Source organism: Cupriavidus sp. GW823-FHT07B10 (assembly GCF_058794355.1).
Genome location: NZ_JBXAGS010000001.1, coordinates 836004 through 891692 on the forward strand (window position 1 = coordinate 836004; position 55689 = coordinate 891692).

The window sequence follows — 55689 nt, forward strand, 5'->3', positions numbered from 1 at the left end:
CACGCGCTTGCCGGCCAGACCGGCGATGCCGTCGATCCAGCGCAGGCGCAGCGGGTTCAGCTCATGCAGCGGCTTGAACTCGCTTTCCGGGTCCCACCAGCGGTGGGCCAGTTCGCTGAACTTGTCGATTTCCTTCGGATCGGCATTGCCGCGCGGCAGGTCCTGATTGGCGGCGCCGGCTGCGGAAAGGGTTTGCGATTGCAACGTCATCGTATGCGGGGCCGGCGGCACTAGCCGCGCCGGCGGTGTGAAGGGAAGAGAGGGACAGTCCGGGCAACTGTACCAAAAAAAAAGCCCAGCTTGCGCTGGGCCTTTCGTCGTCGGAAAGAATCCGATTAACGTGCGCTGCGGGTGCCGACCACTTCGACTTCCACGCGGCGGTTCGGCTGCTGGCAGGCGATCTGGGACTTGCGGTTGCCCTTGCACGACTTCGGATCGACCTTCAGCTGGCGCTTGCCCTTGCCTTCGGTGTAGACGCGGTTGGCTTCAACGCCCTTGCTCACCAGGTAAGCCTTGACCGATTCAGCACGACGGATCGACAGGCGATCGTTGTACTTGTCCGAACCGAACGAGTCGGTGTGGCCAACGGCGATGATGACTTCCAGGGTGATGCCTTGCAGCTTCGAGACCAGGTCGTCCAGCTTGGCCTTGCCTTCCGGCTTCAGGACAGCCTTGTCGAAGTCGAACAGGGTGTCAGCAGCGAAAGTGACCTTCTCGCTCGAGACGACCGGAGGAGCCACCGGAGCCGGTGCCGGTGCCGGTGCGGCCGGGGCCAGGGCGCCGTCGCACAGCGCGTTGGCGGTGGCCGGGGTCCAGGAGCTGTCGCGCCAGCAGAGCTCGTTCGTGCCATTCTTCCACACGTACTCGCTCGTACCGTTGCCCCAGTTGTCGTTCACTGCCTTCTTTTCATAAGGGACGGACTGAGCTTGAGCGGATGCAGCCATTACTGCGGTAGCTGCAACGAGCGCGAGCTTGGCAAATTTTTTCATATTTCTCCTCTCAGGATGAGATCACCGCAGGGTTACTGCGAGCAAATGGACGAAAACAAGTCATACATTCTTCGGAGTATAACATTCTCGATGTGGTGGATGCTCCACTTCGAACAATGTCTGGCTCTTCGCTGGGGAATTGTGCCACAAGGGTCGTTTCCTAAGAAGTAAATATATTCGATTCGCCGCATGGGTTTTGGGCCTGTGGTGTTTGTGCAACATAGGTCTTGTGTCGCCCGCAAAGCCTTGTGGCATCAGGGATTCCGGGTTTCAGCGAGGGCCTCGGGAGGTGTGCGCAAGGGCTGTCCGGAGAGCGGCAGGCGGGGGGTGGCGGCATGTTAGAATGACACGTTGCCCAGCCGTCAGGCGCCCACTGTGCCGCGCGCTAAAGGGCCTGTCATTCGCTTAAACCTGCCGCATAAACCACGCCGCAATGGATCCATTCGCAAAAGAAACCCTTCCGGTCTCCCTCGAAGAGGAAATGCGCCGCTCCTATCTCGATTACGCCATGAGCGTGATCGTGGGCCGGGCGCTTCCTGATGTGCGGGACGGCCTGAAACCGGTGCACCGGCGCGTGCTGTTTGCGATGCACGAGCTTAACAACGACTGGAACCGACCCTACAAGAAGTCGGCCCGTATCGTCGGTGATGTGATCGGTAAGTATCACCCGCACGGCGATACCGCAGTCTACGACACCATCGTCCGCATGGCGCAGGACTTCTCGCTGCGCTACATGCTGGTCGACGGCCAGGGTAATTTCGGTTCGGTCGACGGCGATAACGCCGCGGCCATGCGTTATACCGAAATCCGCCTGGCGAAAATCGCCCACGAGATGCTGTTCGACATCGACAAGGAAACCGTCGATTTCGACAGCAACTACGACGGCTCTGAAAAAGAGCCTTCGATCCTGCCGGCGCGTATTCCCAATCTGCTAATCAACGGTTCGTCCGGTATTGCGGTGGGCATGGCCACCAATATCCCGCCGCATAACCTGAATGAAATCGTCGATGGCTGTCTGCACCTGCTGCGCAACCCGCAGGCGACGGTGGATGAACTGATTGAATTGATTCCGGCGCCTGATTTTCCGACCGCCGGGATTATCTATGGCATCCAGGGCGTTCGCGAAGGCTATCGCACCGGCCGCGGCCGCGTGGTGATGCGGGCCAAGACGCACTTCGAGGACATCGACCGCGGCCAGCGCCAGGCGATCATCGTCGACGAGCTGCCCTACCAGGTCAACAAGCGCACCTTGCTCGAACGCATCGCCGAACTGGTCACTGAAAAGAAGATCGAGGGCATTTCCGACATCCGCGACGAGTCGGACAAGTCCGGCATGCGCGTGGTGATCGAGCTCAAGCGCAACGAGGTGCCCGAGGTTGTTCTCAACAACCTATATAAGAACACCCAGCTGCAGGACACCTTCGGCATGAACATGGTGGCGCTGGTCGACCGCCAGCCGCGCCTGCTGAACCTGCGCCAGATGCTGGAGTACTTCCTGGCGCACCGGCGAGAAGTCGTCACCCGCCGCACGGTATTCGAGCTGCGCAAGGCGCGCGAGCGCGGCCACGTGCTGGAAGGCCTGGCCGTCGCGCTGGCCAACATCGACGAATTCATCGCCATCATCAAGGCCGCACCGACTCCGCCGATCGCCAAGCAGGAACTGATGGCGAAGGCATGGGATTCGGCCCTGGTCCGCGAAATGCTTGCGCGCGCCGAAGGCGAGACCCCGGGCGGCCGCGCCTCCTATCGTCCGGACGGGCTGCCGCCGGTGTTCGGCATGCAGGCAGACGGCCTGTACCGCCTGTCGGATGGCCAGGCGCAGGAAATCCTGCAAATGCGCCTGCAACGCCTCACCGGGCTCGAACAGGACAAGATCGTCCAGGAATATCGCGACATCATGGCGGTAATCACCGACCTGCTGGATATCCTGGCGCGGCCGGAGCGTATTACTGCAATCATCGTCGACGAACTCACCGCTATCCGCGCCGAATTCGGCGATGAGCGCCGTTCGCAGATCGAGCTGAACGCGACCGAGCTGGACACCGAAGACCTGATCACCCCGCAGGACATGGTGGTCACGCTGTCGCACAGCGGCTATATGAAGAGCCAGCCGATTTCCGAGTACCGCGCGCAAAAGCGTGGCGGACGCGGCAAGCAGGCGGCAGCGACCAAGGAAGACGACTGGATTGACACGCTGTTCGTGGCCAATACCCACGACTACATCCTGTGCTTCTCCAACCGCGGCCGGCTCTACTGGCTGAAGGTGTATGAGGTGCCGCAGGGCTCGCGCAACTCGCGCGGGCGCCCGATCGTCAACATGTTCCCGCTGTCCGAAGGCGAGAAGATCAATGTGATCCTGCCGGTCAAGCAGTTTGACGCCGAGCACTTCATCTTTATGGCCACCGCCCGCGGCACGGTCAAGAAGACCGCGCTGACCGAGTTCTCCAATCCGCGCAAGGCCGGCATCATCGCGGTCGACCTGGACGAGGGCGACTACCTGATCGGCGCGGCCGTGACCGACGGCCAGCACGATGTGATGCTGTTCTCCGATGCCGGCAAGGCCGTGCGCTTCGACGAGAACGACGTGCGTCCGATGGGCCGCCAGGCGCGCGGCGTGCGCGGCATGAACCTGGAAGACGGCCAGACCGTGATCGCCATGCTGGTGGCGCCGGCCGAGACCGCCGAAGAGGCTGAGGCGGGCATGCGCGGCAGCGTGCTGACCGCGACCGAGAACGGCTACGGCAAGCGTACCCCCATTGCTGAGTACACTCGACACGGGCGCGGCACCAAGGGCATGATTGCGATCCAGACGAGCGAGCGCAATGGCCGTGTGGTGGCGGCAGCACTGGTTTCGCCCGAGGATGAGATCATGCTGATCACCACCGGTGGCGTGCTGATCCGTACCCGCGTGGCTGAAATCCGCGAAATGGGCCGCGCCACGCAGGGTGTCACGCTGATCAACGTTGACGAAGGCACCAAGTTGTCCGGGCTGCAGCGCATCGTCGAAAGCGATGCCGATAACGGTGCCGGTGGCGACGAGGCTGAAGACGCCGACGGTGCAGAAGGTGCTGCCGGGGCCGACTTGGACGCTAATCCGTAAGACAAATCGTAAATTGTTGCAACAATAGGACGCCCGCCGGAACTCGCGTCGCGGCTGTCCGGACTAAAACGGACGTATTTACCAGGGAGTCACAATGCTCAAAACCTATCGACGTATCGCAGTTCTGGCCGCTTTCGTTCCGACCTTCATGATGGCGCAGCACGCCCATGCGCAGGATGCGGAAAAGACAGCAGCCATCAAGGAACTGCTTTCCGTCATGCAGGCAGACCAGGCTGTCAAGGGCCAGGCCGAAAACTGGCAGCAAGGCGCCAAGCAGGAAGCTCCGCTGGTGCTGGAACAAGTGCTGGTCGAGAACAAGACCCTGAACGACAAGCAGAAGCAGGCCGCTGTCGAAAAGCTGAAGAAGAACGGCGCGGTCCAGCGCATGGTTGACGGCGCCGGCTCGGCCTTCAGCACCGATGGCTTCCGCAAGGACGCGATCCAGGCGCACTACGATGCCTTCGGCAAGTACTACTCGACGGCGGAACTCAAGGACCTGACCACCTTCCTGAAGTCGCCGACCGGCCAGAAGTTCATGGCCAACCAGGGCAAGGCGACCCAGGAGATCTGGGGTTCGATGATGCAGAAGTACGGCCCGCAGGTCGGCAAGTCGATGCGCGACGCTGCAGAGAAGGAAATCACCGCCGCTTCGAAGTGATGCTGGCGTGATCCGCCACTGAATCAGACCGCCGTCCGCCTGTAGCCTTGCAGGCAAGTGCGGCCCCGGGGCCTGGCCCCGGGTGCCCAACGGGGCGCGGGTTTGAGGGATAATGGCTGCTTGGGTAACACCGGCAGCCATTTTTCCATTCCCCGTCTCATGAACGATCCCCAGAATCCCGCTCTTGCCGGCATGATGCAGCGTGCATTGGCCGAACGTGTCTACAACTTCTCCCCTGGCCCGGCGGCGCTGCCCGCCGAAGTGCTGCAACAGGCTGCCGAGGAGATGCTGTCCTGGCACGGGACCGGGGTTTCGGTGATGGAGATGAGCCACCGCAGCCGCGAATTCGAAAGCATCCATAACGAAGCGATCGCTGACCTGCGCGAGTTGCTGCACATCCCCGCCAATTTCAAGGTGCTGTTCCTGCAAGGTGGCGCCATTGGCGAAAACGCCATCGTGCCGCTGAACCTGATGCGGCTGCGCAGCGCCGAGCAGCCCAAGGCCGATTTCGTCGTCACCGGCACCTGGTCGGTCAAGACCGAGCAGGAAGCCCGCCGCTATGGCGCGGTCAATATCGCGGCCACCAGCGAGGCGGAGAAATTCCACCGCATCCCCGACATTGCTGACTGGAAGCTGTCGGACGATGCCGGCTACGTGCACCTGTGCACCAACGAGACCATCGTCGGCGTGGAGTTCCAGGACATTCCCGATATCGGCCAGGTCAAGGGCGACCGCGTGGTGGTGGCGGATGCTTCCAGCCATATCCTGTCGCGCCCGATCGACTGGTCGCGCGTGCAGGTGGTCTACGGCGGCGCGCAGAAGAATATCGGCCCGGCCGGCGTCACCATCGTGATCGTGCGCGACGACCTGATCGGCCATGCCCACCCGCTGTGCCCGTCGGCATTCAACTGGCGCCTGGTGGCCGAGCACAACTCGATGTACAACACGCCGCCGACCTATGCGATCTATATCGCCGGCCTGGTCTTCAAGTGGCTCAAGCGCCAGGGCGGCGTGCCCGCGATCGAGCAGCGCAATATCGCCAAGGCGTCGGCGCTGTACAACTACCTGGACCAGAGCGATTTCTATCGCAACGAGATCCATCCGAGCTGCCGCTCGCGCATGAACGTGCCGTTCTTCCTGGGCGACGAATCGCGCAATGAAGTGTTCCTGCAACAGGCGCGGGCCAACGGCCTGGTGCAACTCAAGGGACACAAGACCGTTGGCGGCATGCGCGCCAGCATCTATAACGCGATGCCGCTGGAAGGCGTGATGGCGCTGGTCGATTTCATGCGCGAGTTCGAGCGTACGTCCGCCTGACGCGCATTCCCGCTGGCTGCCCGCGCACCTCAGGCACAGTGCGCCGGCAGGCAGAGGTCAGTTTTTCTCCGGCCGCCGCGCCCCGGCGGCCCACCGGATTCATACAAAATGACAAGCCAAGACCGCACCCCCGCGCGCGAGGAGACGCCGCCCAACGAGCAGCAGAACGACAGCCACCTGAGCGAAGCCGAGCGCAAGCTGTCGGTCGAGCTGAGCCCGCTGCGCGAGCAGATCGACACCGTTGACCGCGAACTGCTGGCGATGCTGAACCGCCGCGCCAAACTGGCACTCGAGGTCGGCGAGGTCAAGAAGAAGTACGGTGCGCCGGTGTTCCGCCCGGAGCGCGAGCTGCAGGTGATCCGCAAGGTGCAGGGCGCCAACCCCGGCCCGCTGCTGGGCGAAAGCGTTGCGGCGATCTGGCGCGAGGTGATGTCCGCCTGCCGCGGGCTGGAAAAGCCGCTGGAAGTGGCTTTCCTCGGCCCGGCCGGCACGTTCTCCGAGCAGGCGCTGTATGCGCACTTCGGCCATGAGGTGTCGGGCGTGCCTTGCCCGAGCATCGACGAGGTGTTCCGTGCCGTCGAGGCGGGCACGGTCGAGTACGGCGTGGTGCCGGTCGAGAACTCCACCGAGGGCGCGGTGTCGCGCACGCTCGACCTGTTCCTGCAGACCTCGCTGAAGATCAGCGGCGAGATCGCGCTCAAGGTGCACCACAACCTGATGGCATCCACGCCCGACATGCAGGGCGTCACGGTGGTGCGCGCGCATGCGCAGGCACTGGCGCAGTGCCAGCACTGGCTGACCGCCAACTATCCGCACCTGGAGCGCCAGGCGGTGTCGAGCAATGCCGAGGCCGCGCGCATGGCCAGCGAAGATCCGACCGTGGCCGCGATTGCCGGCGAGTCCGCCGCCAACCGCTATCACCTGCATATCGTGCGCACGCATATCCAGGACGATCCGCACAATCGCACGCGCTTTGCCGTGATTGGCCGCTATGAGACCGAGCCGTCGGGCAGCGACCAGACCTCGATGATCCTGTCGGTACCTAACAAGGCCGGCGCGGTGTACCAGCTGCTGGCGCCGCTGGCGGAGAACGGTGTGTCGATGTGCCGCTTCGAGTCGCGCCCGGCGCGCAGCGGCGCGTGGGAGTACTACTTCTACGTCGATGTGGAAGGGCACCAGCATGAGCCGGCAGTGGCGCGCGCCATCGAAGAGCTGCGGCGCAACGCGGCTTACCTGAAGGTGCTGGGCTCGTATCCGTCGAGCAAGTAAGGCAGCCAGGCAAGAACAAGGAGACGAGATGGCAGAGCAGGGTAAGCAAGGCGGCACGGTGTTCGGACCCGGCTATGTGCGGGCGATTTCGCCGTACGTGGCCGGCAAGCCGATTTCGGAAGTCGCGCGCGAGTTCGGCCTTGACGAGGCCGGCATCGTCAAGCTCGCCTCCAATGAGAATCCGCTCGGCATGCCCGAGTCGGCCCGCCGCGCGGTGGCCGATGCGGTGGCTGAACTCGGCCGCTACCCGGATTCCAACGGCTTTGCGCTGAAGGGCGAGCTGTCGGCGCGCTTCGGCGTGCCCGCCGACTGGCTGACGCTGGGCAATGGCAGCAACGACATCCTGGAGCTGGCCGCGCATGCGCTGGTGGAGCCGGGTCAGTCGATCGTCTATGCCGAGTACTCGTTCGCGGTCTACGCGCTGGCCACGCAGGAGATCGGCGCACGCGCCATCGAAGTGCCCGCGCGCGACTACGGCCATGACCTGGAGGCGATGGCCGCGGCGATCGCGCCCGATACGCGCCTGGTCTTTATCGCCAACCCGAACAACCCGACCGGCACGTTCGTGCCGGCCGCGCAGATCGAAGCCTTCCTGCAGCGGGTGCCGGCCAATGTGGTGGTGGTGCTGGACGAGGCGTACAACGAATACCTGGATGCCGACCAGCAATACGATTCGCTCGCCTGGGTGCGCCGCTACCCGAACCTGATGGTGTCGCGCACGTTCTCCAAGGCCTATGGCCTGGCGGGCCTGCGCATCGGCTACGCGGTGGCGCAGCCGGAGCTGTCGGACCTGCTGAACCGCATCCGCCAGCCGTTCAACGTCAACAGCGTGGCGCAGGCCGCGGCCATCGCCGCGCTGGGCGATGCCGGGTTCCTGCGCCGCAGCGCCGAGCTGAACCGTGCCGGCAAGCGCCAGCTGACCGATGCCTTCGACCGGCTCGGGCTGGAATACGTGCCGTCGTCCGGCAACTTCGTGATGGTGCGCGTGGGCGATGACGACGGCGCCGGCGCGCGCGTCAACCTGGCGTTGCTGAAGCAGGGCGTGATCGTGCGGCCGGTGGGCAACTACAACCTGCCGCGCTGGCTGCGCGTGACCATCGGCCTGGCCGAGGAGAACGCGGCCTTCATCGCGGCGCTGGAGCGGGCGCTGGCGTGAGCGCGGCTACAATCGCGGCGTTTCGCTGCAGGCTGCTTGCCTGCCTCGTTGCCAATCATCGATTTACCTCGGCCTGGTCCGAGCCACTGCCCCTAGCGGCCTGAGATTGTGAGTGCATTGCATTTTTCCCGTGTTGTCATTGTCGGTGTCGGCCTGATCGGCGGCTCGCTCGCGCTGGCGCTCAAGCGCGCCGGCGTGGTGGGCACGGTGGTCGGGGTGGGGCGCTCGCCGGCGTCGCTGCAGAAGGCGCTGGACCTTGGCGTGATCGACGAGGCCGCGACGCTGGCGGATGCCGCGCGCGGCGCCAGCGTGATCGTGCTGTGCGCGCCGGTGGCGCAGAACTTTGCGCTGCTGCACGCGCTGGAGCCGCACCTGCAGCCGGGCACCATCGTCACCGATGCCGGCAGCACCAAGTCAGACGTGATCATGGCGGCCAAGACGGCGCTCGGCGACAAGGTCGCGCAGTTCGTGCCGGCACACCCGATCGCCGGGCGCGAGCTCAACGGCGTGGAGGCGGCGCTGCCGGACCTGTACCTCGGCAAGAAGACCGTGCTGTGCCCGCTGCAGGAAAACTCGCGCGCCGATGTCGCCGCGGTGCGCGCCATGTGGGAAAGCGCCGGCGCAGAATGCCATGTGATGTCGGCAGTGCAGCACGACGCGGTGTTTGCCGCGGTCAGCCACCTGCCGCACGTGCTGTCGTACGCGCTGGTGGCGCAGGTCGCCAATGCGGAAGATGCCGCGCTGAAGCTGGGCTTCGCCGGCGGCGGTTTCCGCGATTTCACGCGCATCGCGGCCTCGTCGCCGGAAATGTGGCGCGATATCTGCGTGGCCAACCGCGACGCGCTGCTGCGTGAGCTGAATACCTACCAGTCGGTGCTGGCGCACCTGAAGGCGCAGATCGAGAAGGGCGACGGCGACGCGCTCGAACGCATCTTCGCGCGCGCCAGCAAGACCCGGCTGGCCTGGGGCGCAGAGCGTGCCGCGGGCAACCATACCGAACCCTGAACCAATCGCCTGACCGCGGCGCCCTGGCGCCCACGAGAACCATGGAACACCTGACGCTAGGCCCCCTGACCCGCGCCAACGGCACCGTCCGGCTGCCGGGCTCGAAGAGCATCTCCAACCGCGTGCTGCTGCTGGCCGCACTGGCCACGGGCGAGACCCGCGTGCGCGATCTGCTCGATTCCGACGACACCCGCGTGATGCTGCAGGCGTTGCGCACGCTCGGCGTGGCGTGGCGGCAGGAAGGCGACGACTACATTGTCACCGGCGCCGGCGGCAATTTCCCGAACAAGTCGGCCGAGCTCTTCATGGGCAATGCCGGCACCGCGATCCGCCCGCTGACTGCCGCGCTTGCGCTGCAGGGCGGCAACTACAAGCTGTCGGGCGTGCCGCGCATGCATGAGCGGCCAATCGGCGACCTGGTCGACGGCCTGCGCCAGGTGGGCGCCGTGATCGACTACCTTGGCAATGAAGGCTTTCCGCCGTTGCATATCCAGCCGGCCGGCATTCGCATCGATGCGCCGATCCGCGTGCGCGGCGATGTGTCGAGCCAGTTCCTGACCGCGCTGCTGATGAGCCTGCCGATGGCGCAATCCGACAGCGGCCGCATCGAGATCGAGGTGGTGGGCGAGCTGATCTCCAAGCCGTATATCGAGATCACGCTGAACCTGCTGGCGCGCTTCGGCATCAAGATCGAGCGGCAGGGCTGGGAGCGCTTCGTGCTGCCGGCCGGCGCGGCTTACCGCTCGCCGGGCGAGATCTTTGTCGAGGGCGATGCGTCGTCCGCTTCCTACTTCCTGGCGGCCGGCGCGATCGGCGGTGGCCCGGTCCGGGTGGAAGGCGTGGGCATGGCCAGCATCCAGGGCGATGTGCGCTTCGCCGAGGCGCTCAACCGCATGGGCGCCAATGTGATGGCAGGTGACAACTGGATCGAAGTGCGCGGCACGGAACGCGACGACGGGCGCCTGCACGGCATCGAACTGGACTGCAACCATATCCCCGATGCGGCGATGACGCTGGCGGTGGCAGCACTGTTTGCCGAAGGCACGACCACGCTGACCAATATCGCCAGCTGGCGCGTCAAGGAAACGGACCGTATCGCGGCGATGGCGACGGAACTGCGCAAGCTCGGCGCAGTCGTGGAAGAGGGGGCAGACTACCTGCGTGTGACGCCGCCGCAGCCGTGGCAGACTCCGGCCGACGGCATTGGCACCTATGATGACCATCGCATGGCGATGTGCTTCTCGCTGGCAGCCTTCGGGCCGCTGCCGGTGCGGATCAATGATCCGGGCTGTGTGGCGAAGACGTTCCCGGATTACTTCAGCGTGTTTGCGGGCGTGACCGGCTAGGCGCCGGCCAGGTTGGCGTGGTTGCGCTGCGCCGGGGCATGATTGCGGGCAGTCCCGGCTTGGCGGCGCTCGCGCTTCTCCCAGTAGCGGTCGAAGAAGTAGTGGGCCACGGTATTGACGGCCGGCTCGATGAAGGTGATGGCACCGCTGATGGCGAGGCTGCCGGTCAGCGCATACGTCACGCTGAACGCGATGCCGAGGTGCATGATGCCGAACGTCAGGGTTTTTGCCATGTTAGATTGCCTCGCGACTGGGACGGGAAGGGCACCGTGCCGCGGCTGCGGTCAAGCGCCATGAATCAAATAATAATGATTCTCAATTGAATTCACAATCAATCGTTTCTTTTGGCTTTATAAACAATGACTATCGTCAACGTCATCGCCATTGACGGGCCGACTGCCTCGGGCAAGGGCACTGTCGCGCACAAGGTTGCGGACGCCGTGGGCTTTCACCTGCTCGACAGCGGCGCCCTGTACCGGCTCGTGGCGCTGGCCAGCGACCGCGCCGGGATTGACCTGGCGGACGTGGACGCGCTTGCAAAGATCGCTTCCCGCCTCGATGTGAAGTTCGGCCCTGACCGCGTCTGGCTGCAAGGCGAGGAAGTCAGCCTGGCAATCCGTGCCGAGGCGATCGGCAACCGGGCCTCGGCCATCGCCGTGCACCAGCCGGTGCGCGATGCGCTGACCCAGCTGCAGCGCAGCTTCCGCAAGCTGCCCGGGCTGGTCGCCGACGGCCGCGACATGGGCACCGTGATCTTCCCGGATGCGCCGCTCAAGGTGTTCCTGACCGCAAGTGTTGAGGCGCGCGCTCGCAGGCGCTATAAACAATTGATTGATAAGGGAATTTCTGCTAATATTGAAGACCTTTTGCGTGACCTTGAAGCGCGCGATGTACGGGATCGCACCCGCACCGCCGCGCCGCTTCGTCCCGCCGAGGATGCAAAGCTGCTGGATACCTCCGATATGACGGTGGACCAGGCAGTGGCGCAGGTGCTGGAGTGGTTTGCCGCTGTGCGGCCCGATGCATGAGATGCATGCGGGCGCATCAGTAGAAGCGGCGTACCCCGACGGCACCAGATGGCGCCAGCCCGGGCAAGACTTGTGGCTGGCTTGTGTCAAACCTGACCCCGCTGCACTGGCAGACTGAGCGCGATAGTCGCGCCGGCCAGCGTATTGCGGATTTCACCTTACGTTTATGTCCGACCTGCAAACTAACGAATCCTTTGCCGCACTGTTCGAGGAATCCGTCGCCCGCTCCAATATGAAGGCTGGCGAAGTGATCTCCGCTGAAGTCGTGCGCATCGACCACAATTTCGTGGTCGTCAATGCCGGCCTCAAGTCCGAGGCATTCGTGCCGGTGGAGGAGTTCCTGAACGACCAGGGCGAACTCGAAGTGCAGGCCGGCGACTACGTCTCCGTGGCCATCGATGCGCTCGAGAACGGCTATGGCGACACCATCCTCTCCCGCGACAAGGCCAAGCGCCTGGCATCGTGGCTGAACCTCGAGAAGGCGCTGGAAGACGGCGAGATCATCTCGGGTACCGTGACCGGCAAGGTCAAGGGCGGCCTGACGGTGATGGTCAACGGCATCCGCGCGTTCCTGCCGGGTTCGCTGGTTGACGTGCGCCCGATCAAGGACACCACCCCGTACGAAGGCAAGACCCTGGAATTCAAGGTCATCAAGCTGGATCGCAAGCGCAACAACGTGGTGCTGTCGCGCCGCGCCGTGGTCGAAGCGACCCTGGGCGAAGAGCGCCAGAAGCTGATGGAAACCCTGAAGGAAGGCGCCATCGTCAACGGTATCGTCAAGAATATCACCGACTACGGCGCGTTCGTGGATCTGGGTGGCATTGACGGCCTGCTGCACATCACCGACCTGGCCTGGCGCCGTGTCCGCCACCCGAGCGAAGTGCTGTCGGTTGGCCAGGAAATCACCGCCAAGATCCTCAAGTTCGACCAGGAAAAGAACCGCGTCTCGCTGGGCGTGAAGCAGCTGGGCGAAGATCCGTGGGTCGGCATCTCGCGTCGCTACCCGCAAGGCACCCGCCTGTTCGGCAAGGTGACCAACCTGACCGACTACGGCGCGTTCGTCGAGATCGAAGCCGGCATCGAAGGCCTGGTGCACGTGTCGGAAATGGACTGGACCAACAAGAACGTTGCCCCGTCCAAGGTTGTCCAGCTGGGCGACGAAGTCGAAGTCATGGTGCTGGATATCGACGAAGACAAGCGTCGTATCAGCCTGGGCATGAAGCAGTGCAAGGCCAATCCGTGGGACGATTTCTCGCGTAACCACAAGAAGGGCGACAAGCTGGCCGGCCAGATCAAGTCGATCACCGACTTCGGCGTGTTCATCGGCCTGCCGGGCGGCATCGACGGCCTGGTGCACCTGTCGGACCTGTCGTGGCAAGAGACTGGCGAAGAAGCCGTTCGCAAGTACAAGAAGGGCGACGAAGTCGAAGCCGTGGTTCTGGGCATCGACGTCGACAAGGAACGCATCTCGCTGGGCATCAAGCAGCTGTCGGGCGATCCGTTCAACAACTTCATCTCGGCCAACGACAAGGGTTCGCTGGTTCAGGGCACCATCAAGGCGGTTGACGCCAAGGGCGCCGTGGTCCAGCTGGCTGACGATGTGGAAGGCTACCTGCGTGCTTCGGAAATCTCCGCTGACCGCGTGGAAGACGCCCGCAACGTGCTGAAGGAAGGCGAGCAGATCACCGCCCTGGTGGTGAACGTCGACCGCAAGTCGCGCAACATCAACCTGTCGATCAAGGCCAAGGACAGCGCAGAGCAGCAAGAAGCGATGCAGAAGTTCCAGGCTGACACTGGCACGGCTGGCACGACCAACCTCGGCGCCCTGCTGAAGGCCAAGCTCGGCCAGGACAACCAGTAATCGCAGGCCCCCGCGCTTGCGCGTATGCCCATGACCAAGTCGGAGCTCGTCGAAAAACTGGCTGCCCGCTTCCCCCAGCTGCTGCTGCGGGACGCGGACATCTCGGTCAAAACGATACTCGACGCGATGTCCGAGGCGTTGGCCGATGGCCACCGCATCGAGATTCGCGGATTCGGCAGTTTTGGTCTGAACAAGCGTCCGCCTCGCGTGGGGCGCAATCCCAAGTCCGGCGAGCGTGTGCTGGTGCCCGAAAAACGGGTGCCGCACTTCAAGGCGGGCAAGGAATTGCGCGAACGGGTTGACCGCAGCCAGCCGGCGCCTCCGGGCGCCAATGGCAACGGTCATGCCGCCGGCACGGCCCAGGCCGTGCCGGGCAAGGTAGGCCAGGGCAGCGCTCCCGCCGCAGCGGCGGGATTGCACGAGGGTGGGCTGAATTTTGTCCGCTCTTCCTGATTGCCGGGTTTTGCCTGCTGCTCGTGTGGTTGAAAAAAGCGCCCCCTTAGGGGCGCTTTTTTTATTGCTGCCGGCCTTGCGTGCGCACCGAGACGGGTGGCGCATCGTGCGCAAGCGGCTTGCCGGCGTCTGGCGCCGGGCCGCAGCCCGGGCCGCATTACGGCCCGGTTACCGAATAGGTGAAGCGTATCCGTTACAATGCCGGGGTCTTTGCCGGACCTCGCGCGAGTGCGCCGGTGCCGCTTCCACGTCACGCTGAAACGCTGCCAACCGCATGAAACTGTTCGCCTGGATCGTCCGCATCGTCGTATTCGTGCTGCTGTTCGTGCTGGCGCTGCGCAATACCGCCGAAGCCTCGCTGCAGCTGTTCTTCAACGCCGTCTGGCATGCCCCGCTGATCCTGATCCTGTTCGCGGCCTTCGTGCTCGGCGCGGTCGCGGCACTGGCATCGATCGCGCCCAACCTGATGCGCCAGCGCATGGAGCTTGCCCGGCTGCGCCGCGCCCTGGCCGATGCCGGCGCGCAGGCGAGCGCGTCAGCGGCATCGCCGCCGTCGCCAACGTCGGCAGCAGCCGCCGCGCCGCGCGACGGCAAACCTGTTCCTTATAACGTAGTCGGCCCGAAGGTCTGATCCATGATGTTTGAAACCTGGTGGCTGCTGGCGCTGCCACTTGTCTTTGGCCTTGGCTGGATGGCGGCGCGCTTCGATGTGCGCCAGCTGATCAGCGAGCAGGGCGCCTTGCCGCGCTCGTATTTCAAGGGCCTCAACTTCCTGCTCAACGAGCAACCCGACAAGGCCATCGACGCCTTTATCGAGGTCGCGCGGCTGGACCCGGAAACCACCGAGCTGCACTTCGCGCTGGGCGCGCTGTTCCGCCGCCGCGGCGAAACCGAGCGTGCCATCCGCGTGCACCAGAACCTGGCGACCCGCCCCGACCTGCCCGAGCCCGAGCGTGAGCATGCCTTGTTTGAACTGGGCGAGGACTTCCTGCGCGCCGGCCTGCTGGACCGCGCCGAGGAATCGCTGCGCCGGCTGATGTCGGGCCCGTACGCGGCGTCGGCCAAGCGCGTGCTGCTTGAGCTCTATGAAGTGGAAAAGGAGTGGCAGAAGGCGATCGAGGCTGCGCGCGAGCTGCAGACGCTGGAGCAGACCAGCTACAGCCTGCAGATTGCCCAGTTCTGCTGCGAGCTGGCGCAGGACGCGCTGCAGCGCAAGCGCCCCGAAGATGCGGTGAAGTGGCTGAACCAGGCCGTTGCCGAGAATCCTGCCAACGTGCGTGCCCCGATCCTGTTGGGCGACGTGGCCGCGGCGGCGGGCGATGCCCGCGCGGCGCTTGGCCACTGGCTTGGCATCGAACGGCAGGATGCATCCTTTCTGCCGCTGGTGGCGGACCGCGTGGTCAAGGCCTACGCCAGCCTGCAGGAGGAGGGCGCCGCACTGGAATGGCTGCGCGGCCTGCTCAAGGGCAAGCTGGCGCCGGAGGTGCTCGATACCGCCTACAAGGCAGAGCTGGAAGTAAACGGCCCGGAAGCCGCCGCGCGCCTGATGCGCGAACAGCTGCGCCGCCAGCCCACGCTGCTGGCGCTGACCAAGTATTTCGAGGCGCAGGCGGCGGTGGTCACGGCCGGCGCCCCGTCCGCGCAGCCGGCGGGTGCCGATGCCCCGGCAGAGGGTGCCGAGGGCGCCGACGGCAACGGCGAGCAAGCGCAGGAAACCACGGCCATCCGTGACCTGCTGCAGCTGCGCACGCGCAACCTCGCGCGCTACACCTGCCGCGAGTGCGGCTTCCGCGCCCGGCTCTTCTATTGGCAATGCCCGGGATGCAACCGCTGGGAAACCTACGCCCCGCGGCGTTCCGAGACGCTCGGCTGATCCCGGGCGGCCTGTGCAACAGAATTGAATTAACGCTATGAAAGTCACGATCATCGGCAGCGGCTATGTCGGCCTTGTCACCGGCGCCTGCCTGGCGGAACTTGGCAACGACGTGTTCTGCCTGGACCTGGACGAGCAGAAGATCGCGCTGCTTAACGCAGGCGGGGTGCCGATCTACGAGCCGGGCCTGCAGGAGCTGATCCAGCGCAACCGGGCCGCCGGGCGGCTGACCTTTTCCACCGACGTGGCGGCCAGCGTCGAGCACGCCGACGTGCAGTTCATCGCCGTGGGCACGCCCCCGGACGAAGACGGCTCTGCCGACCTGAAGTACGTGTTGGCGGCGGCGCGCAATATCGGCCGCCATATGACCGGCTTCAAGGTCGTGGTCGACAAGTCCACCGTGCCGGTTGGTACCGGCGACCGCGTGGCCGCCACGATCCGCGCGGAGCTGGCCGCGCGCAGCCTGGAAGACCTGCAGTTCTCGGTGGTGTCGAACCCCGAGTTCCTGAAGGAGGGCGCCGCGGTCGAGGACTTCATGCGCCCGGACCGCATCGTGCTGGGCTGCAACGCCGACGTCGCCGGCCGCCACGCGCAGGCCACCATGCGCCAGCTTTACGCGCCGTTCAACCGGCACCACGAGCGCACCTTCTACATGGACGTGCGCTCGGCCGAGTTCACCAAATACGCCGCCAATTCGATGCTGGCCACGCGCATCTCGTTCATGAACGAGCTGGCCAACCTGGCCGACGAGGTCGGCGCCGATATCGAACTGGTGCGCATGGGCATCGGATCGGACCCGCGCATCGGCTACAGCTTCCTGTATGCCGGCGCCGGCTATGGCGGTTCATGCTTCCCCAAGGACGTGCAGGCGCTGATGCGCACCGCCGCCGACCATGGCAAGCCGATGCGCGTGCTGGAAGCGGTGGAATCGGTCAACGGCGCACAGAAGCGCGTGCTGGGCGACAAGGTCGTGCGCCGCTTCGGCGATGACCTGACTGGCCGCACCTTTGCGGTGTGGGGCCTGGCCTTCAAGCCCAACACCGACGACATGCGCGAGGCACCGTCGCGGGTGCTGGCACGCGAACTGGTGTCGCGCGGCGCGTCGCTGCGCATGCACGACCCGGTGTCGATGGCCGAAGCCCGGCGCGTGCTGGATGCCGACCTGGCCGACCTGCCGGGCGGCGCCGCGCGCGTGAGTTTCCACGAGAACCAGATGGATGCGCTGGACGGCGCCGACGCGCTGGTGATCGTGACTGAATGGAAGGTGTTCCGCAGCCCAGACTTCGGTCAGATCAAGCGGCGCCTGAAGGCCCCGGTGGTCTTCGACGGGCGCAACCTGTATGAGCCTGAGGCCATGGTCGAGACCGGCGTGGAGTACCACGCCATCGGCCGCCCGACCCGGCAGGCCGTGAACGAATGAGGCGCCGGCGGGTCAACGGACTCATCAACCGATAAGCTAACGCGGCGGCCGCGGCCGGCGCGATATTGCCAAGGATCTTCATGAACAAGACCGTCATTCCGCAGGAGCAGATCCGGCAGTCCCATATCCTGGTGGTCGGCGACATGATGCTGGACCGCTACTGGTTCGGCGATGTGGAGCGCATCTCGCCGGAAGCACCGGTGCCGGTGGTCCAGGTCAAGCGCAGCGACGAGCGCCTGGGCGGCGCCGCCAACGTGGCCCGCAATGCCGCGGCACTGGGCGCACGCGTGGGCATGCTGGGCGTGGTCGGCGACGACGAGCCGGCCCGCACGCTTGAAGCGCTGCTGGGCGAGAGCCATGTGCAGCCCTACCTGCACCGCGATCCCAAGCTCAACACCACCATCAAGCTGCGCGTGGTGGCGCACCAGCAGCAGTTGCTGCGCGTGGATTTCGAGAGCGCGCCGGCGCATGAAGTGCTGGCCGCGGTACAGGACCGCTTCCTGGCCCTGATCAACGACTACCAGGTGCTGGTGCTGTCCGATTACGGCAAAGGCGGTCTGACCCACGTCACGCGCATGATCGACGCCAGCCGCGCGGCCGGGCGCAAGGTGCTGATCGATCCCAAGGGCGACGACTACTCGCGCTACCGCGGCGCCACCCTGATCACCCCTAACCGGGCCGAGATGCGTGCCGTGGTCGGCGCCTGGAAGACCGAGGCCGACCTGACCATCCGCGCGCAGAACCTGCGCCGCGGGCTGCAGCTGGAGGCGCTGTTGCTGACGCGCTCGGAAGAGGGCATGACGCTCTACACCGAGGCCGAGGTGCTGCACGTCTCCGCCCAGGCGCGCGAGGTCTATGATGTATCGGGTGCGGGCGATACCGTGATCGCCACGCTCGCCACCATGCTGGGTGCCGGCGTGCCGCTCAAGGAAGCCGTGCAGCATGCCAATCGTGCCGGCGCCATCGTGGTGGGCAAGCTTGGTACCGCCGTCGTCTCTTATTCTGAATTGTTCGGCGCCGCCCCGTGAGGCGTGGCGCCCCCATCCTGATCCGACCATGACCATCATCGTCACCGGCGCCGCTGGCTTTATCGGCAGCAACCTCGTCAAAGGCCTGAACGACCGCGGCGAGACCAACGTCATCGCTGTCGACAACCTGACCCGTGCCGACAAGTTCCACAACCTGGTCGACTGCGAGATCTCCGACTACCTGGACAAGCAGGACTTCCTCGCGCGCTTTGCCCGCGGCGAGTTCGGCAAGGTGCGGGCGGTATTCCATGAGGGCGCGTGCTCCGACACCATGGAGACCGACGGCCGTTACATGATGGAGAACAACTACCGTTACACGCTGTCGCTGATGGAGAGCTGCCTGGAACAGGGCACGCAGTTCCTGTATGCGTCGTCGGCGGCTACCTACGGTGCTTCGCAGGTGTTCCGCGAAGACCGCGAGTTTGAGCGCCCGCTGAACGTGTACGGCTACTCCAAGTTCCTGTTCGACCAGATCGTGCGGCGCCGGCTGCCGTCGGCGCTGTCGCAGATCGTGGGCTTCCGCTACTTCAACGTGTACGGCCCGCGTGAAACGCACAAGGGCCGCATGGCCTCGGTCGCCTTCCACAACTTCAACCAGTTCCGCGCCGACGGCACGGTGAAGCTGTTCGGCGAGTACGGTGGCTATGCCCCCGGCATGCAGAGCCGCGACTTTATCTCGGTCGAGGACGTGGTCAAGGTCAACCTGCACTTCTTCGACCATCCGGACAAGTCCGGCATCTTCAATCTCGGCACCGGCCGCGCGCAGCCGTTCAACGACATCGCCGCCACCGTGGTCAATACCCTGCGCGAGGCCGAAGGCAAGCCGCGCCTGTCGCTCGATGAACTGGTGCAGGAAGGCCTGCTCGAGTACGTCAAGTTCCCCGATGCGCTGCGCGGCAAGTACCAGTGCTTTACGCAGTCGGATGTGTCGAAGCTGCGCAGCGCCGGCTACAGCGAGCCGTTCCTGAGCGTCGAGGAAGGCGTGGCGCGCTACTGCCGCTGGCTGATCGAACGCGCCGGCTGACAATCGGCGCGCAGCCGGCCGACACGCTTTCGTGCGGCCGGTGTCAACTTTTGTTGCCGCATGGGCCGCCGCTGCGGCCCGCCCCTATCCTGACCTGACCTCGCCGCCCCGGCGGGGGTGGTACCTCAGACCATCCACAGGAAAGGAGAGCCTTCATGTTCAAGCATTGGGTCCGGCAACTTGCCCGGCGTTTTTCCCTGGTATTCCTTGCTGCAACCATCTGCCTGTTCGCAGGCGGTGCCGCGCATGCCGCCATCGATGTCAACACGGCGGACGAGGCGGCGCTGACCTCGGTCAAGGGCGTGGGAGCCGCCACCGCCCGCAACATCATCGACGAACGCAACAAGCGTGGGCCCTACAAGGACGCCGCGGACCTGGCCGAGCGCGTCAGCGGCATCGGGCCGAAGTCCGTGGCGAAGCTGCAGGACGCTGGCCTCGCCATTGGCCCGAAGGGAGCCGCAGCAGCGGCCCCGGCCAAGGCCGCCAAGGCAGCGCCCGCGGCGGCCACCAAGCCGGCGCGCTAGCAGGCGCAGGGGCTGGCGCCCGGCTGCCACGTGGCCGGGCGCTCTCCTTGCTGGTATGGGTTGTGCTAGACCCTTGCCGCTTCGCACGCCCCGTGGCGGCGGAGTATCATGCGGACGCCGCGCCGGCAGGATCTGCCGCGCGTGACTGCCGACAGGCACGCATCTACCAAACAACCAGGCACAAACGCGGCGGCCGCCGACCAGGCGGCCAGCCCGGACCACAGGGAGCAGAACAATATGGCGAATGGCGAGGACGCGGGATTCCTGCCGCAGTGGCGGCTCAAGACCGAAGGTGTGATCGGGCCGGATGAGCGGCTGCCCGCCGGGCAGACGCTGCTGGCCGGCATCCAGCACGTGGTGGCGATGTTCGGCTCGACCGCCATTGCACCGATCCTGATGGGTTTCAACCCGAATATCGCCATCCTGTTTTCCGGCATCGGCACGCTGATCTTCTTCCTGTGCGTGCGCGGGCGGGTGCCGAGCTATCTTGGCTCCAGCTTCGCCTTCATCGCCGTGGTGATCGCCGCCACCGGCTACGCGGGCAGCGGCCCCAACCTCAATATCCCGGTGGCACTGGGCGGCATCATCGCCGCCGGCGCGCTGTACACGGTGATCGGCCTGATCGTGCAGGCGGTGGGCTACGCCTGGGTCGAAAAGCTGATGCCGCCGGTGGTGACCGGCGCCATCGTCGCGGCGATCGGGCTGAACCTGGCCCCGGTAGCGGTCAAGGCGGTCAGCGGGGCGGCCCTCGATACCTGGGTGGGCCTGCTGACGGTGGTGGCCGTGGGGCTGGTGGCGGTGCGTGCGCCCGGCATGATCGGGCGCCTGCCGGTGCTGATCGGCGGCCTGGCCGGCTACCTCGCCTACTACCTGGGCACCAATATGATGGGGCTGGGCAAGCCGATCGACTTCTCCAGCGTGGCAGCGGCCAGCTGGTTCGGGCTGCCGGCGTTCACGGCGCCGACCTTCGAGCTCAGCGCCATGCTGCTGATCGCCCCGGTGGCGATTGTGCTGGTGGCGGAGAACCTGGGCCATATCAAGGCCATCGGCGTGATGACCGGGCGCAACCTGGACCCGTATATCGGCCGTGCCTTCATCGGCGACGGCATCGCGACCATGCTGTCGGCCAGCGGCGGCGGCACCGGCGTGACCACTTATGCCGAGAACATGGGCGTGATGGCGGTCACCAAGATCTACTCGACGCTGATCTTCGTGGTCGCGGCCGCGGTGGCCATCCTGCTGGGCTTCTCGCCCAAGTTCGGTGCGCTGATCCTGACCATCCCGGGTCCGGTGATCGGCGGGCTGACCATCGTCGTGTTCGGCCTGATCGCGGCGACGGCGGGCCGGATCTGGGTGCAGAACAAGGTGGACTTCTCCAGCTCGCGCAACCTGATCACGGTTGGCGCCACGCTGACGGTGGCCGCCGGCGACCTGACGCTGAAACTGGGCGGCATGACGCTGGGCGGCATCGGGACTGCCACCTTCGGCTGCATCCTGCTGTACCACCTGTTGGGCGAAGGCAACCACGAAGAGGGCTGAGCCAGGGCAGGATGGGCGCAGGCGGGCGGGTGGCAGCGTAAATCCCGCCTGCCGGCGAGGGATAGGTGTCTGGATTACAATGGCCGGCGAATTGGAATCCCCCGTTTGCGACCCCCTTTCGCGACCCCTCGCTCCATGGCCTACAAGACAATTGAAGACACCATCGGCAATACGCCGCTGGTCAGACTGCAGCGCATCCCCGGTGCCGCCAACGACGCGCGCGGCAATGTGATCCTCGGCAAGCTCGAAGGCAACAACCCGGCCGGTTCGGTCAAGGACCGCCCCGCGGTGTCGATGATCGCCCGGGCCGAGGCGCGCGGGCGCATCAAGCCGGGCGACACCCTGATCGAGGCGACTTCCGGCAATACCGGCATCGCGCTGGCCATGGCGGCCGCCATCCGCGGCTACAAGATGGTGCTGATCATGCCCGAGGACCTGAGCCTCGAACGCCGCCAGAGCATGGCGGCCTACGGTGCCGAGATCATCCTGACCCCGGTCAAGGGCGGCATGGAGTACGCCCGCGACCTGGCGGATTCGATGGAGCGCGATGGCAAGGGCGTGATCCTCGACCAGTTCGCCAACCCGGACAACCCGCAGGCGCACTACGAGGGCACCGGGCCGGAGATCTGGCGCGATACCGACGGCCGCATCACCCACTTCGTTTCGGCGATGGGCACCACCGGCACCATTACCGGCGTGTCGCGCTACCTGAAGGAACAGAACCCGGAGATCCAGGTCATCGGCGCGCAGCCGGCCGAAGGCTCGCGCATCCCGGGCATCCGCAAGTGGCCCGAGGCGTATCTGCCCAAGATCTACGATGCCAGCTACATCGACCGTACCGAGCCGGTGAGCCAGGGCGATGCCGAGCACATGGCGCGGCGCATGGCTTCCGAAGAGGGCATCTTCTGCGGCATTTCGGCCGCGGGCGCGCTCTGCGTGGCGCTGCGCATTGCCGAGGAAGTGGAGAACGCCACCATCGTGTTCGTGGTGTGCGACCGCGGCGACCGCTACCTGTCGACCGGCGTGTTCCCGGCGTGACCTGAACCGGTGCCAACAAGAAAGGCCTCGCAAATGCGAGGCCTTTCTTGCTTTGGCGGGCAGCTGGCGTCAGCCCATCGCCGCCTTGACCGCCTCGCCCAGCTGGTACACCGCCAGCGCATAGAAGAAGCTGCGGTTGTAGCGCGTCAGCACGTAGAAGTTGCGCAGGCCGAGCAGGTACTCGGTCGGCTGGTCGGGGGTGGGCAAGTCCACCACCAGCACGCCAGTCTCGCCTTCGCGCGCGGGGTCGATCGGCTCGTTCACGCGCAGGCCGGCGCGGGTCAGCTGGTTGAGCGTGCGCGTGGGCCACGGCTCACCGTCGGCCGCGGCGGTGGCGATACCCAGGCTGCCGGCGTCGCCGGCAATGCGCCACACCACCGGGCGGCCCGGCTCCCAGCCGTGCAGCTGCAGGAAGCGCGCGACACTGCCGATGGCGTCGGTGGGGCTGTTGCGCAGGTCGATGCGGCCGTTGTTGTCGTAGTCGATGGCGTATTCGCGCAGGCTGGTCGGCATGAACTGCGGGATGCCGATCGCGCCCGCGAAGGAGCCCAGCACCGAGTACACGTCAGTGCGGGTGTCGCGGCACCACAGCAGGTAGTCGGCCAGCTGGTTGCGGAACAGCGTGGTGCGGGCTTCGCGGTTGGGCGTGTCCGGGTAGTCGAAGGCGAGCGTGGACAGCGAATCGAGCACGCGGAAGGTGCCCATGTCGCGGCCATAGATGGTTTCCACGCCGATGATGCCGACGATGACCGATGCCGGCACGCCGAACTCGGCTTCGGCGCGGCGCAGCGTGTCGCGGTTGTCCTGCCAGAAGCGCACGCCCGCGTTGATGCGGATCGGCTCGATAAAGCGCGAGCGGTAGGTGCGCCAGCTTTTGCGGCCGGTGGTGGCGGGCGGCATGATCAGACGCACCACGGTGGCGGAATAGACCGCCTGGCCAAACCACTCCTGCAGCATGCCACGGTCAAGGCGGTGGCGGGCCACCATCTCGTCGATAAATGCGCGGGTCTGCGGATTGTCGCGGTAGCGGCCGGGTTCGATCTCTTCCTCGCGCATGCTGACGCGGCGCTTGCCCGCGGCGAGCAGGCTGGGGGAGAGGCCGCAGAGTCCGAGTGCGGCAGCGGAAAGCGCGGCGCCCAGCAGGGGGCGTCGCAGTGAGCGCTGGGTGTCGGTCATGATGTCCTTTGCAAGTCGCACCGAGTATAGCGGATGCCACTGCGGCAACTGCCGGCAAGCCGTCACGAGATGGCGCGCCGGCGCCGCTGGGTGGCTTGGGCTGGCGTGTGCTAACGTAGCGATTGGAGACAACATCGCGACGATAAGAGATGCCGACAGGCTATTACACGCACCCCGAGTTCCAGCGGCACGAGATGGGGCATTTCCATCCGGAGTGCCCGGAACGCCTTCAGGCGATCGAGGATCACCTGATTTCGCACGGCCTGGACGGGCTGCTGGAGCGCCGCGAAGCCCCGCCCGCCACGCGCGAGCAGCTTGAGCGCGTGCACCGGCCCGACTATGTCGATTCACTCGAGCGCGCCAGCCCGGCCAGCGGCTATCACGCGATCGATCCGGATACCTCGATGAACTCGCACACGCTTGCCGCCGCCACGCTGGCCGCGGGCGCGGCGGTGGCGGCCACCGATGCGGTGATCGCCGGCGAGTTCGAAAACGCGTTCTGCTGCGTGCGCCCGCCCGGCCACCACGCCGAGCCCGACCGCGCGATGGGCTTCTGCTTCTACAACAACGTCGCCATCGCCGCGCGCCACGCGCTGCGGGCGCACGGGCTGGAGCGCGTGGCCATCATCGATTTCGACGTGCACCACGGCAATGGCACCGAAGCGGCATTCCGCGGCGACGAGCAGGTGATGATGTGCAGCATTTTCCAGCACCCGTTCTATCCGTACAGCGGCACCGAGCATCTCGCGCCCAATATGGTCAACATACCGCTGCCGGCCTATACCAACGGCATGGCCGTGCGCGAAGTGGTCGAGACCATCTGGCTGCCGCGGCTCAATGAGTTCCGCCCGCAGATGCTGTTTATCTCCGCCGGCTTTGACGCGCACCGCGAGGACGACCTGGGCCAGATGGGCCTGGTGGAGCAGGACTACGCCTGGATCACCGGCCAGCTGGTGGACGTTGCGCGCGCCCATGCGCAGGGCCGCATCGTCAGCTGCCTGGAGGGGGGCTACAACCTGAGCGCGCTGGGCCGCAGCGTGCTGGCGCACCTGAAGGTGCTGCTGGAACGATAGGAGAGCATGGCCATGGCCGAGACCGATGCGCGCGTGGACGCGCCGCTGCTGACCGAATCGCGCGACACCGCGGGCGTGGTGCGGCTGACCATGAATCGGCCGCAGGCGTTCAATGCACTGTCAGAAGGGCTGCTCGACGCGCTGACCGAAGCCCTCGGCCGGCTGGCGTCGGACCATACCGTGCGCGTGGTGGTGCTGGCCGGCGCCGGCAAGGCCTTCTGCGCCGGGCACGACCTGCGCGAGATGCGGGCCTCGCCGTCGCACGACTACTACCGGCGCCTGTTCGACCGCTGCACGCGCATGATGATGGCGATCCAGAAGATGCCGCAGCCGGTGCTTGCGCGCGTGCAGGGCATTGCCACGGCGGCGGGCTGCCAGCTGGTGGCCATGTGCGACCTTGCGGTGGCCGCCGACGATGCGCGCTTTGCGGTGTCCGGCGTCAACCTGGGCCTGTTCTGCTCGACGCCCGGGGTGGCGTTGACGCGCAACCTGCACCGCAAGCAGGCGATGGAGATGCTGCTGACCGGCGACATGATCGACGCCGAAACCGCCCGTGAGCGCGGGCTGGTGAACCGGGTGGTGCCCGCTGGCCAGCTCGACGAAGAGGTGGCGCGCCTGGCCGCCAGCATCTGCGCCAAGCCGGCCGCCGCGGTGGCCGCCGGCAAGTGTCTGTTCTACCGCCAGCTGGAAATGGGCATCGAGGCCGCCTACCAGCTGGCCGGCCAGACCATGGCCTGCAACATGATGGACGAGTCGGCGCTGGAGGGGGTGCAGGCCTTCATTGACAAGCGTTCGCCGTCCTGGCGTGGTTCATGATCGACTTTTTTGCCCCTTATATGCCGGGAACGTATAAAGACATCGGTAAAAAGTCGTTTATGGTATGAAGCGAATCGCATAAAATACGCGCTTCAGAAAAATAACGAGCGGCAACAGCGCTGGAGATCCCTCGCCTGTTGCCGTTTTTCTTTTGGTCACCTTTCCATGATCGAACTGCAAGGACTGTCGCAGCGCTTCCCGGGCGCGTCTGGCGACGTGCATGCATTGCGGGACGTCAGCCTGTCGATAGCGGCGGGCGAGGTCTTCGGCATTATCGGCCGCAGCGGCGCCGGCAAGAGCACGCTGGTACGCGCCATCAACCTGTTGAACCGGCCCTCGAGCGGCCGCGTGATCGTCGCGGGCCAGGAGCTGACCGCGCTGGACACGGGCGCGCTGCGCCTGGCACGCCGCGAGATCGGCATGATCTTCCAGCACTTCAACCTGCTGTCGTCGCGCACGGTGTATGAGAACGTGGCGCTGCCGCTGGAACTGGCCGGCAAGCCCAAGGCTGAGATTGCCGCGACGGTGCTGCCGCTGCTGGACCTGGTGGGCCTGTCGGCGCTGAAGGGCCGCTATCCGGCGCAGATCAGCGGCGGGCAGAAGCAGCGCGTGGGCATTGCGCGCGCCCTGGCCAGCAAGCCCAAGGTGCTGCTCTCGGACGAGGCCACTTCCGCGCTGGACCCGGAAACCACCCGCTCCATCCTGGAACTGCTCAAGCAGATCAACCGCGACCTGGGCCTGACCATCGTGATGATCACGCACCAGATGGAAGTCATCAAGCAGGTCTGCGACCGCGTGGCCGTGCTTGAAGCCGGCCAGGTGGTGGAGACCGGGCGCGTGATCGACGTATTCCTGCGCCCGCAGCACGACGTCACCCGCGCCATGATCGGCGACGTCATCTCGCAGGAACTGCCGGCCAGCGTGCTCAAGCGCGTGGAGAGCCGGCTCGGCAACGGGCGCGACCATGTCTACCGCCTGGCCTTCACCGGCGAGGGCGTGGACCAGCCGGTGCTGGCCCAGGCGATCCGCCGCTACGGGCTGGACTTCAATATCCTGCACGGCCATATCGACGAGATCCAGGGCCAGGCTTTCGGCTCGCTGGCGATCATGGCCACGGGCGAACTGGCCGACGTGAAGGCGGCGATGGAATACCTGCAGGCGCAAGGCGTCGTGGTGGAGGAGTTCGAGCATGTGGTCTGAAATGTTTGACCTGTTCCTGACCTCGTTCAACGAGACCCTGCTGATGGTGGCGATCTCGGGCGTGGTCGGCTCGCTGCTGGGCGTGCCGCTGGGCGTGCTGTTGCACCTGACCAACCGTGGCGGCGTGCTGTCGCACCCGCTGTTCAACCGCGGCATCGGCGTGGTGGTCAACGCCGTGCGCTCGATCCCGTTCATCATCCTGCTGGTGGTGGTGATCCCGTTCACGCGCTTTATCGTCGGGTCGTCGATCGGCACCACCGCGGCGATCGTGCCGCTGACCATCGCGGCGATCCCGTTTATCGCGCGCCTGGTGGAAAGCGCGCTGCGCGAGGTCGACAAGGGCCTGGTCGAGGCCGCTCAGTCGATGGGCGCCACCACCCGCCAGATCGTGTGGAAGGTGCTGCTGCCCGAGGCCATGCCCGGCATCGTCGCCGGCCTGACCATCACCTTTGTCAGCCTGGTCGGCTATTCGGCCATGGCCGGCGCGATCGGCGGCGGCGGTCTGGGCGACCTGGGCATCCGCTACGGCTACCAGCGCTATATCACCGAGGTCATGGTGGCGGTGGTGGTGATCCTGATCGTGTTCGTGCAGGCCGTGCAGAGCTTCGGCGACTGGCTTGTCCGCCGTATCAGCCACCGCTAATCCGTCAACGCCAAGTCAATTATTTTCTGAAACAGGAACGCATATCATGCAACGTCGCAACCTGCTGCAATGGATTCTCGGCGCCGCGATCGGCGCAACGCTGGCAACGGGCGCCGTCGCCCAGGAAAAGCCGATCAAGATCGGCGTGACCGGCGGCCCGCACGCCCAGATCATGGAACAGGTGAAGAAGGTCGCCGCCAAGGACGGCCTGAACATCCACGTGGTCGAGTTCAGCGACTACATCCAGCCCAACGCCGCGCTGGCCGCCGGCGACCTGGACGCCAACAGCTACCAGCACCTGCCGTACCTGGAAGCCCAGATCAAGGACCGCGGCTACAAGTTCACGCATATCGCCTATACGGTGACGTTCCCGATGGGCGTGTACTCGAAGAAGATCAAGTCGCTCGACCAGCTCAAGCAGGGTGCGCGCGTGGGCGTGCCCAACGATCCCACCAACGGCGGGCGCGGCCTGTTGCTGCTGCAGAGCAAGGGCGTGATCAAGCTCAAGCCTAACGCCGGCCTGAAGGCCACGCCGCTGGACATCGTCGAGAACCCGAAGAAGATCCGCATCGTCGAGCTGGACGCCGCGCAGCTGCCGCGCTCGCTGGATGACCTGGATGCCGCCGCCATCAACGGCAACTACGCGGAATCGGCCGGCCTGTCGCCCGTCAAGGATGCCATCGCCATCGAAGGCCCGAAGGGTCCGTACGCCAACCTGATCGCGATCCGCGAGGCTGACAAGAGCAAGCCCTGGGTGGCCAAGCTGGTGAAGGCTTATCACTCGCCGGAAATCAAGCAATACGTCACATCGACCTTCAAGGACTCGGTCATTACCGCCTGGTAATCCGACGTCACTTTGAGGGTTTCATCCAATCAGACGATGCCCGCAAGCCCCGGTTTGCGGCACAATCGTCGGACGGCTGGGATCTGCCGGGCTATGCCCGGCATCATTTTGCCGATAAAATAGTACGATCGTTCGAAAAACAGGAGAGCCGCCAACCCGGTGGTTATAATAACGAGCGAACAAAATTTCTGACTATCAGCTATCAGTGGAGTGAGCGCATGAAAGTACTCGTCGCAGTCAAGCGGGTGGTGGATTACAACGTCAAGGTCCGCGTCAAGGCGGACGGCAGCGGCGTCGATCTGGCCAACGTGAAGATGAGCATGAACCCCTTCGACGAAATCGCCGTGGAAGAGGCCGTGCGCCTGAAGGAAGCCGGTGTTGTCACCGAAGTGATCGCCGTCTCGTGCGGTGTCACGCAGTGCCAGGAAACCCTGCGCACCGCGATGGCCATCGGTGCCGACCGCGGCATCCTGGTGGAATCGAACGAAGACCTGCAACCGCTGGCCGTGGCCAAGCTGCTGAAGGCGCTGATCGACAAGGAACAGCCGCAACTGGTGATCCTGGGCAAGCAGGCCATCGACGACGACTCCAACCAGACCGGCCAGATGGTGGCCGCGCTGGCTGGCCTGCCGCAAGCCACGTTCGCCTCCAAGGTGGTGGTTGCCGACGGCAAGGCCTCGGTGACGCGTGAAGTCGATGGCGGCCTGGAAACGCTGTCGCTCAAGCTGCCGGCCGTGGTGACGACCGACCTGCGCCTGAACGAGCCGCGCTACGTGACGCTGCCGAACATCATGAAGGCCAAGAAGAAGCAGCTCGATATCGTCAAGCCGGAAGACCTCGGCGTCGACGTCAAGCCGCGCCTGTCGACCCTGAAGGTGGTCGAGCCTGCCAAGCGCAGCGCGGGTGTGATGGTGCCGGACGTTGCGACGCTGGTGCAGAAGCTGAAGAACGAAGCCAAGGTTATCTGAGCGCGGGGGAGAAATAACATGACTGCACTCGTCATTGCTGAACACGACAATCAATCCATCAAGGCCGCCACGCTGAACACCGTGACTGCCGCTGCCCAGTGCGGCGGCGACGTGCACGTGCTGGTGGCTGGTGCCAACGCCAAGGCCGCGGCCGATGCGGCCGCCAAGATCGCCGGCGTGACCAAGGTCCTGCTGGCCGACGCCCCGTACTTCGGTGACGGCCTGGCCGAGAACGTGGCCGAGCAGGCGCTGGCCATCGCCAACGACTACTCGCATATCCTGGCTCCGGCCACCCCGTACGGCAAGAACATCCTGCCGCGCGTGGCTGCCAAGCTGGACGTGGCCCAGATCTCGGAAATCTCCAAGGTCGACGCCCCGGACACGTTCGAGCGCCCGATCTACGCCGGCAACGCCATCGCCACGGTCAAGTCGGAAGACAAGATCAAGGTCATCACCGTGCGTGGCACCGCCTTTGACGCCGCCGCCGCCGAAGGTGGCTCGGCTGCCGTCGAGACCCTGCCGGCCGTGGCCGATGCAGGCGTTTCGCAGTTTGTTTCGCGCGAAGTGGCCAAGAGCGACCGTCCGGAACTGACCGCCGCCAAGATCATCGTCTCGGGTGGCCGTGGCGTGGGTTCGGGCGAGAACTACACCAAGGTGCTGACGCCGCTGGCCGACAAGCTGGGCGCCGCGCTGGGTGCCTCGCGCGCCGCCGTGGACGCCGGCTTCGTGCCGAACGACTACCAGGTCGGCCAGACCGGCAAGATCGTCGCGCCGCAGCTGTATATCGCCGTCGGTATCTCCGGCGCGATCCAACACCTGGCCGGCATGAAGGACTCCAAGGTGATCGTTGCGATCAACAAGGATGCCGAAGCCCCGATCTTCTCCGTGGCCGACTACGGCCTGGTAGGCGACCTGAACACCGTGGTGCCGGAGCTGGTGGCAGCACTGGGCTGATGCCTTGCCGGCCGCCAGGCGGCCGGCACTGGTAGCAAGTACGAGCCGTTCCGGGGGTGACCCGCGAACGGCTTTTTCATACATGTTGGGAGACATCGATGACTTACCGTGCGCCGATCAAGGACATGCTGTTCGTCATGAACGAGCTGGCCGGGCTAGAGGCCGTGAGCAAACTGCCGGGCTTCGAGGAAGCCACGCCGGAAACGGCCGAGGCAGTGCTGGACGAGGCCGCCAAGTTCAACGAGCAGGTCGTCGCGCCGCTGAACCGCGCCGGCGACCTGGACCCGAGCAGCTGGAAGGACGGCGTGGTCACCACCACGCCCGGGTTTAAGGAGGCCTTCCGCCAGTTCGGCGAGGGCGGCTGGCAGGGCGTGCTGCATCCGCAGGAGTTTGGCGGCCAGGGCCTGCCCAAGCTGGTCGCCACCGCCTGCAACGAGATGCTGAACACCGCGAACCTGTCGTTCGCGCTGTGCCCGCTGCTGACCGATGGTGCCATCGAAGCGCTGCTGACGGCCGGCACGGATGAGCAGAAGGCCACCTTCCTGCCCAAGCTGATCTCGGGCGAGTGGACCGGCACCATGAACCTGACCGAGCCGCAGGCCGGCTCGGACCTGGCCGCAGTGCGCACCCGTGCCGAGCCGCAGGGCGACGGCACCTACAAGGTGTACGGCACCAAGATCTTCATCACCTACGGCGAGCACGACATGGCGAAGAACATCGTCCATCTCGTGCTGGCCCGCACGCCCACCGCGCCCGAGGGCGTCAAGGGCATCTCGCTGTTCATCGTGCCGAAGTTCATGGTCAACGCCGACGGCAGCACCGGTGAGCGCAACGACGTGCATTGCGTCTCGATCGAGCACAAGCTGGGCATCAAGGCGAGCCCCACGGCCGTGCTGCAGTTCGGCGACCATGGCGGCGCCATCGGCACGCTGGTCGGCGAAGAGAACCGTGGCCTCGAGTACATGTTCATCATGATGAACTCGGCACGCTTCTCGGTCGGCATGCAGGGCATCGCCGTATCCGAACGCGCCTACCAGCAGGCGGTGGCCTTTGCGCGCGAGCGCGTGCAGAGCCGCCCGGTCGATGGTTCGGCGCGCGAGGCGGTGACCATCATCCACCACCCTGACGTCAAGCGCATGCTGATGACCATGCGCGCGCTGACCGAAGGCGCGCGCGCCGTGGCCTACGTGGCCGCGGCCGCCAGCGACGCGGCGCACCAGCATCCCGACGAAGCGGTGCGCCAGCAGAACCAGGCCTTCTACGAGTTCCTGGTGCCGGTGGTGAAAGGCTGGAGCACCGAGCTGTCGATCGACGTCACCAGCCTGGGTGTGCAGGTGCACGGCGGCATGGGCTTTATCGAGGAGACCGGTGCGGCGCAGCACTACCGCGACGCGCGCATCCTGCCGATCTACGAAGGCACCACGGCAATCCAGGCCAACGACCTGATCGGCCGCAAGACCGTGCGCGACGGCGGCGCCGTGGCGCGTGCGATCTGCGCGCAGATCGCCGAGACCGAGGCTGCGCTGGGCAATCACAGCTGCGCCGGGTTCACCGCGGTACAGGCGCAACTGGCCAAGGGTCGCGCGGCGCTGGAAGACGTGGTGGCGTTTGTCGTGGCCAATGCCAAGTCCGACCCGAACGCCGTCTTTGCCGGCAGCGTGCCTTACCTGAAGCTGTGCGGCATCGTGTTCTCTGGCTGGCAGTTCGGCCGTGCGATGCTGGCCGCCGATGCGAAGCGGGCCGAGGATCCGGGCTTTTATGACGCCAAGATCGCCACCGCGCATTTCTTTGCGGAGCACATCCTGTCGCAGGCGTCGGCTTTGCGCGATGCCATCGTCAGTGGTGCGGCACCGGTGAATGCGATGACGGCCGAGCAGTTCTGAGTGGCCTGACAGTCGCCGGAAAGAAAAAGGGCGGCCCCGCGGGGCCGCCCTTTTTGCTTATCGAGGCAGCCTGCTTCAGGCAGTGGCCGGCCTGGGCGCCAGGTGATGGCGCGCCGGCTTCAGGTAGCGGCCCACCGACAGGTCGTCGGCGCGGATCGCCGGCGACGTGCCAGAGACCAGGTCCGAGAGCAGCTTGCCCGAGCCGCAGGCCATGGTCCAGCCGAGCGTGCCGTGGCCCGTGTTCAGCCACAGGCCGCGCACCTGGGTCGGGCCGACGATCGGCGTACCGTCCGGCGTCATCGGGCGCAGGCCGGTCCAGAAGGTGGCCTGGCTGACATCGCCGGCGCCCGGGAACAGGTCGGTGACCACGTGTTCGAGCGTGCGGCGCTTGGCCGGATCCAGGCTGCGGTCATAGCCGACGATCTGCGCCATGCCGCCCACCCGGATGCGGTCGTCGAAGCGGGTGATGGCAACCTTGTAGGTTTCGTCCAGCACGGTGGACTCCGGGCTGCGCGACGGATCGCTCAGCGGCACCGTGATCGAGAAGCCCTTGAGCGGATACACGGGCAGGTTGGACATGCCACGCAGGAACGGCTTGACCAGCTGCGTCGACCAGCTGCCCAGCGCCACCACCACCAGGTCGGCATCCATCGGCTGGCCGTCGACCACGGCGCCGGTGACGGCATCGCCCTGGGTCATCAGTCTGTCGATCGAGCGGTTGTACAGGAATTTCACGCCCAGCAGCTCGGCCATGCCCGCGAGCCGTTGCGTAAACAGCGCGCAGTCGCCGGTTTCATCGTTGGGGAGGCGCAGGCCGCCGGCCAGCTTGTGGCGGACGGCGGCCAGCGCCGGTTCGCTCGCGGCGAGTTCCTCGCGCGAAAGCAACTGGTAAGGCACGCCGGCTTCTTCCAGCACGGCGATGTCCTTGGCCGCGCCTTGCAGCTGCTCGTCGGTGCGGAACACCTGCAGCGTGCCTTGCTGGCGGCCTTCATAAGCGATGCCCGTCTCCGCGCGCAGCGCGCGGATGCAGTCGCGGCTGTATTCGGCCAGCCGTACCATGCGCTCCTTGTTGACGGCGTAGCGTTCGGCGCTGCAGTTCTGCAGCATCTGCCACATCCATTGCAGCTGGAACAGCGTGCCGTCCGGACGGATGCTGAGCGGGGCATGTTGCTGGAACATCCACTTGATCGCCTTCAGCGGTACGCCCGGCGCCGCCCACGGCGACGCATAGCCGGGCGAGATCTGCCCCGCGTTGGCAAAGCTGGTGCCGAGCGCGGGCCCGGCCTCGCGGTCGACGACGGTCACTTCGTGACCGGCCTTGGCCAGATACCACGCACTGGTGACGCCAATAACGCCGCTGCCTAGTACGAGAACGCGCATGTCCGGGGGCTCCAACTGCGGTGACAAGTTGATAAAGGATTTATCTCTATACTATTGAAACCAACCCAGTCATTGTTATCGAATTTCTCAGGAAAACAGGAAAAACTCATGAGAACGAGTCGCCAGCCCATGCGCACCCTCGACCGGCTCGACCGCAAGATCCTGACGGCGCTGCAGAGCGACGGCCGGATGTCGATGAAGGACCTGGCCGAGGCGGTCGGGCTGACCATCACGCCCTGCATCGAGCGCGTCAAGCGCCTGGAGCGCGATGGTGTCATCATGGGCTACTACGCACGGCTGAACCCGGCGCTGCTGGGCAGCGCGCTGCTGGTGTTCGTCGAGATCTCGCTGGGCAACAAGTCGGGCAATATGTTCGAGCAGTTCCGGCGCGAGGTGTTGCGTATCCCGGAAGTGCTGGAATGTCACCTGGTATCGGGCGATTTCGACTACCTGATCAAGGCGCGCATCCGCGAGATCGGTGAATACCGCCGGCTGCTGGGCGACATCCTGCTGCAGCTGCCCGGCGCAGCGCAGTCGAAGAGCTATGTGGTGATGGAAGAGATCAAGGAGACGCTGGCGATTTCCGTCGAGGAGAAGAGCCAGGCAGTGTGACCAAGGCCAGCATGGAGCGCCCCCCGCCGAAACCCAAGCCTGTCGGCAGCCGCCCGACGCGGCCCGATGCCGACCCCGACGCACTCGCGCCGCAGGCAGGCCCGCGGCCGCCCGTGGCGCGCAAGGGCCGAGGCGCCGTGAGCAACCTGCAGGGGCGTTTCGAGCGCGACCTGCGTGAAGCGTTCGACGATGGCTGGAGCAGTGCACCAGAAGAGGCGCCGCGTACCACCGAAGCCGCACCGTCGCCGGAGGCAGCCCCGCTGCCGCCGCTGCGCACGGAAGTCCATATCGAGCGCGCCCGTTCGGTCCTGACGCGCAATGCATCGCCCGACATCCCGTTCGATGTCTCGCTCAACCCCTACCGCGGTTGCGAGCACGGCTGCATCTACTGCTTCGCCCGGCCGACGCACGCCTACCTGGACTTGTCGCCAGGGCTGGACTTTGAAACGCAGCTTTATGCCAAAGCCAACGCCGCCGAGCGGTTGCGCGAGGCGCTGGCACGGCCGTCTTACCGCTGCGAGACCATCGCGCTGGGCGTCAACACCGACGCCTACCAGCCGATCGAGCGCGAACAGCGCATCACGCGCGGCGTGCTGGAGGTGCTGAACGAGTGCGACCACCCGGTGGCGCTGATTACCAAGTCGTCTCTGATCGAGCGCGATATCGACCTGCTCGCGCCGATGGCGGCGAAGCGGCTGGCGGTGGCGGCGGTCACCATCACCACGCTGGATGCTGGCATCGCGCGCACGCTGGAGCCGCGCGCGGCCACGCCGTCACGCCGGCTGCGCACCATCCGCACGCTGACCGACGCCGGCATCCCGGTGGGTGTGAGCATCGCCCCGGTGATCCCGTTCATCACCGAACCCGACCTGGAGCGTGTATTGGAAGCGGCGCACGAAGCGGGCGCCGTCTATGCAAACTACATCGTGCTGCGGCTGCCCTGGGAAGTGCGGCCGCTGTTCGAGGAATGGCTGCTGGCGCATTTTCCCGAGCGCGCGGAACGGGTGATGAACCGCGTGCGCGACATGCGCGAGGGCAAATCCTACGATGCCAGCTTTGCCTCGCGCATGCGCGGTACGGGCGTGTGGGCGGACTTGCTGCGCCAGCGTTTCTACAAGGCCGCCGAACGGCTAGGGTTTCGTTACAACCGGTTCGAGCTGGATACGTCGCGTTTCCGCCCGCCAGTCAGGGGGCCCCGCGGCAAGGACGATCCGCAGGGTTCGCTGTTCTGAGTCTTCCGGGCGCGTTCGGTGGCCTGCTGGTCGCCGATCATGCTGCTGGCGAGTTCCAGCGCGGCCTTCGCGCTCGATGGCGGCAGTCCCGAGGACAGCGCCAGCCTGACAGCGATCGCCGCCAGGCGTCCTTCCTCATAGGTTGGCATGTCGATGCTTGCTCCTTTGCGCCAGGGTGTGGCCCCGCCGCGCGTGACGCCGCCGGAATCGGTCGGCTCTAACAGTATGGGCGAATTGGCGGAAAGGAGAGCCGCCGTTTGCGCCGGCCTTGATCGTGCGCAAGCGCGCAGTGCGCTCTAGGTATCGGGCCGGTCCCAATAGGGCGGGTTGCCGAAGCGCTCGGCGAAGAAATCCACGAAGGCGCGTGTCTTGGGCGGTACCAGGTGCCGGCTGGGAAACACTGCCCAGATCGACACTGCCGGCACCACCGGGTATTCGTCCAGTACTGTCACGAGCGCGCCGCTGCGCAACAGCGGGCCCACATCCCAGGTCGACTTGAGCGAGATGCCGACGCCGGCCACCACCGCATCACGCAGCACTTCGCCGTTATCCACGCGCAGGTTGCCGCGCACGTGCACCACGGTCTCGCCCAGCGGCGTATTGAAGCGCCACGCCGACTGGTCGGCCAGCACCAGGCAGTTGTGCTGGCGCAGGTCGTCCGGGTGGCGCGGCACGCCGTGGCGCTGCAGGTAGGCGGGTGAGGCGCAGATCACGCGGTGGCTGGGTGCGAGCGCGCGTGCCACCAGCGTGGAATCCGGCAGCACGCCCATGCGCAGCGCCACGTCGATGCTGGCATCGACCAGTCCGATCACCTGGTCGGTCAGGCGCAGGTCAAGCGCGATATCGGGGTAGGCGGCAAGGAATTCGGGCAGCGCCGGCGAGACATGCTGGCGCCCGAAGGACGCCGGCGCGGTCACGCGCAACTGCCCGCGCGGGCGCTCGGCGCTGGTGCCGACCGATGCGCTGGCAAGAGCCGCGGTGGCAAGCAACTGCTCCACATGTGGCAGGAAGCGCTCGCCGTCGGCGGTGAGTGCCAGCCGCCGGGTGGTGCGATGCAGCAGGCGGCTGCCCAGCGACTGTTCCAGCCGGCCCAGGCGGGCGCTGGCGCTGGAGGTGGACAAGCCCAGGTCGCGCGCGGCGGCCGACAGATTGCCCAGCGCCGCGGCGCGGACGAAGACGGCAATGTCGAGCAGGTCGAAATGCACGGCGCCAATGTCGCCGCGGCAGCTATTGCGACAACGCGCGGGCGGCCTCGACCTGCGATTCGAAGAAGGTCTGGAAACTGATTGCCAGCCCGGCCATCAGCAGGCCGGTGCCGATCAGCAGCGACAGGATCACCAGGATCACTACCGGCCAGCCGGAGCGTGTAGGCTTGCCGAGTTGGTTGAAGCGCGCGTCCCATTTGTCGTCCGGGCGCAGCCCGTAGACGATGGCCGCCAGGAAGGCGCTGATGACAGAGGCTCCGCCGGCGACGGCGAAGGTCCAGTTCAGCGCCGGGCTGCCCGCGCCGGTCGCCATCGAGGCCACGCCGATCGCGCCTGCCAGCAGCGCCAGCAGGTGCACCCAGCCATACGGATCGCGCAGGCCGCCCAGGTAGAAGCGATGCGCGCCCAGGCTGCCGCACAGGAACGCCAGCGCCACCGTCAGCAGCTTCGATTTGCCGCGGGCGGGCGGCGAGGCGAGCGTCGAGGAATGGCGGGCTGGCGTGGCTGCAGGCATGGTCGGATTTCCGGCGGTTGCGGGCCGGCAATGCACCGGCACAGGAACGGCGGCACATGGGTACCGGCCGGCCCACATTGTACGCCGGCAGTCAGCGCAAGAAAGGGAAGTGCGTCAGAAGACGCGCAGGACGGCGCTAATGCCAGCCTGACTGCAGGCCGTCCAGGAAGGCCACCGCGTGCTCGCTGATATGTGTTTCGCCGTAGAGGACCAGGGTCAGGATGCCCATGAACAGGATCGACAGCGATAACTGGCCGGCATGTTCGGCCAGGTCGCTAAGAAGGGATGGCATGATAAACCTCACAGAATTATTGTTATTGTCTTTCTGGAGGCTGCGCCCGTGCCGTCTTGATCGGGTCCGGCAGGAGGTGTCGGGCAGAGGCAGGTCAGTTCGATTGCCGTCTGCACTGGACGGCACGCTGTGAGCCCCGGACAGCGCCGGGCGGCAGCCTGTGCGTGGCACCCGGAAAGCGGGGCACACACTTAAATAGAGACAGGGAGAGCGGGGAAGGAGTTCCGCGACCAGCCGAAAGACCGTTGGGCCGTGCGGCAATAGGCGGGGTTGCGCCGACAGCCGTCAGCAGCGACCGTTATCGGCCATTGTCGCGGCCACGTGCCTGCCAGCCGGGGCCGACGTTGCCTGGCCGGGAGTCGTTGCGGGCTTCATTGGGATTGTCGCGTTCCTGGCCGCGGCCGCGGTTGTCGTCGCGGGCACCAGCCAGCGCGGCGCGGCGCCCGCTCAGGCGGTCGTCGGCACGGGCACGTGCTTCCATGCGGTCGATCTGGGCTTGCACGTGCTCGCGGCTCTCGGCGCGCACGCTGGCCATCTGCCAGCCGTCGCGGGGCTGCGGCTGCATCCGTGCGGACCGGCTATCGGGCCGTACTTGTTGCCAGAACGCGACCTGGGCATGGCTGGTGGCAACCGCGCCGACCAGGCCCGAGGCCACCAGGATGCCAGCCACCAGGTCGCGCAGGAGAGAGCGGGTGAGCATGCGGATTCCCAGGTTCCTGACGCACTGTGTTGCTGTTGGAAGATGGGTTCATGGTACGCATGGGCCATCGGGGCGCCTATGCCAATCCCGTTACCGGTGTAACGGATTGTTTCGGCCACCAAGACCCCCGTTCCGTGGGGTTTTCAGCGGGATTCAGGGTCGGTAGCGGATGCGGTAAATGGCCCCGGCAAGGTCGTCGCTGACCAGCAGCGAACCGTCCGGCGCAACCAGGACATCGACCGGGCGGCCCCACGGCCTGCCGCCGCGCAGCCAGCCCTGCGCGAACACCTCCTGGCGCACCGCCTTGCCGGCATCGTCCAGCGCCACGCGGACCACGCGGTAGCCGGACGGCTCGCTGCGGTCCCAGCTGCCGTGCTCGGCAATGAAGACGTTGTGGCGGTAGGCCGCCGGGAATTGCGTGCCGGTGTAGAAGCGCATGCCCAGGGCCGCGACGTGCGCACCCAGGCGGGCCACCGGTGGCACGAACTCGGCGCAGGGGCGCTGGCTGCCGTATTCGGGATCGGCAACCGTGCCGGCATGGCAGTAAGGGTAGCCGAAATGCTGGCCGGCAGCGGTGGCGCGGTTGAGCTCGTCGTCGGGAACGTCGTCGCCCATGCGGTCGCGCCCGTTGTCGGTGAACCACAGCTCGCGCGTGGCCGGGTGCCAGTCGAAGCCGACGGTGTTACGCACGCCGCGTGCCACCACCTGCAGGTCGCTGCCGTCGGGCTTCATCTTCATGATGTTGGCGTAGCGGTTCTCGTCCGGCGCGCAGATATTGCATGGCGCGCCGACCGGCACGTAGAGGTAGCCGTCGGGGCCGAAGGCGATGAATTTCCAGCCGTGATGCCCGTCCGTCGGGAAGCGGTCGCTCACCACCGCTGGTGCCGGCGGCTGGTCGAGGCTGGCCTCGATATGGTCGATCCGCACGATCTTCGACACCGAGGATGCGTACAGGCTGCCGTCGTGCAACGCCACGCCGACCGGCATGCGCAGCCCGGTGGCGACCGTGCGCACGCGCGGCCGGGCCCCCAGCGCGTCGGTCACCGCGTAGACCTTGCCTTCGCTGCGCGAGCCGACGAAGAGCGTGCCCGACGGCGACATCGCCATGGCGCGTGCACCCGGCACGTCCTGCGTCAGCACCTCGATGCGGAAACCAGGCGGCAGCCGGACCTGGTCCAGCGGCAGGGCGGCCGGCGCGGACCCGGTGCCTGCCAGCAGTACAATGGCGAGCAGGGAAGCAGGCCGTAAGGTGCGGGCCATGAAGTGCAGAACGGGGCGCATGTCGGGCCTCCTGTCGCGGTTTTTGCCACGATGCCTGCACGGCAGGCGCGCGTCAATCACCTAAGTGTTTGTTTGGCCTCGGTAATTGGGCTATACTCTTGCGTTTCGTGTTCGAACGTCCTCGAACACCCCGTTTTCTGAGGAATCATTCCATGGTCGTTATCCGTCTGGCTCGCGGCGGCAGCAAGAAGCGCCCGTTCTTCAACATCGTCGCCACCGACTCGCGCAACCGTCGCGATGGTCGTTTCATTGAGCGCGTTGGTTTCTACAACCCGCTGGCTACGGAAGGTGAAGAAGGCCTGCGCCTGGCGCAAGACCGCCTGGCCTACTGGCAAGGTGTTGGCGCTCAGCTGTCGCCGACCGTTGCCCGCCTGGTCAAGCAAGGCGCCGCCAAGGCTGCTGCCTGATAGTCGCCTGCAGCGCGCCCCGTCGAGCCGTTTTTGCGGCCGGCCGGGCGCGTTCTTATTGCACACGTGACTGAACGAAAGCAGGGCGCCGCCCGGCCGCTGAACCGACCGCTGGTTCAGCCCCAGGGCGAGCCGCAAAAGGCTTGCAAACTGCCCGCGGCGCTCCTGTATGCCGACCCCCTGCCGGAAGACCTGGTGGAGGTCGGCTATATTGGCGCTGCCTACGGCATCCGCGGCTGGATCAAGGTCTTGCCGCATGCCGATGATGCTTCGGCCCTGCTGCATGCCCGCCGCTGGTGGCTGCTGGCACCGCCGCAGGCGGGGCTGGTGGCGGCCGATGCGTCGCGTGCCCAGCCCGTCTGCGTGAAGATCGCGCAGTCGCGCGAGCACAGCGGCACCGTCGTGGCGCAAGCGTCCGGCGTGGCCGACCGCAATCTTGCGGAAGCGCTCAAGGGCCGTCGCGTGTGGATCCGGCGTGCGGATTTTCCCGCGCCGGAAGAAGATGAGTTCTACTGGGTCGACCTGATCGGCTGCACCGTCAGCAACGAGCAAGGCGAGTTGCTGGGCGAGGTGTCCGGGCTGATCGACAACGGTGCCCACCAGATCCTGCAGGTGGCCTGCGTGCTCCCTGACGGCAAGGCCGGTGAACGGCTGATCCCGTTTGTCGATGCGTTCCTGCGCTCGGTCGATACCGCGGGCAAGCGCATCGTGGTCGACTGGGGGCTCGATTACTGAACCCGTGCCTTCGCGGTGCGGGGTTCGGAAGGGAGAGAGCGGATGCAGTTCGATGTGATCACGCTGTTTCCCGACATGTTTCGCGCGCTGACCGACTGGGGTATCACCAGCCGGGCGGCAAAGCAGCAGCGCTATGGCTTGCGTACCTGGAATCCGCGGGATTTCACGGTCGACAACTACCGCACCATCGACGATCGTCCTTACGGCGGCGGCCCCGGCATGGTGATGCTGGCCAAGCCGCTGGATGACGCGATCGATGCCGCGGTGGCGGCTCAGGCGCAGGCCGGCGTGCCAGAGCCGCATGTGGTGCTGATGTCGCCGCAGGGCAAGACGCTGTCGCATGCCAAGGTGATGGAACTGGCCGAACGGCCGGGCCTGGTCTTGCTGTGCGGCCGGTATGAGGCCATCGACCAGCGGCTGATCGACCGCCGCGTGGACGAGGAAATCAGCCTCGGCGACTTTGTGCTGTCGGGCGGCGAACTGCCGGCGATGGCGCTGATCGACGCCGTGGTGCGGCATCTGCCGGGCGTGCTGGGCGATGCGCAGTCGGCCGTGCAGGACAGCTTTGTCAACGGCCTGCTGGATTGTCCGCACTACACGCGGCCGGAAGAATATGAAGGCGTGCGGGTGCCCGAGATCCTGCTCGGGGGCCATCACGCCGAGATCGAGAAATGGCGGCGCCAGCAGGCGCTGGCCAATACCGCGAGCAAGCGTCCCGATCTGATCGAGGCCGCTCGCAAACAAGGTTTGCTGACCCGGGCCGACGAGAAGTTCTTGTCGGAATGGGCGGCGAAGGAAGGGCGGGGGGAGACCCCCGCCAGGTAAAACCCCATCCTCTGCCGGGGCCCGGGCAATGCCTGGGGCATACAACGCCGGCACGATGGCTACGGAGAAAAACGATGAACATCATCGAGCAGATCGAGAAGGAAGAGATCGCGCGTCTGACCGCGAACAAGACCATCCCCGCATTCGCGCCTGGCGACACCGTGGTTGTCAGCGTGAACGTGGTGGAAGGTAACCGCAAGCGCGTGCAGGCCTACGAAGGCGTCGTGATTGCCAAGCGCAACCGCGGCCTGAATTCGTCCTTCATCGTGCGCAAGATCTCGTCGGGTGAAGGCGTGGAACGTACGTTCCAGCTGTACTCGCCGCTGATCGCTGCCATCGAAGTGAAGCGTCGCGGCGACGTGCGTCGCGCGAAGCTGTACTACCTGCGCCAGCGTTCGGGCAAGTCCGCACGTATCAAGGAAAAGCTGGTGTCGAAGGCTGCTGTCGCTGCCAAGGCTGCGCAGTAAGCTGGGCATGCCGGCCGGGGCAGCCCGGCCAGCGTTTCCTCAGGAAGGGCACCCCAGGGTGCCCTTTTTGCATTGGCGCGGCGCAACGATGGAAGCGGCAGGCGCTTTTTGCTGCAGCGCCAGAATGCGCGCTTCTGTCATACTTGCGATGTTATGCGTCCTGCTTTCGATCCCGAATCCCTCCCCGTCATCGACACCGACCTGCGCAACGGCGCCCTGAGCGCGCCGCGGCTTGAGGTGGACTTTATCCGGCACCGCTTCCGGGTGCCGCCGGCCTGGGCGCCGGAGCTGACCGATGAATCGCGCGTCTATGACCGCAGCCGCGGACTGCGCGACGCCGCCGTGCTGGTGCCGCTGGTGGAGCGCCATGACGGCCTGACGGTGCTGCTGACGCAGCGCAATGCCAACCTGAGCGCGCATGCCGGGCAGATCAGCTTCCCGGGCGGGCGGCAGGAGTCATGGGATGCCAACCGTATCGACACCGCGCTGCGCGAGACGGAAGAAGAGGTGGGGCTGGCGCGCGACTATGTCGAAGTGCTGGGTGCGCTGCCGGACTACATTACCGGCACCGGTTTCCACGTGAGCCCCGTGGTAGGGCTGGTGCGCGACGGTTTCACGCTGCGCCCGGATGCCTCGGAGGTTGCCGATGTCTTCGAGGTGCCGCTCGCGTTTCTGATGGACCCATCCCACCACGAACGGCGGCTGTTCCGCTGGGTCGACGGCGAGCGGGTGTTCTACGCCATGCCCTATCCGCGCGAGACTGGCGGCCACCGCTTTATCTGGGGCGCCACCGCGGGCATGCTGCGCAATCTTTACCACCTGCTGGCCGCCTGAGCCGCCGGCTTCTTACGCTGCGGCCTGGTCCTTGCTGCCGATGCAGTGGGGGCAGCTCTTGCCGACCACGTAGTGCGGGCTTTGCTGCTCCTGCGGCGTGACCACCGCGCGGCAGGCAAAGCACTGCTTGGGGCCGGCCGGCTCCAGGTTGGGGTTCAGCGCGGTGCGGTAGTCAAAGACGAAGCAGTCGCCGCGATAATGGCTGCCGCCGACTTCCTCGAAGTACTTCAGGATGCCGCCCTCGAGCTGGTACACGCGCTCGACGCCGACTTCCTGCATATGGATCGCCGCCTTCTCGCAGCGGATGCCGCCGGTGCAGAACGACACCACCGTCTTGCCTTCCAGCTCCGCCTTGTGGGCCGCCACCGCCTCGGGAAATTCGCTGAACTTGGCGATGTCATATTCCACGGCGTCTTCGAACGTGCCAACCGCGACTTCGAAATCATTGCGCGTGTCCAGCATCACCACCGGGCGGCCTTCGTCGTCGTGCCCCTGGTCCAGCCAGCGCTTCAGTTCGGCCGGACGCACTGACGGCGCGCGGCCTTCCTCGGGGCGGATCAGCGGCATCTTCATGGTGATGATTTCCTTCTTGGCGCGCACCAGCATGCGCTTGAAGGGCTGGTTTTCCGACAGGCTTTCCTTGGGCGCGATATCGGCAAAGCGCGCATCGGCGTGCAGCCAGTCCATGAAACCGTCGATGGCTGCGCGCGGCCCGGCCAGGAACATATTGATGCCTTCGGGCGCGAGCAGGATCGTGCCCTTCAGGCCGGCCGCTTCGCAGCGCTCGCGCATGGCCGGGCGCAGGGTCTCGATGTCGTCCAGCGAGACGAATTTGTAAGCGGAAATATTGACGATCTGCATGGGAGACTGCGCCTGCGCGGCCGCGTCCCGAAGGGCGCCGACGGCTTGCGATAACTGCCTGATTGGAAAGGTGAAATTATAACGCGTGCGGGCGCCGCCGCCGCGCATTCCCAAGCACTCCGATCAGCTATGCCGGGCCCTCGCGCCAGGCCGCCCGCACGCAATATCGGAGGCATGCCAGCGGCCCGAGCCGGTACAATGTCGCCCATGTCCGCACCCCGCTTCGTACACCTCCGCCTGCATTCCGAATACTCCATCGTGGACGGCATCGTCCGCCTGGAAGACGCCGTCAAGGCCGCTGCCGCCGACGGCATGGGCGCGCTCGCCCTGACGGATCTCGCCAACGCCTTCGGGCTGATCCGTTACTACAAGGAGGCGCGCGGCAAGGGCGTGAAGCCGGTGGTCGGTGCCGACGTCTGGCTCACCAACGCCGAAGACCGCGACAAGCCGTCGCGCCTGCTGCTGCTGGTGCAGGACCGCCGCGGCTACCTGAACCTGTGCATGCTGTTGTCGCGCGCGTGGCTGGGCAACCAGCACCGCGGCCGCGCCGAGATCGATCCGGCCTGGTTCCTGGAACCCGGCGAAGACGACCTGCCGCTCGCGACCGGCCTGATCGCCCTGTCGGGCGCAATGGGTGGCGATATCGGCATGGCGCTGGCCAACGGCAATGCCGACGGTGCGCGCCGCGCGGCACAGCATTGGTCCACGGTATTCGCGCAGCGCTTCTACATCGAACTGCAGCGCGCCGGCAATGCCGGCACCGATGCCTACGTGCAGCAGGCCGTGCAACTGGCGGCGGAACTGCAACTGCCGGTGGTGGCCACGCATCCGGTGCAGTTCATGACGCCGGACGACTACACCGCGCACGAGGCGCGCGTGTGCATCGCCGAGGGCGAGCTGCTGGCCAATCCGCGCCGCACGCGGCGCTTTACCACCGACCAGTACTTCAAGACCCAGGACGAGATGTGCGCGCTATTCGCCGACATCCCCTCGGCACTGGAGAACGCGGTCGAGATCGCGCGCCGCTGCAACCTGACGCTGGAACTGGGCAAGCCGCGCCTGCCGCTGTTCCCGACGCCCGACGGCATGTCGCTGGACGACTACCTGGTCTACATGGCCAAGGACGGGCTGGAGAAGCGCCTGGCGGTGCTGTTCCCCGACGAGGCGGTGCGCGAATCCAAGCGCCCGGAATACTACGCACGGCTGGAATTCGAGACCGGCACCATCATCAAGATGGGCTTCCCCGGCTACTTCCTGATCGTGGCGGACTTTATCAACTGGGCCAAGAACAACGGCGTGCCGGTGGGACCGGGCCGCGGTTCGGGCGCCGGTTCGCTGGTCGCGTATGCGCTCGGCATTACCGACCTGGATCCGCTCAAGTACGCGCTGCTGTTCGAGCGTTTCCTGAACCCGGAACGGGTCTCGATGCCCGACTTCGACATCGACTTCTGCCAGCACGGCCGCGATCGCGTGATCACGTACGTGAAAGAGAAGTACGGCAAGGACGCGGTATCGCAGATCGCCACCTTCGGCACCATGGCGGCAAAGGCCGCGGTGCGCGACGTGGGCCGGGTGCTCGATCTCGGCTACGGCTTTGTCGACGGCATCGCCAAGCTGATCCCGTTCAAGCCGGGCAAGCTGGTCACCATCGAGGAAGCCAAGAAGGAAGAGCCGCTGCTGACCGAGCGCGAGAGCAACGAGGAAGAAGTGCGCCAGCTGCTGGAGCTGGCACAGCGCGTCGAAGGCATGACCCGCAACGTCGGCATGCATGCCGGCGGCGTGCTGATCGCGCCCGGCCGGCTGACCGACTTCTGCCCGCTGTACACGCAGGGCGCGCAGAACGACGGCATGAGCGGCGTGGTCAGCCAGTACGACAAGGACGACGTCGAGGCCGCCGGCCTGGTCAAGTTCGACTTTTTGGGCCTGACCACGCTGACCATCCTGGACTGGGCCGAGCGCTATATCCGCCGTCTCGACCCCAGCAAGGCTGACTGGAACTGCAGCCATATCCCGCTCGACGACGGTCCCGCCTTCGATATCCTCAAGACCGCCAACACGGTCGCCGTGTTCCAGCTGGAAAGCCGCGGCATGCAGGGCATGCTGAAGGACGCCAAGCCTGACCGCTTCGAGGACATCATCGCGCTGGTGGCACTGTACCGCCCTGGCCCGATGGACCTGATCCCCAGCTTCTGCGCGCGCAAGCACGGCCGCGAGAAGGTGGAGTACCCGGATCCGCGCGTCGAACCCGTCCTGAAAGAGACCTACGGCATCATGGTCTACCAGGAGCAGGTGATGCAGATGGCGCAGATCATCGGCGGCTACTCGCTCGGCGGCGCCGACCTGCTGCGCCGCGCCATGGGCAAGAAGAAGCCCGAGGAGATGGCCCAGCATCGCGTCATGTTCCGCGAAGGCGCCGACAAGAACGGCCTCTCCGCGCAGCAGGCCGACGATATCTTCGACCTGATGGAGAAGTTCGCGGGCTACGGCTTCAACAAGTCGCACGCGGCCGCGTATGCGCTGCTGGCGTACTACACCGCCTGGCTCAAGGCCCACCATCCGGCCGAATTCATGGCAGCCAACATGTCGCTCGCCATGGACGACACCGACAAGGTCAAGATCCTCTACGAGGACTGCAAGCTCAACAAGCTCGCGGTGCTGCCGCCGGACGTCAACGCCAGCGAATACCGCTTCGCGCCGACCGACCCCAAGACCATCCGCTACGGCCTTGGCGGCATCAAGGGCAGCGGCCAGGGCGCGATCGAAGATATCCTGCGCGCACGCGAGGAGCGCCCGTTCACCGATCTGTTCGACTTCTGCGAACGCGTCGACCGCCGCCAGGTCAATCGCCGCACCATCGAGGCGCTGATCCGCGCCGGCGCCTTCGACAGCCTGAACGACAACCGCGCCCAGCTGCTGGCCTCGGTGCCGATCGCGATGGAGGCCGCCGAGCAGAAGGCCGAGTCCGCCAACCAGGTGTCGCTGTTCGACCTGATGGGCGATGCCGGCGATGCGCACCGCCCCGAGCTGCTCGACGAGCCGCGCTGGAGTCCCAAGCGCACGCTGCAGGAAGAGAAGCAGGCGCTCGGCTACTACTTCTCAGGCCACCTGTTCGATGCCTACCGCGACGAGGTGCGCCGCTTCAACAAGGGCACGCTGGCCGCGCTGGAAAAGGAAGTGCAGGGCAACGGCGGCGGTTTCGGCCGCGACGTGCGCGGCAAGACCATCGCCGGCGTGATCAGCGGCGTCCGCACGCAGATGACCCAGCGCGGCAAGATGGTGATCGTCACGCTCGACGACGGCACCGGGCTGGTCGAGATGACGGTGTTCAACGAGCTGTTCGACGCCAACCGGCACATGTTCCGCGAGGACGAGCTGCTGATCGCCACGGGGAACGCGCGGCACGATACGTTTACCGGTGGGGTGAGGTTTACGGCGGAATCGGTGATGGACCTGGTGGCCGCACGCGTCAAGTTTGCCAGCGCCGTGCGGTTGTCGATGAATGGCAATTCCTCGACCGGGATGCTGCGCGAACTGCTGATGCCGCACCTGGCCCGCGCCAGCGGTGGACAGGGTTTGCCGGTGCGCATCCACTACCAGTCGGGGGCGGCTTCGTGCGAGGCCATGCTCGGAGCGGACTGGAAGGTGGTGCCCTCCGACGAGGCGCTGACCGCGTTGCGGCTGGCACTGTCGCCGGACAGCGTCAGTACCCTCTACGAATAAGCCGACGGCAGCGGCGGTCTCAGGCCGCCTGCCGGGCGGCGCGCGCGCTGGCCGCCAGTGCTAGCAGCGCGTCGACGTGGGCCTCGATGCCCGGATCGTAGTTGAGCATCGCCATCGGATTCGCCAGCCGGCCCTGGCCGCTGCGTGCCGCGTCGACCGCGGCGTGAATCGCGCGCTCGAGCGTCTCGGCGCGATCGCGTGCGAAGGCATGCACCGCCTGCGGCCGGATCACCTCCAGGCAGGCAATATTGTCGGCAAAGACCAGCGGTGTGCCGCACAGCACCGATTCCACGCCGACCAGTCCGAACGGTTCATAGCCCGACGCCAGGATGGTGAAGTCCGCGGCGCGGTAGAGCGCGTCGATGCGGCTGCTGTAGCCCAGTTCCCGTACCCGCGGGATGGTGCGCCCGACCGGACGGCCGGCCACGGCAAGCGTGATCGGCAGGTCCGATTTGGAGAAATAGTCGGCAAGCAGGTCGAAACCCTTGCGGGCATGGCCCGAAGACGGGAACAGGAATACGACCTCATCGTCACCGAAACCGAACTCACGGCGCAACGCGGCGCGCGCGTCGGCGTCGACCGGCGTGAAGCGCTGCGTGTCGACCGGCGGGTAGATCAGTTCCACGCGGTCCGGCGGCATCCCGTACAGCTCGATCACCTCGCGGCGCATCAGCGCCGAATGTGCCACCACGCGGTGCGCGCCAGCATACTGCGCACTCTCCAGGTCGATCTGCCACTGGTCGGAGCGGCGCGCTGTCGTGCCGCGCGCGCCGAGATAGCCGCGATGGGTGCCGCCGCAGATGGCGATATCGGAGCCGCGCACGCGGTTGCAGCCGATCAGCACTTCGTCCGCGGGACGGCGCGCTTGCAGCCGCCACGAGAAGTAGCGGTCGCGCAGCTTGCCGGGCAGCCACGACACCACGATCCGGTGCGGGACAATGCCGGCCGACTCTGCCACGCCGGCGTCGAAGCGGCGCGCGTAGACCGACACCTCGGTGCCGGCGCGGCCTGCCATGGCCCGGCTGATGTCGAGCGCATAGCGTTCCAGGCCGCCGCCAGCGCCGAAGCGATTGCAGGAGATGCCAACTTTCATCGATGCATGGAATAAAGGGGAGGGGCGGCCGGCGCCTCAACGGGTGACCTCAGGGGCTGCTGCCTTGAGATCGGTGTCGGCCTGCAACTGCGCCAGCTTGGCGTACTTGTAGTAGCTTGCCTGCGCATTCATCAGCGCCACGCCGAAGCCTGCGCTGCCGTCCAGGAAGCCGCGCTTGAGCAGGTAGGTCCGGATGAAGGCCCACAGGCCGTGGCCCGCGGCGGACGCCACCGAACTACGCTTGCCCCGCGCGTAGGCCTGCTGCGCGCCTGCGCTGGAGTAGCTGTCGATCTTGCGCAGCACGTCCGACAATGTGCGGTAGCTGTAATGGATCAGCGGCTCGCGCAGATGGGTGACCGGGTCGTCCACTTTCAGGTGTTCGTGGACCAGGTCATCCGTGAAGCGGCCGCGGCCCTTGCGGAAGACGCGGGTCACATAGTCCGGGTACCAGCCGGCGTGGCGCACGAAGGTGCCGCAGAACGCTGACAGGCGCGGCAGCGCAAGCGCGTGGGCGTCGGACCGCTTCAGATGGCCCAGGATCTCGTCGCGCAGGGCGGGCGTGACACGTTCGTCGGCGTCGAGACTCAGGATCCAGTCGCCCGTGGCGGCGTCAACCGCGCGGTTCTTCTGCGGGCCGAAGCCAGGCCAGTCGTCGGTCTGGATGACGGTGGCGCCGGCGGCACGCGCAATCGCCACAGTGTCATCCGTGCTGGCCCAATCCACTATAATCGCCTCTTCGCACCAGGACACGCTTTCGAGGCATGGCCCGATATTGTGAGCTTCATTCCTGGTAATGATGACGGCCGAGACTCTCATGGAACATAGGGGAGGCACGCAGGTCGGACAAGACCGACGGGCCGCCGGAGTCGCCCACGGCGCCAGGCGCTGGATCGAGACCGCGTATTCTACCGCACTGGCGCATGGCGCCCTCCGCGGACCCTGATGCCATCGAGTCGGCTAGCGGGCCGCTCCCTGAAACTCAAATTGATGATACGAGCACAATTGTTCCGTTCCGCCGGGATGGAAGAAGTCTTCCTTCTGCCTGCGCGTGCAGCATTGGTCTCTCTGTTGCCGGCTGCAATCCGGGCAAGACTGGACACACTGGTGCTGGCCGCATGATCGGCGCCTACGTCATCAATCTCGACTCCGCGCGGGAACGCCGGGAGCGCATTTCCGGCCAGCTGGCGGGCCTTGGCATCCCGTTCCAGGTGTTCCGGGCCGTGGATGGCCGCGTGCTGGCGGAGCAGGAAGTGGCCAGCAAGTACGATGCCGCGGCCGCCGCCGCGCGCTACCGGCCAATGAGCCGGGGCGAGGTCGGGTGCGGGTTGAGCCACCTCGGTGTATACCGCAAGATGCTCGACGACGGCGCCGCCTTTGCGCTGGTGCTGGAGGACGATGCTTCGCCTGGCCCCGACCTGGCAACCGTGCTGGCCGACCTGGAGTCGCGCCTGGATCCGGACCGGGCCGAGGTAGTGCTGCTGTCCCATGTCGACAAGTACACCCGCTGGGGTGCCCGCAGGCTCGGCGGTGAACGACGCCTGGTCAGGCGCTACGGCGAATGGTGGCGCGCGCACGGCTACGTGGTGACGCGTGCCGCAGCGCGACGGCTGCTGGCGGGCTTGCAGCCGATGTGGTGCGCGGCCGACTACTGGTCGGCCTTCGAAAAGCAGGGCCTGGTGTCGGTCAGTGCGGTGGTGCCATATTGCATCGGCCTGACCGAGCTGGCCGAGACCTCGTCGCTCGAAACGCATCGCGCCGACCTGGACGCCACCGACAAGGCTCAGCGCAGCATCGGCTATTATCTGCGCCGCTACGTCTATCAGCGCTTCCTGTTCCAGCTCATCGTCAGGCCCTTCCTTCGGGTAGCCCGGCAGAAGCGGCCGGGCTAGCGCCGGGCCGGCACGCCGCCTCCACACACAAGAAATATCAGTGACCACATCCAAACCGCCCATTTCGCCAGGTGCCGCCGTGCCGTCCAGCATGGCCAGCCGGCTCTGGTCTTACCTGCGCCCCGAGTTACGCATCTTCATCGGCGCTATCCTCGCCATGGCCGTGGTTGCGGGCAGCGAAGGGGTGATCCCCAAGGTTGTCAATGACCTGCTCGACAAGGGCTTCGGCGGCGACTACGCCGGCACGCTGTGGCATGTCCCCGCCATCCTGACCGGCGTGGCCCTGATCCGCGGCGTGGCGCAGTTTGCCTCGGGCTACCTGCTGAACCTGATCTCGAACCGCGTGCTGCTGAAGATGCGCCTGCAGATGTTCGAGCGCCTGCTGCAGGCGCCGGCGTCGTTCTTCCACCGCAACACGGCGGCTTCGCTGATCAACGCCGTGATCTTCGAGGTCAACCAGGTGCTGCAGATCCTGACCAGCGTCTTTATCACGCTGGTGCGGGACTCGCTGACGGTTGTCGCGCTGCTGATCTACCTGTTCTATACCAACTGGCGCCTGACGCTGATCGTGGCGGTGATCCTGCCGGTGATCGGCTACCTGATGTCGAAGATCAACCGCCGGCTGCGCAAGCTCAACCGCGATCACCAGGCTTTTACCAACAACGCTGCCTATGTCGTGGAAGAGGCCGTGGGCGGCTACAAGGTGGTCAAGCTGCACGGCGGGGAGGCCTACGAGATGGGCCGCTTCCGCACCGTGGCCGAGCGGCTCAAGAACTACTCGATGCGCATGGCGGTTGCCGGCGGGTTGAACCAGCCGGTCACGGCCTTCCTGGCCGCGCTGGCGCTGTCGGTGATCATCACCATTGCGATGGTGCAGGCGCAGGCCAACCAGACCACGGTGGGCGGTTTTACCGGCTTTGTGATGGCGATGCTGCTGCTGATCTCGCCGCTCAAGCACCTGACCGACATCAACCAGCCCCTGACACGCGGCATCACCGCAGCCGAGATGATCTTCCGGCTGATCGATGAGCCGATCGAGCCGCAGGACGGTGGCAAGATGCTGGGTCGTGCCCGTGGCGAGCTGGCCTTCGAGCAAGTCGGCTTCCGCTACGGTGAAGCATCGCGCGCCGCGCTGGAGGGCATTGACCTGCGCGTCAGTCCGGGCGAAGTGGTGGCGCTGGTGGGCCCGTCGGGAAGCGGCAAGACCACGCTGGTCAACCTGGTGCCGCGCTTCTTCGACCCGACTGGCGGGCGCATCCTGCTGGATGGCACGCCGCTGACCGAGTTGTCGCTGAAGGACCTGCGCAACCAGATTGCCTTCGTCAGCCAGGACGTGGTGCTGTTCAACGACACCGTCGCCGCCAATGTGGCATATGGCGCGCAATCCGACCGCGAGATCGACATGGCCCGCGTTGAGCGCGCGCTGGCGGCCGCTTACCTGACGGAAACGGTCAAGGGGCTGCCGGAGGGCCTGAACACCAATATTGGCGACAACGGCATGAAGCTGTCCGGCGGTCAGCGCCAGCGGCTGGCGATTGCCCGGGCGCTGTATAAGAACGCGCCGATCCTGATCCTGGACGAGGCGACTTCGGCACTGGATTCGGAGTCCGAGCGCCAGGTCCAGGCGGCGTTGGAGGAACTGATGAAGGGCCGGACCACGCTGGTGATTGCGCACCGGTTGTCCACCATCGAGAATGCTGACCGCATCGCGGTGCTGGACCACGGGCGCGTGGCGGAGCAGGGCACGCACGCGCAGTTGCTTGCGGCCAACGGCCTGTACGCCGGGCTGCACCGGATCCAGTTCGCGACGCAGCAAGGGTAACGGACCTGCCAACGACAAAGGCCGGCGCTTGCGCCGGCCTTTGTCGTTTCCTTCGTGCTCAGTTTGGCGAGGTGACGGGCGGCTGCACGCCCAGCACTTCATCGATGGCAGCCAGCACCTGATCCCGCCGCGGCACCACGCCGCCGCCGCCCAGCGAGACCGCGCGGCCCGGCGCATCGACGCCGTACAGGTGGCGCGACGTGGTCGTGAACAGGATCACGGTCGGGCGGCGCAGCGCATCGGCGATATGCACGAAGCCAGTGTCCATGCCAACCACCAGCGATGCCTTGCCTACCATCTGCGCCACACCGGTGATGCTCAGGCGTGGCATCACTTCGGCGTTGGGCACGCTGGCGGCGATGGTTTCGGCTTCCTTGCGCTCCGCGTCGTTGCCCCAGGGCACCAGCACGCGCAGCCCGCGCGCCGAGATCGCGCTGCCCACGCTGATCCAGTCGGCGACCGGCCACTTCTTTTCCTCGCTCGAGGTGGCATGGAACAGCATCGCGTACGGACCCTTGGCGGCCGGCGCCGGCGTGTCTGCTGGCATCTCCAGGCCGTAGTCCATGTCCCTGGTCAGCTCATAGCCCAGGGCGCGGCTGACGGCGCGGCGCATCCGCTGCCGCGCGCAATCTTCTTCGACAAATGGCTGGAACACATGGTTGTAGGCGAAGCGAGCGCCGCTCTCGCCCAACTCTGCCACGGGGTAGCCATAGCGATTGCGCGTGCGTGCCAGGAACGTCACGATGGCGCTCTTGTAGACGCCGTGGACGTCCAGCACCGCATCGTACTTCTCGCGACGCAGTTCACGCAGCGCGCTGAAGATCGCACGCAAGCCTGCCCAATTGCGCGATTTCTTGAAGCCGCGCAGCGGCGCGGAAATCACACGCTCGATATTCGGATTCCAGCGCGGCACGTCGGCGCAATATGAGTCGGCGATCCAGTCGATCTTGACGCCGGGAAAGGCCCGCTGCAGGTCCGCGACCAGCGGCTGGGTGAACACCATGTCGCCGAGAGAGGTCAGCTTGACGATGAGAATACGTTTCATCAGGAACAGTATGGTGGGCAGTATGCCTGCCTGGTTCGGAAGGTGCGTAGTATGCCTGATGCAGGGGACATGTGTCCGTGCGGTGCATGGGCGACATGGCGCCCGCCACACCCATGCCGATCCGTTAGTATCTGCATCAGAAGCTCACGATCGATGACGCCTATCCAACAGGAGACCACCATGTCCGACCCGGCATTCGCCATCAGCCGCTACCCCGTTCCCGCGCTGACCGACCTCCCCGACGACATCCGCGCCCGCATCCTGGAAGTCCAGGAAAAAGCCGGCTTCGTCCCCAACGTCTTCCTGGCGCTGGCGCACCGTCCCGACGAGTTCCGCGCGTTCTTCGCCTACCACGACGCGCTCATGCTCAAGGAGGGCGGCCTGACCAAGGGCGAGCGCGAGATGATCGTGGTGGCGACTTCCGGTGCCAACCAGTGCCTGTACTGCGTGGTGGCGCATGGCGCGATCCTGCGCATCTATGAGAAGAAGCCACTGGTGGCGGACCAGGTGGCGGTGAACTACCTGAAGGCGGATATTCCGCAGCGCCAGCGCGCGATGCTCGACTTCGCGATGAAGGTGTGCAAGGCGTCGCATGAAGTGGGCGATGCCGACTTTGCTGCGCTGCGCGAGCACGGTATTTCCGAGGAGGATGCCTGGGATATTGCCGCGATCACGGCGTTCTTCGGCTTGTCGAACCGGATGGCCAACACCGTCAGCATGCGCCCGAACGACGAGTTCTACCTGATGGGCCGGGTGCCGAAAGCGAAGTAATGCCGCAGCGGCTCAGCGCACCTCGGCGCAGGCACCGCTCTTTGGGTCGAACAGCACCGGCCACGCCTGCTCGTAGATGCCGGGCGTGCAGTGCTTCTCGCAGCGGTTATGGGCCAGCGTCACGCGGCGCGGATCCTGCCACACCAGCAGCTTGCACTGGCTGCCGTCGATGGCCTGCAGTTCGATGTGCGGGGTCGCGCGGACCTGGCGGAACTCGGCCAGGTTGAATTCGCAACTGCCGCGCCGCGATACCCATAGCTTCCACTTGAGCGCACGCACCTCGTTGGCCTTGACGTCCATCAGCGCGTCTTCGCGGAAGCCGTCTTCCTCGGTGCGCTTGCAGGCGGCGGCAATGTTGATGGTCTTGTTCGCGATCGGGGTGGCGCGCTCCTTGGGCGCGGCGGCGATTGCTTCGCCCTTCGCCTCGGGCGGCGGTGCGGGGGCGCGCTTGACAATCGGCAATGGCGCGCACGCCACCGACAACAGAAGGGCCAGCAGACAGGTCCCATGGTTCGTGGCGTTCATGCCGGACTCCTTGCTTGCCGACCGGGCCGCGCCCCGCATCGGGGCGGCAAGCCGGGCGCGGCATCCGTGCGGATGCCGCTGACTACCTTGGCTTAGTTATAGCGGATGGCAAACGGAATTGGAGTAGGACCATCACCGAGTCCGTAAGGAGACGGATGCTAGCGGACACGCGCAGGCGCTGCAGCGCAGTTACGTTCGTAAACAGCTTGATACACAGATGCGGAACACGGCGTGCTAGCCTTTCTTAACCATCGCTCGCCGCCGCCAAAATGAAGCCCCGCGCCCTTGTTGCCCTCATCGTATTGCCCGTGCTCCTTGGCACCCTCCCCGCCGCCGCCCATGCCGATGACGACTGGGACGACGATGATGATCACCGCTACGCGCGCCGGCACAAGGGCGGCGACTACAAGGAAGAGTTCTGGGTCGGCAACTGCAAGATCAAGCGCAAGTGGAAAGACAACGGCGAGTACAAGGAAGAGCGCAAGTGCAAGGACCGGCCGGTCGTGTACCAGCCGCCGCCGGCTGTGTATTACCAGCCCGAACCTGCCTTCGTGGTGAGTCCGCAAGTCGTGATCCGGCCCTAGTCCGGCCAGAATGCGGAAAGGCCCGCCAGTGAGCGGGCCTTTCCATGCCTGCGCCGGCATCTTCACATGAGGATGATGTCGTACTGTTCCTGGTGGAACGTCGATTCCACCTGCAGCGAAATCGGCTTGCCGATGAAGTCGCCAAGCATCGCCAGATGCTGGCTTTCTTCTTCCAGGAACAGGTCGATCACTTCCTGCGAGGCCAGGATGCGGAATTCGCGCGGGTTGAACTGGCGCGATTCGCGCATGATCTCGCGCAGGATGTCGTAGCAGGCCGTACGCGGCGTCTTGACCTGGCCCTTGCCGTGGCAGACCGGGCATTGCTCGCACAGCACATGCGCCAGCGACTCGCGCGTGCGCTTGCGCGTCATCTCGACCAGGCCCAGTTGCGAGAAGCTGTTGACCGTGATGCGGGTGCGGTCACGTGCGAGCGCTCGCTTCAGCTCGGACAGCACCGCGTCGCGGTGCTCGGCGTTCTCCATATCGATGAAGTCGATGATGATGATGCCGCCGAGGTTGCGCAGGCGCAGCTGCCGCGCGATGGTGTGGGCCGCCTCCAGGTTGGTCTTGAAGATGGTGTCGTCGAAGTTGCGCGCGCCCACGTAGCCGCCGGTGTTGACGTCGATGGTCGTCATCGCCTCGGTCTGGTCGATCATCAGGTAGCCGCCCGACTTCAGGTCCACCCGGCGCGACAGCGCCTTCTCGATCTC

General features: G+C 65.9%; 54 protein-coding genes (2 of these 54 running past the window's edge). 38 read left to right on the top strand and 16 right to left on the bottom strand.

The features are described 5' to 3' along the window. Positions 1-210: the beginning of a bifunctional 2-polyprenyl-6-hydroxyphenol methylase/3-demethylubiquinol 3-O-methyltransferase UbiG gene (gene ubiG / locus AC1Q6V_RS03935; RefSeq protein ID WP_010812965.1), read on the bottom strand. The gene continues 549 nt to the left of window position 1, outside the view; only the first 210 of its 759 coding nucleotides appear in the window; it begins with the start codon at positions 208-210; the stop codon falls past the left edge of the window. 125 nt (positions 211-335) lie between these two features. Beyond that, positions 336-989, bottom strand: a complete 654-nt coding sequence (ompA, locus tag AC1Q6V_RS03940; protein WP_010812964.1) for an outer membrane protein OmpA — start codon at positions 987-989, stop codon at positions 336-338. Positions 990-1422: 433 nt separating this feature from the next. Here ompA and gyrA point away from each other — a divergent pair, with 433 nt between their 5' ends. The 7 genes from gyrA to aroA all read left to right on the top strand — a co-directional run bounded on the left by gyrA (position 1423) and on the right by aroA (position 10840). After that, positions 1423-4089, top strand: a complete 2667-nt coding sequence (gene gyrA, locus AC1Q6V_RS03945) for a DNA gyrase subunit A (RefSeq protein ID WP_011614697.1) — start codon at positions 1423-1425, stop codon at positions 4087-4089. Positions 4090-4183: 94 nt separating this feature from the next. Then, positions 4184-4747 carry a DUF2059 domain-containing protein gene (locus AC1Q6V_RS03950; RefSeq protein WP_010812962.1) on the top strand — a complete coding sequence of 188 codons (564 nt, stop codon included), beginning with the start codon at positions 4184-4186 and terminating at the stop codon, positions 4745-4747. 159 nt (positions 4748-4906) lie between these two features. Then, entirely contained in the window at positions 4907-6064 is a 1158-nt protein-coding gene (serC, locus tag AC1Q6V_RS03955) for a 3-phosphoserine/phosphohydroxythreonine transaminase (RefSeq protein ID WP_051398460.1), read from the top strand. A gap of 108 nt (positions 6065-6172) precedes the next feature. Further along, on the top strand, positions 6173-7333 hold the full coding sequence (gene pheA, locus AC1Q6V_RS03960) for a prephenate dehydratase (protein ID WP_010812960.1): 1161 nt from the start codon (positions 6173-6175) through the stop codon (positions 7331-7333). 28 nt (positions 7334-7361) lie between these two features. Beyond that, positions 7362-8489, top strand: a complete 1128-nt coding sequence (gene hisC, locus AC1Q6V_RS03965) for a histidinol-phosphate transaminase (RefSeq protein WP_010812959.1) — start codon at positions 7362-7364, stop codon at positions 8487-8489. 108 nt (positions 8490-8597) lie between these two features. Next, the gene (locus AC1Q6V_RS03970; RefSeq protein ID WP_454750222.1) at positions 8598-9494 is read left to right on the top strand and encodes a prephenate dehydrogenase; all 897 of its coding nucleotides are present in this window, start codon (positions 8598-8600) and stop codon (positions 9492-9494) included. Between the two features lie 41 nt (positions 9495-9535). After that, positions 9536-10840, top strand: a complete 1305-nt coding sequence (aroA, locus tag AC1Q6V_RS03975) for a 3-phosphoshikimate 1-carboxyvinyltransferase (protein ID WP_454750223.1) — start codon at positions 9536-9538, stop codon at positions 10838-10840. Here the strand turns inward: aroA and AC1Q6V_RS03980 are convergent. After that, positions 10837-11073, bottom strand: coding sequence for a DUF2061 domain-containing protein (locus tag AC1Q6V_RS03980; protein ID WP_010812956.1), 237 nt, complete (start codon positions 11071-11073; stop codon positions 10837-10839). The two genes, aroA and AC1Q6V_RS03980, sit on opposite strands and share 4 nt — an antisense overlap. A 126-nt stretch (positions 11074-11199) precedes the next feature. Here AC1Q6V_RS03980 and cmk point away from each other — a divergent pair, with 126 nt between their 5' ends. The 11 genes from cmk (at position 11200) to cysM (ending at position 22628) form a co-directional block, all read left to right on the top strand. Continuing rightward, positions 11200-11868 carry a (d)CMP kinase gene (gene cmk, locus AC1Q6V_RS03985; RefSeq protein ID WP_010812955.1) on the top strand — a complete coding sequence of 223 codons (669 nt, stop codon included), beginning with the start codon at positions 11200-11202 and terminating at the stop codon, positions 11866-11868. A 166-nt stretch (positions 11869-12034) separates the two neighbouring features. Continuing rightward, complete coding sequence (gene rpsA, locus AC1Q6V_RS03990; protein WP_010812954.1) at positions 12035-13729, top strand: 30S ribosomal protein S1; 1695 nt, start codon at positions 12035-12037, stop codon at positions 13727-13729. A 30-nt stretch (positions 13730-13759) separates the two neighbouring features. Further along, on the top strand, positions 13760-14182 hold the full coding sequence (locus AC1Q6V_RS03995; protein WP_010812953.1) for an integration host factor subunit beta: 423 nt from the start codon (positions 13760-13762) through the stop codon (positions 14180-14182). Positions 14183-14456: 274 nt separating this feature from the next. After that, positions 14457-14813, top strand: coding sequence for a LapA family protein (locus AC1Q6V_RS04000; RefSeq protein ID WP_010812952.1), 357 nt, complete (start codon positions 14457-14459; stop codon positions 14811-14813). 3 nt (positions 14814-14816) lie between these two features. Beyond that, a complete protein-coding gene (lapB, locus tag AC1Q6V_RS04005; RefSeq protein ID WP_010812951.1) occupies positions 14817-16055 on the top strand; it encodes a lipopolysaccharide assembly protein LapB in 1239 nt (412 codons plus the stop codon). Between the two features lie 37 nt (positions 16056-16092). Then, complete coding sequence (locus tag AC1Q6V_RS04010) at positions 16093-17475, top strand: UDP-glucose dehydrogenase family protein (RefSeq protein ID WP_010812950.1); 1383 nt, start codon at positions 16093-16095, stop codon at positions 17473-17475. An 80-nt stretch (positions 17476-17555) separates the two neighbouring features. After that, positions 17556-18503: a D-glycero-beta-D-manno-heptose-7-phosphate kinase gene (gene rfaE1 / locus AC1Q6V_RS04015; RefSeq protein WP_010812949.1), complete on the top strand. Its 948-nt coding sequence runs from the start codon at positions 17556-17558 to the stop codon at positions 18501-18503. 28 nt (positions 18504-18531) lie between these two features. Then, positions 18532-19527: an ADP-glyceromanno-heptose 6-epimerase gene (gene rfaD / locus AC1Q6V_RS04020; RefSeq protein WP_010812948.1), complete on the top strand. Its 996-nt coding sequence runs from the start codon at positions 18532-18534 to the stop codon at positions 19525-19527. Between the two features lie 155 nt (positions 19528-19682). After that, positions 19683-20051 (top strand): ComEA family DNA-binding protein, encoded by a 369-nt coding sequence (locus AC1Q6V_RS04025; protein ID WP_010812947.1) that lies wholly within the window; start codon positions 19683-19685, stop codon positions 20049-20051. A gap of 237 nt (positions 20052-20288) precedes the next feature. Continuing rightward, positions 20289-21590, top strand: coding sequence for a solute carrier family 23 protein (locus tag AC1Q6V_RS04030; protein ID WP_010812946.1), 1302 nt, complete (start codon positions 20289-20291; stop codon positions 21588-21590). Between the two features lie 135 nt (positions 21591-21725). Then, positions 21726-22628: a cysteine synthase CysM gene (gene cysM, locus AC1Q6V_RS04035; protein ID WP_010812945.1), complete on the top strand. Its 903-nt coding sequence runs from the start codon at positions 21726-21728 to the stop codon at positions 22626-22628. A gap of 69 nt (positions 22629-22697) precedes the next feature. On the opposite strand, the gene mltB is transcribed toward cysM, so the two are convergent. Continuing rightward, positions 22698-23804 (bottom strand): lytic murein transglycosylase B, encoded by a 1107-nt coding sequence (gene mltB / locus AC1Q6V_RS04040; RefSeq protein WP_454750224.1) that lies wholly within the window; start codon positions 23802-23804, stop codon positions 22698-22700. Between the two features lie 149 nt (positions 23805-23953). On the opposite strand from mltB, the gene AC1Q6V_RS04045 reads away from it, so the two are divergent. The 8 genes from AC1Q6V_RS04045 to AC1Q6V_RS04080 all read left to right on the top strand — a co-directional run bounded on the left by AC1Q6V_RS04045 (position 23954) and on the right by AC1Q6V_RS04080 (position 32185). Further along, the gene (locus AC1Q6V_RS04045) at positions 23954-24877 is read left to right on the top strand and encodes a histone deacetylase family protein (protein ID WP_010812943.1); all 924 of its coding nucleotides are present in this window, start codon (positions 23954-23956) and stop codon (positions 24875-24877) included. A 12-nt stretch (positions 24878-24889) separates the two neighbouring features. Beyond that, on the top strand, positions 24890-25693 hold the full coding sequence (locus tag AC1Q6V_RS04050; RefSeq protein WP_454750225.1) for an enoyl-CoA hydratase: 804 nt from the start codon (positions 24890-24892) through the stop codon (positions 25691-25693). Positions 25694-25858: 165 nt separating this feature from the next. Further along, positions 25859-26893 carry a methionine ABC transporter ATP-binding protein gene (locus AC1Q6V_RS04055; RefSeq protein ID WP_010812941.1) on the top strand — a complete coding sequence of 345 codons (1035 nt, stop codon included), beginning with the start codon at positions 25859-25861 and terminating at the stop codon, positions 26891-26893. After that, a complete protein-coding gene (locus tag AC1Q6V_RS04060; protein ID WP_011614705.1) occupies positions 26883-27536 on the top strand; it encodes a methionine ABC transporter permease in 654 nt (217 codons plus the stop codon). The genes AC1Q6V_RS04055 and AC1Q6V_RS04060 overlap by 11 nt, the downstream gene beginning before the upstream one ends. A gap of 46 nt (positions 27537-27582) precedes the next feature. Continuing rightward, positions 27583-28380: a MetQ/NlpA family ABC transporter substrate-binding protein gene (locus AC1Q6V_RS04065; protein ID WP_011614706.1), complete on the top strand. Its 798-nt coding sequence runs from the start codon at positions 27583-27585 to the stop codon at positions 28378-28380. Between the two features lie 218 nt (positions 28381-28598). After that, on the top strand, positions 28599-29348 hold the full coding sequence (locus AC1Q6V_RS04070) for an electron transfer flavoprotein subunit beta/FixA family protein (RefSeq protein ID WP_010812938.1): 750 nt from the start codon (positions 28599-28601) through the stop codon (positions 29346-29348). 18 nt (positions 29349-29366) lie between these two features. Then, complete coding sequence (locus tag AC1Q6V_RS04075; protein ID WP_010812937.1) at positions 29367-30302, top strand: electron transfer flavoprotein subunit alpha/FixB family protein; 936 nt, start codon at positions 29367-29369, stop codon at positions 30300-30302. 98 nt (positions 30303-30400) lie between these two features. After that, a complete protein-coding gene (locus AC1Q6V_RS04080; protein WP_454750226.1) occupies positions 30401-32185 on the top strand; it encodes an acyl-CoA dehydrogenase in 1785 nt (594 codons plus the stop codon). Positions 32186-32260: 75 nt separating this feature from the next. Here the strand turns inward: AC1Q6V_RS04080 and AC1Q6V_RS04085 are convergent, their stop codons facing one another. Further along, entirely contained in the window at positions 32261-33565 is a 1305-nt protein-coding gene (locus AC1Q6V_RS04085) for a D-amino acid dehydrogenase (RefSeq protein WP_010812935.1), read from the bottom strand. Positions 33566-33673: 108 nt separating this feature from the next. On the opposite strand from AC1Q6V_RS04085, the gene AC1Q6V_RS04090 reads away from it, so the two are divergent. Then, on the top strand, positions 33674-34177 hold the full coding sequence (locus tag AC1Q6V_RS04090; protein WP_010812934.1) for an Lrp/AsnC ligand binding domain-containing protein: 504 nt from the start codon (positions 33674-33676) through the stop codon (positions 34175-34177). Between the two features lie 11 nt (positions 34178-34188). Then, positions 34189-35409: a PA0069 family radical SAM protein gene (locus AC1Q6V_RS04095; protein WP_454750232.1), complete on the top strand. Its 1221-nt coding sequence runs from the start codon at positions 34189-34191 to the stop codon at positions 35407-35409. Between the two features lie 296 nt (positions 35410-35705). Here the strand turns inward: AC1Q6V_RS04095 and AC1Q6V_RS04100 are convergent, their stop codons facing one another. The 5 genes from AC1Q6V_RS04100 to AC1Q6V_RS04120 form a co-directional block, all read right to left on the bottom strand. After that, complete coding sequence (locus tag AC1Q6V_RS04100) at positions 35706-36614, bottom strand: LysR family transcriptional regulator (protein ID WP_454750227.1); 909 nt, start codon at positions 36612-36614, stop codon at positions 35706-35708. A 22-nt stretch (positions 36615-36636) separates the two neighbouring features. Then, positions 36637-37128 (bottom strand): TM2 domain-containing protein, encoded by a 492-nt coding sequence (locus AC1Q6V_RS04105; RefSeq protein WP_011614779.1) that lies wholly within the window; start codon positions 37126-37128, stop codon positions 36637-36639. A gap of 136 nt (positions 37129-37264) precedes the next feature. After that, positions 37265-37420, bottom strand: a complete 156-nt coding sequence (locus tag AC1Q6V_RS04110) for a hypothetical protein (RefSeq protein WP_010812930.1) — start codon at positions 37418-37420, stop codon at positions 37265-37267. Positions 37421-37718: 298 nt separating this feature from the next. Further along, positions 37719-38120 carry a hypothetical protein gene (locus AC1Q6V_RS04115; RefSeq protein WP_010812929.1) on the bottom strand — a complete coding sequence of 134 codons (402 nt, stop codon included), beginning with the start codon at positions 38118-38120 and terminating at the stop codon, positions 37719-37721. A gap of 153 nt (positions 38121-38273) precedes the next feature. Continuing rightward, positions 38274-39401: a PQQ-dependent sugar dehydrogenase gene (locus AC1Q6V_RS04120; RefSeq protein WP_010812928.1), complete on the bottom strand. Its 1128-nt coding sequence runs from the start codon at positions 39399-39401 to the stop codon at positions 38274-38276. Positions 39402-39553: 152 nt separating this feature from the next. Here AC1Q6V_RS04120 and rpsP point away from each other — a divergent pair, with 152 nt between their 5' ends. From rpsP to AC1Q6V_RS04145, 5 genes are all read left to right on the top strand, one after another. Then, complete coding sequence (gene rpsP, locus AC1Q6V_RS04125; protein WP_010812927.1) at positions 39554-39808, top strand: 30S ribosomal protein S16; 255 nt, start codon at positions 39554-39556, stop codon at positions 39806-39808. 111 nt (positions 39809-39919) lie between these two features. Beyond that, positions 39920-40543: a ribosome maturation factor RimM gene (gene rimM, locus AC1Q6V_RS04130; RefSeq protein ID WP_051398514.1), complete on the top strand. Its 624-nt coding sequence runs from the start codon at positions 39920-39922 to the stop codon at positions 40541-40543. A gap of 42 nt (positions 40544-40585) precedes the next feature. Then, on the top strand, positions 40586-41368 hold the full coding sequence (trmD, locus tag AC1Q6V_RS04135) for a tRNA (guanosine(37)-N1)-methyltransferase TrmD (RefSeq protein ID WP_011614780.1): 783 nt from the start codon (positions 40586-40588) through the stop codon (positions 41366-41368). Positions 41369-41442: 74 nt separating this feature from the next. Beyond that, the gene (rplS, locus tag AC1Q6V_RS04140; RefSeq protein ID WP_010812924.1) at positions 41443-41835 is read left to right on the top strand and encodes a 50S ribosomal protein L19; all 393 of its coding nucleotides are present in this window, start codon (positions 41443-41445) and stop codon (positions 41833-41835) included. Positions 41836-41988: 153 nt separating this feature from the next. Continuing rightward, positions 41989-42669 carry a CoA pyrophosphatase gene (locus AC1Q6V_RS04145; RefSeq protein WP_454750228.1) on the top strand — a complete coding sequence of 227 codons (681 nt, stop codon included), beginning with the start codon at positions 41989-41991 and terminating at the stop codon, positions 42667-42669. A gap of 12 nt (positions 42670-42681) precedes the next feature. Here the strand turns inward: AC1Q6V_RS04145 and AC1Q6V_RS04150 are convergent, their stop codons facing one another. After that, entirely contained in the window at positions 42682-43530 is an 849-nt protein-coding gene (locus tag AC1Q6V_RS04150) for a sulfurtransferase (protein WP_010812922.1), read from the bottom strand. A gap of 207 nt (positions 43531-43737) precedes the next feature. On the opposite strand from AC1Q6V_RS04150, the gene dnaE reads away from it, so the two are divergent. Next, a complete protein-coding gene (gene dnaE / locus AC1Q6V_RS04155; protein WP_041687221.1) occupies positions 43738-47250 on the top strand; it encodes a DNA polymerase III subunit alpha in 3513 nt (1170 codons plus the stop codon). A 19-nt stretch (positions 47251-47269) separates the two neighbouring features. Here the strand turns inward: dnaE and AC1Q6V_RS04160 are convergent, their stop codons facing one another. Continuing rightward, positions 47270-48343, bottom strand: a complete 1074-nt coding sequence (locus tag AC1Q6V_RS04160; RefSeq protein ID WP_010812920.1) for a glycosyltransferase family 4 protein — start codon at positions 48341-48343, stop codon at positions 47270-47272. A gap of 36 nt (positions 48344-48379) precedes the next feature. After that, a complete protein-coding gene (locus tag AC1Q6V_RS04165; RefSeq protein ID WP_037023915.1) occupies positions 48380-49159 on the bottom strand; it encodes a glycosyltransferase family 2 protein in 780 nt (259 codons plus the stop codon). A gap of 299 nt (positions 49160-49458) precedes the next feature. On the opposite strand from AC1Q6V_RS04165, the gene AC1Q6V_RS04170 reads away from it, so the two are divergent. Together AC1Q6V_RS04170 and msbA are read left to right on the top strand one after the other, a co-directional pair. Further along, the gene (locus AC1Q6V_RS04170) at positions 49459-50232 is read left to right on the top strand and encodes a glycosyltransferase family 25 protein (protein ID WP_010812918.1); all 774 of its coding nucleotides are present in this window, start codon (positions 49459-49461) and stop codon (positions 50230-50232) included. Positions 50233-50323: 91 nt separating this feature from the next. After that, a complete protein-coding gene (gene msbA, locus AC1Q6V_RS04175) occupies positions 50324-52054 on the top strand; it encodes a lipid A export permease/ATP-binding protein MsbA (protein ID WP_174549456.1) in 1731 nt (576 codons plus the stop codon). A 58-nt stretch (positions 52055-52112) separates the two neighbouring features. On the opposite strand, the gene waaC is transcribed toward msbA, so the two are convergent. Beyond that, positions 52113-53099: a lipopolysaccharide heptosyltransferase I gene (gene waaC, locus AC1Q6V_RS04180; RefSeq protein WP_010812916.1), complete on the bottom strand. Its 987-nt coding sequence runs from the start codon at positions 53097-53099 to the stop codon at positions 52113-52115. A 180-nt stretch (positions 53100-53279) separates the two neighbouring features. Here waaC and AC1Q6V_RS04185 point away from each other — a divergent pair, with 180 nt between their 5' ends. Next, the gene (locus AC1Q6V_RS04185; RefSeq protein WP_454750229.1) at positions 53280-53870 is read left to right on the top strand and encodes a peroxidase-related enzyme; all 591 of its coding nucleotides are present in this window, start codon (positions 53280-53282) and stop codon (positions 53868-53870) included. Between the two features lie 12 nt (positions 53871-53882). Here the strand turns inward: AC1Q6V_RS04185 and AC1Q6V_RS04190 are convergent, their stop codons facing one another. Further along, complete coding sequence (locus tag AC1Q6V_RS04190) at positions 53883-54395, bottom strand: hypothetical protein (protein ID WP_010812914.1); 513 nt, start codon at positions 54393-54395, stop codon at positions 53883-53885. A 269-nt stretch (positions 54396-54664) separates the two neighbouring features. Between AC1Q6V_RS04190 and AC1Q6V_RS04195 the strand changes: the two genes are divergently transcribed. Beyond that, positions 54665-54979, top strand: a complete 315-nt coding sequence (locus tag AC1Q6V_RS04195; protein WP_011614785.1) for a hypothetical protein — start codon at positions 54665-54667, stop codon at positions 54977-54979. A 62-nt stretch (positions 54980-55041) separates the two neighbouring features. Here the strand turns inward: AC1Q6V_RS04195 and rng are convergent, their stop codons facing one another. Next, on the bottom strand, positions 55042-55689 hold the end of the coding sequence (gene rng, locus AC1Q6V_RS04200; RefSeq protein ID WP_010812912.1) for a ribonuclease G. 819 nt of this gene lie beyond the right edge of the window; 648 of the gene's 1467 nt are visible here — the last part of the coding sequence; the start codon falls outside the window, past its right edge; the stop codon is at positions 55042-55044.

What these genes read in the sequence shown, in the direction of transcription:
- pheA (WP_010812960.1), top strand. Translation starts at nt 6,173, where the DNA reads ATGACAAGCCAAGACCGCACCCCCGCGCGCGAGGAGACGCCGCCCAAC.
- ompA (WP_010812964.1), bottom strand. Translation starts at nt 989, where the DNA reads ATGAAAAAATTTGCCAAGCTCGCGCTCGTTGCAGCTACCGCAGTAATG.
- AC1Q6V_RS04110 (WP_010812930.1), bottom strand. Translation starts at nt 37,420, where the DNA reads ATGCCATCCCTTCTTAGCGACCTGGCCGAACATGCCGGCCAGTTATCG.
- AC1Q6V_RS04165 (WP_037023915.1), bottom strand. Translation starts at nt 49,159, where the DNA reads ATGAGAGTCTCGGCCGTCATCATTACCAGGAATGAAGCTCACAATATC.
- AC1Q6V_RS04195 (WP_011614785.1), top strand. Translation starts at nt 54,665, where the DNA reads ATGAAGCCCCGCGCCCTTGTTGCCCTCATCGTATTGCCCGTGCTCCTT.
- AC1Q6V_RS04080 (WP_454750226.1), top strand. Translation starts at nt 30,401, where the DNA reads ATGACTTACCGTGCGCCGATCAAGGACATGCTGTTCGTCATGAACGAG.
- AC1Q6V_RS04145 (WP_454750228.1), top strand. Translation starts at nt 41,989, where the DNA reads ATGCGTCCTGCTTTCGATCCCGAATCCCTCCCCGTCATCGACACCGAC.
- AC1Q6V_RS03980 (WP_010812956.1), bottom strand. Translation starts at nt 11,073, where the DNA reads ATGGCAAAAACCCTGACGTTCGGCATCATGCACCTCGGCATCGCGTTC.
- AC1Q6V_RS04010 (WP_010812950.1), top strand. Translation starts at nt 16,093, where the DNA reads ATGAAAGTCACGATCATCGGCAGCGGCTATGTCGGCCTTGTCACCGGC.
- AC1Q6V_RS04095 (WP_454750232.1), top strand. Translation starts at nt 34,189, where the DNA reads ATGGAGCGCCCCCCGCCGAAACCCAAGCCTGTCGGCAGCCGCCCGACG.
- waaC (WP_010812916.1), bottom strand. Translation starts at nt 53,099, where the DNA reads ATGAAACGTATTCTCATCGTCAAGCTGACCTCTCTCGGCGACATGGTG.
- AC1Q6V_RS04075 (WP_010812937.1), top strand. Translation starts at nt 29,367, where the DNA reads ATGACTGCACTCGTCATTGCTGAACACGACAATCAATCCATCAAGGCC.
- AC1Q6V_RS04120 (WP_010812928.1), bottom strand. Translation starts at nt 39,401, where the DNA reads ATGCGCCCCGTTCTGCACTTCATGGCCCGCACCTTACGGCCTGCTTCC.
- AC1Q6V_RS04090 (WP_010812934.1), top strand. Translation starts at nt 33,674, where the DNA reads ATGAGAACGAGTCGCCAGCCCATGCGCACCCTCGACCGGCTCGACCGC.
- rpsP (WP_010812927.1), top strand. Translation starts at nt 39,554, where the DNA reads ATGGTCGTTATCCGTCTGGCTCGCGGCGGCAGCAAGAAGCGCCCGTTC.
- trmD (WP_011614780.1), top strand. Translation starts at nt 40,586, where the DNA reads ATGCAGTTCGATGTGATCACGCTGTTTCCCGACATGTTTCGCGCGCTG.
- cysM (WP_010812945.1), top strand. Translation starts at nt 21,726, where the DNA reads ATGGCCTACAAGACAATTGAAGACACCATCGGCAATACGCCGCTGGTC.
- serC (WP_051398460.1), top strand. Translation starts at nt 4,907, where the DNA reads ATGAACGATCCCCAGAATCCCGCTCTTGCCGGCATGATGCAGCGTGCA.
- AC1Q6V_RS04070 (WP_010812938.1), top strand. Translation starts at nt 28,599, where the DNA reads ATGAAAGTACTCGTCGCAGTCAAGCGGGTGGTGGATTACAACGTCAAG.
- rpsA (WP_010812954.1), top strand. Translation starts at nt 12,035, where the DNA reads ATGTCCGACCTGCAAACTAACGAATCCTTTGCCGCACTGTTCGAGGAA.
- AC1Q6V_RS04065 (WP_011614706.1), top strand. Translation starts at nt 27,583, where the DNA reads ATGCAACGTCGCAACCTGCTGCAATGGATTCTCGGCGCCGCGATCGGC.
- AC1Q6V_RS04050 (WP_454750225.1), top strand. Translation starts at nt 24,890, where the DNA reads ATGGCCGAGACCGATGCGCGCGTGGACGCGCCGCTGCTGACCGAATCG.
- AC1Q6V_RS04160 (WP_010812920.1), bottom strand. Translation starts at nt 48,343, where the DNA reads ATGAAAGTTGGCATCTCCTGCAATCGCTTCGGCGCTGGCGGCGGCCTG.
- dnaE (WP_041687221.1), top strand. Translation starts at nt 43,738, where the DNA reads ATGTCCGCACCCCGCTTCGTACACCTCCGCCTGCATTCCGAATACTCC.
- AC1Q6V_RS04030 (WP_010812946.1), top strand. Translation starts at nt 20,289, where the DNA reads ATGGCGAATGGCGAGGACGCGGGATTCCTGCCGCAGTGGCGGCTCAAG.
- AC1Q6V_RS03950 (WP_010812962.1), top strand. Translation starts at nt 4,184, where the DNA reads ATGCTCAAAACCTATCGACGTATCGCAGTTCTGGCCGCTTTCGTTCCG.
- cmk (WP_010812955.1), top strand. Translation starts at nt 11,200, where the DNA reads ATGACTATCGTCAACGTCATCGCCATTGACGGGCCGACTGCCTCGGGC.
- gyrA (WP_011614697.1), top strand. Translation starts at nt 1,423, where the DNA reads ATGGATCCATTCGCAAAAGAAACCCTTCCGGTCTCCCTCGAAGAGGAA.
- AC1Q6V_RS04105 (WP_011614779.1), bottom strand. Translation starts at nt 37,128, where the DNA reads ATGCCTGCAGCCACGCCAGCCCGCCATTCCTCGACGCTCGCCTCGCCG.
- AC1Q6V_RS04045 (WP_010812943.1), top strand. Translation starts at nt 23,954, where the DNA reads ATGCCGACAGGCTATTACACGCACCCCGAGTTCCAGCGGCACGAGATG.
- AC1Q6V_RS04085 (WP_010812935.1), bottom strand. Translation starts at nt 33,565, where the DNA reads ATGCGCGTTCTCGTACTAGGCAGCGGCGTTATTGGCGTCACCAGTGCG.
- AC1Q6V_RS04150 (WP_010812922.1), bottom strand. Translation starts at nt 43,530, where the DNA reads ATGCAGATCGTCAATATTTCCGCTTACAAATTCGTCTCGCTGGACGAC.
- rfaE1 (WP_010812949.1), top strand. Translation starts at nt 17,556, where the DNA reads ATGAACAAGACCGTCATTCCGCAGGAGCAGATCCGGCAGTCCCATATC.
- rfaD (WP_010812948.1), top strand. Translation starts at nt 18,532, where the DNA reads ATGACCATCATCGTCACCGGCGCCGCTGGCTTTATCGGCAGCAACCTC.
- AC1Q6V_RS04115 (WP_010812929.1), bottom strand. Translation starts at nt 38,120, where the DNA reads ATGCTCACCCGCTCTCTCCTGCGCGACCTGGTGGCTGGCATCCTGGTG.
- aroA (WP_454750223.1), top strand. Translation starts at nt 9,536, where the DNA reads ATGGAACACCTGACGCTAGGCCCCCTGACCCGCGCCAACGGCACCGTC.
- AC1Q6V_RS04190 (WP_010812914.1), bottom strand. Translation starts at nt 54,395, where the DNA reads ATGAACGCCACGAACCATGGGACCTGTCTGCTGGCCCTTCTGTTGTCG.
- msbA (WP_174549456.1), top strand. Translation starts at nt 50,324, where the DNA reads ATGGCCAGCCGGCTCTGGTCTTACCTGCGCCCCGAGTTACGCATCTTC.
- lapB (WP_010812951.1), top strand. Translation starts at nt 14,817, where the DNA reads ATGATGTTTGAAACCTGGTGGCTGCTGGCGCTGCCACTTGTCTTTGGC.
- AC1Q6V_RS04170 (WP_010812918.1), top strand. Translation starts at nt 49,459, where the DNA reads ATGATCGGCGCCTACGTCATCAATCTCGACTCCGCGCGGGAACGCCGG.
- AC1Q6V_RS04060 (WP_011614705.1), top strand. Translation starts at nt 26,883, where the DNA reads ATGTGGTCTGAAATGTTTGACCTGTTCCTGACCTCGTTCAACGAGACC.
- AC1Q6V_RS04000 (WP_010812952.1), top strand. Translation starts at nt 14,457, where the DNA reads ATGAAACTGTTCGCCTGGATCGTCCGCATCGTCGTATTCGTGCTGCTG.
- rplS (WP_010812924.1), top strand. Translation starts at nt 41,443, where the DNA reads ATGAACATCATCGAGCAGATCGAGAAGGAAGAGATCGCGCGTCTGACC.
- mltB (WP_454750224.1), bottom strand. Translation starts at nt 23,804, where the DNA reads ATGACCGACACCCAGCGCTCACTGCGACGCCCCCTGCTGGGCGCCGCG.
- AC1Q6V_RS04185 (WP_454750229.1), top strand. Translation starts at nt 53,280, where the DNA reads ATGTCCGACCCGGCATTCGCCATCAGCCGCTACCCCGTTCCCGCGCTG.
- hisC (WP_010812959.1), top strand. Translation starts at nt 7,362, where the DNA reads ATGGCAGAGCAGGGTAAGCAAGGCGGCACGGTGTTCGGACCCGGCTAT.
- AC1Q6V_RS03995 (WP_010812953.1), top strand. Translation starts at nt 13,760, where the DNA reads ATGACCAAGTCGGAGCTCGTCGAAAAACTGGCTGCCCGCTTCCCCCAG.
- AC1Q6V_RS04055 (WP_010812941.1), top strand. Translation starts at nt 25,859, where the DNA reads ATGATCGAACTGCAAGGACTGTCGCAGCGCTTCCCGGGCGCGTCTGGC.
- AC1Q6V_RS04025 (WP_010812947.1), top strand. Translation starts at nt 19,683, where the DNA reads ATGTTCAAGCATTGGGTCCGGCAACTTGCCCGGCGTTTTTCCCTGGTA.